53 protein-coding genes and 1 rRNA gene (1 of these 54 running past the window's edge) are annotated in these 57,671 nt (G+C 50.1%); 31 read left to right on the top strand and 23 right to left on the bottom strand.

All coding sequences use genetic code 11. The features are described 5' to 3' along the window. A protein-coding gene (gene kbl / locus ETV65_RS22610) for a glycine C-acetyltransferase (RefSeq protein ID WP_129955283.1) crosses the window boundary here: on the bottom strand, positions 1–262 show its 5' portion. The gene continues 935 nt to the left of window position 1, outside the view; only the first 262 of its 1,197 coding nucleotides appear in the window; it begins with the start codon at positions 260–262; its stop codon lies beyond the left edge, outside the window. A 242-nt stretch (positions 263–504) separates the two neighbouring features. Here kbl and rfaD point away from each other — a divergent pair, with 242 nt between their 5' ends. The 12 genes from rfaD to coaD all read left to right on the top strand — a co-directional run bounded on the left by rfaD (position 505) and on the right by coaD (position 12,987). Further along, positions 505–1,437: an ADP-glyceromanno-heptose 6-epimerase gene (gene rfaD, locus ETV65_RS22605; protein ID WP_129955282.1), complete on the top strand. Its 933-nt coding sequence runs from the start codon at positions 505–507 to the stop codon at positions 1,435–1,437. 30 nt (positions 1,438–1,467) lie between these two features. Next, a complete protein-coding gene (gene rfaF, locus ETV65_RS22600; RefSeq protein ID WP_129955281.1) occupies positions 1,468–2,517 on the top strand; it encodes an ADP-heptose--LPS heptosyltransferase RfaF in 1,050 nt (349 codons plus the stop codon). Continuing rightward, the gene (gene rfaC / locus ETV65_RS22595; protein ID WP_129955280.1) at positions 2,517–3,500 is read left to right on the top strand and encodes a lipopolysaccharide heptosyltransferase RfaC; all 984 of its coding nucleotides are present in this window, start codon (positions 2,517–2,519) and stop codon (positions 3,498–3,500) included. Before rfaF ends, rfaC begins: the two co-directional genes overlap by 1 nt. Before the next feature lie 2 nt (positions 3,501–3,502). Continuing rightward, a complete protein-coding gene (locus ETV65_RS22590) occupies positions 3,503–4,600 on the top strand; it encodes a glycosyltransferase family 9 protein (RefSeq protein WP_129955279.1) in 1,098 nt (365 codons plus the stop codon). Further along, positions 4,593–5,597 (top strand): glycosyltransferase, encoded by a 1,005-nt coding sequence (locus ETV65_RS22585; RefSeq protein WP_129955278.1) that lies wholly within the window; start codon positions 4,593–4,595, stop codon positions 5,595–5,597. The genes ETV65_RS22590 and ETV65_RS22585 overlap by 8 nt, the downstream gene beginning before the upstream one ends. Continuing rightward, positions 5,594–6,880 carry an O-antigen ligase family protein gene (locus ETV65_RS22580; RefSeq protein WP_129955277.1) on the top strand — a complete coding sequence of 429 codons (1,287 nt, stop codon included), beginning with the start codon at positions 5,594–5,596 and terminating at the stop codon, positions 6,878–6,880. The genes ETV65_RS22585 and ETV65_RS22580 overlap by 4 nt, the downstream gene beginning before the upstream one ends. A gap of 67 nt (positions 6,881–6,947) precedes the next feature. Continuing rightward, complete coding sequence (locus ETV65_RS22575; protein WP_129955276.1) at positions 6,948–7,955, top strand: glycosyltransferase; 1,008 nt, start codon at positions 6,948–6,950, stop codon at positions 7,953–7,955. Positions 7,956–8,115: 160 nt separating this feature from the next. Next, entirely contained in the window at positions 8,116–9,198 is a 1,083-nt protein-coding gene (gene rfaQ / locus ETV65_RS22570) for a putative lipopolysaccharide heptosyltransferase III (RefSeq protein WP_129955275.1), read from the top strand. Further along, entirely contained in the window at positions 9,191–10,336 is a 1,146-nt protein-coding gene (locus ETV65_RS22565) for a glycosyltransferase family 4 protein (protein ID WP_129955274.1), read from the top strand. The genes rfaQ and ETV65_RS22565 overlap by 8 nt, the downstream gene beginning before the upstream one ends. A 120-nt stretch (positions 10,337–10,456) precedes the next feature. Then, positions 10,457–11,731 carry a lipid IV(A) 3-deoxy-D-manno-octulosonic acid transferase gene (gene waaA, locus ETV65_RS22560; protein WP_129955273.1) on the top strand — a complete coding sequence of 425 codons (1,275 nt, stop codon included), beginning with the start codon at positions 10,457–10,459 and terminating at the stop codon, positions 11,729–11,731. Beyond that, on the top strand, positions 11,731–12,498 hold the full coding sequence (locus ETV65_RS22555) for a glycosyltransferase family 2 protein (RefSeq protein ID WP_129955272.1): 768 nt from the start codon (positions 11,731–11,733) through the stop codon (positions 12,496–12,498). The genes waaA and ETV65_RS22555 overlap by 1 nt, the downstream gene beginning before the upstream one ends. Positions 12,499–12,504: 6 nt before the next feature. After that, positions 12,505–12,987 (top strand): pantetheine-phosphate adenylyltransferase, encoded by a 483-nt coding sequence (gene coaD / locus ETV65_RS22550; protein ID WP_129955271.1) that lies wholly within the window; start codon positions 12,505–12,507, stop codon positions 12,985–12,987. 8 nt (positions 12,988–12,995) lie between these two features. Here coaD and mutM read toward each other — a convergent pair whose 3' ends face one another. The 4 genes from mutM to radC form a co-directional block, all read right to left on the bottom strand. After that, the gene (gene mutM / locus ETV65_RS22545) at positions 12,996–13,805 is read right to left on the bottom strand and encodes a bifunctional DNA-formamidopyrimidine glycosylase/DNA-(apurinic or apyrimidinic site) lyase (RefSeq protein ID WP_129955270.1); all 810 of its coding nucleotides are present in this window, start codon (positions 13,803–13,805) and stop codon (positions 12,996–12,998) included. Positions 13,806–13,946: 141 nt separating this feature from the next. Continuing rightward, positions 13,947–14,114 carry a 50S ribosomal protein L33 gene (rpmG, locus tag ETV65_RS22540; RefSeq protein WP_004392084.1) on the bottom strand — a complete coding sequence of 56 codons (168 nt, stop codon included), beginning with the start codon at positions 14,112–14,114 and terminating at the stop codon, positions 13,947–13,949. 11 nt (positions 14,115–14,125) lie between these two features. After that, positions 14,126–14,362 carry a 50S ribosomal protein L28 gene (gene rpmB, locus ETV65_RS22535; protein WP_004931195.1) on the bottom strand — a complete coding sequence of 79 codons (237 nt, stop codon included), beginning with the start codon at positions 14,360–14,362 and terminating at the stop codon, positions 14,126–14,128. A gap of 266 nt (positions 14,363–14,628) precedes the next feature. After that, positions 14,629–15,309, bottom strand: a complete 681-nt coding sequence (gene radC, locus ETV65_RS22530; RefSeq protein ID WP_129955269.1) for a DNA repair protein RadC — start codon at positions 15,307–15,309, stop codon at positions 14,629–14,631. Between the two features lie 183 nt (positions 15,310–15,492). Here radC and coaBC point away from each other — a divergent pair, with 183 nt between their 5' ends. The 3 genes from coaBC (at position 15,493) to slmA (ending at position 17,914) form a co-directional block, all read left to right on the top strand. Next, positions 15,493–16,710 (top strand): bifunctional phosphopantothenoylcysteine decarboxylase/phosphopantothenate--cysteine ligase CoaBC, encoded by a 1,218-nt coding sequence (gene coaBC, locus ETV65_RS22525; protein ID WP_205951624.1) that lies wholly within the window; start codon positions 15,493–15,495, stop codon positions 16,708–16,710. Beyond that, positions 16,688–17,146, top strand: a complete 459-nt coding sequence (gene dut / locus ETV65_RS22520; protein ID WP_165383769.1) for a dUTP diphosphatase — start codon at positions 16,688–16,690, stop codon at positions 17,144–17,146. The genes coaBC and dut overlap by 23 nt, the downstream gene beginning before the upstream one ends. A gap of 171 nt (positions 17,147–17,317) precedes the next feature. Then, entirely contained in the window at positions 17,318–17,914 is a 597-nt protein-coding gene (gene slmA / locus ETV65_RS22515) for a nucleoid occlusion factor SlmA (RefSeq protein WP_013577628.1), read from the top strand. An 80-nt stretch (positions 17,915–17,994) separates the two neighbouring features. On the opposite strand, the gene pyrE is transcribed toward slmA, so the two are convergent. After that, positions 17,995–18,636 (bottom strand): orotate phosphoribosyltransferase, encoded by a 642-nt coding sequence (gene pyrE, locus ETV65_RS22510; protein WP_129955268.1) that lies wholly within the window; start codon positions 18,634–18,636, stop codon positions 17,995–17,997. 83 nt (positions 18,637–18,719) lie between these two features. Beyond that, complete coding sequence (rph, locus tag ETV65_RS22505; RefSeq protein WP_129955267.1) at positions 18,720–19,436, bottom strand: ribonuclease PH; 717 nt, start codon at positions 19,434–19,436, stop codon at positions 18,720–18,722. A gap of 126 nt (positions 19,437–19,562) precedes the next feature. On the opposite strand from rph, the gene ETV65_RS22500 reads away from it, so the two are divergent. Continuing rightward, the gene (locus ETV65_RS22500; protein ID WP_015699232.1) at positions 19,563–20,426 is read left to right on the top strand and encodes a YicC/YloC family endoribonuclease; all 864 of its coding nucleotides are present in this window, start codon (positions 19,563–19,565) and stop codon (positions 20,424–20,426) included. A gap of 80 nt (positions 20,427–20,506) precedes the next feature. On the opposite strand, the gene fabF is transcribed toward ETV65_RS22500, so the two are convergent. Both fabF and ETV65_RS22490 read right to left on the bottom strand, forming a co-directional pair. Further along, the gene (gene fabF / locus ETV65_RS22495; protein ID WP_129955266.1) at positions 20,507–21,781 is read right to left on the bottom strand and encodes a beta-ketoacyl-ACP synthase II; all 1,275 of its coding nucleotides are present in this window, start codon (positions 21,779–21,781) and stop codon (positions 20,507–20,509) included. A gap of 143 nt (positions 21,782–21,924) precedes the next feature. Continuing rightward, complete coding sequence (locus ETV65_RS22490) at positions 21,925–22,545, bottom strand: TetR/AcrR family transcriptional regulator (protein ID WP_129955265.1); 621 nt, start codon at positions 22,543–22,545, stop codon at positions 21,925–21,927. Between the two features lie 345 nt (positions 22,546–22,890). On the opposite strand from ETV65_RS22490, the gene ETV65_RS22485 reads away from it, so the two are divergent. Then, a complete protein-coding gene (locus ETV65_RS22485; protein WP_129955264.1) occupies positions 22,891–23,508 on the top strand; it encodes a trimeric intracellular cation channel family protein in 618 nt (205 codons plus the stop codon). A gap of 19 nt (positions 23,509–23,527) precedes the next feature. On the opposite strand, the gene ligB is transcribed toward ETV65_RS22485, so the two are convergent. After that, positions 23,528–25,225, bottom strand: a complete 1,698-nt coding sequence (gene ligB, locus ETV65_RS22480; protein ID WP_129955263.1) for an NAD-dependent DNA ligase LigB — start codon at positions 25,223–25,225, stop codon at positions 23,528–23,530. 278 nt (positions 25,226–25,503) lie between these two features. Between ligB and gmk the strand changes: the two genes are divergently transcribed. The 6 genes from gmk (at position 25,504) to ETV65_RS22450 (ending at position 32,926) form a co-directional block, all read left to right on the top strand. Next, positions 25,504–26,127, top strand: a complete 624-nt coding sequence (gmk, locus tag ETV65_RS22475; protein WP_129955262.1) for a guanylate kinase — start codon at positions 25,504–25,506, stop codon at positions 26,125–26,127. A 54-nt stretch (positions 26,128–26,181) separates the two neighbouring features. Beyond that, entirely contained in the window at positions 26,182–26,457 is a 276-nt protein-coding gene (gene rpoZ / locus ETV65_RS22470; protein ID WP_015699238.1) for a DNA-directed RNA polymerase subunit omega, read from the top strand. 19 nt (positions 26,458–26,476) lie between these two features. Further along, complete coding sequence (gene spoT, locus ETV65_RS22465) at positions 26,477–28,585, top strand: bifunctional GTP diphosphokinase/guanosine-3',5'-bis pyrophosphate 3'-pyrophosphohydrolase (protein WP_129955261.1); 2,109 nt, start codon at positions 26,477–26,479, stop codon at positions 28,583–28,585. A gap of 5 nt (positions 28,586–28,590) precedes the next feature. Next, positions 28,591–29,289, top strand: coding sequence for a tRNA (guanosine(18)-2'-O)-methyltransferase TrmH (gene trmH / locus ETV65_RS22460; protein WP_129955260.1), 699 nt, complete (start codon positions 28,591–28,593; stop codon positions 29,287–29,289). After that, positions 29,286–31,367 (top strand): ATP-dependent DNA helicase RecG, encoded by a 2,082-nt coding sequence (recG, locus tag ETV65_RS22455; RefSeq protein WP_129955259.1) that lies wholly within the window; start codon positions 29,286–29,288, stop codon positions 31,365–31,367. The genes trmH and recG overlap by 4 nt, the downstream gene beginning before the upstream one ends. A 233-nt stretch (positions 31,368–31,600) precedes the next feature. Continuing rightward, positions 31,601–32,926, top strand: coding sequence for a PTS sugar transporter subunit IIC (locus tag ETV65_RS22450; RefSeq protein WP_129955258.1), 1,326 nt, complete (start codon positions 31,601–31,603; stop codon positions 32,924–32,926). Between the two features lie 55 nt (positions 32,927–32,981). On the opposite strand, the gene gltS is transcribed toward ETV65_RS22450, so the two are convergent. Next, positions 32,982–34,193 carry a sodium/glutamate symporter gene (gene gltS / locus ETV65_RS22445; protein ID WP_129955257.1) on the bottom strand — a complete coding sequence of 404 codons (1,212 nt, stop codon included), beginning with the start codon at positions 34,191–34,193 and terminating at the stop codon, positions 32,982–32,984. A gap of 238 nt (positions 34,194–34,431) precedes the next feature. Between gltS and ETV65_RS22440 the strand changes: the two genes are divergently transcribed. Both ETV65_RS22440 and ETV65_RS22435 read left to right on the top strand, forming a co-directional pair. Further along, a complete protein-coding gene (locus tag ETV65_RS22440) occupies positions 34,432–35,823 on the top strand; it encodes a uracil-xanthine permease family protein (RefSeq protein ID WP_129955256.1) in 1,392 nt (463 codons plus the stop codon). A 154-nt stretch (positions 35,824–35,977) separates the two neighbouring features. Beyond that, positions 35,978–37,672, top strand: coding sequence for an AsmA family protein (locus ETV65_RS22435; protein WP_129955255.1), 1,695 nt, complete (start codon positions 35,978–35,980; stop codon positions 37,670–37,672). 66 nt (positions 37,673–37,738) lie between these two features. Here ETV65_RS22435 and fabY read toward each other — a convergent pair whose 3' ends face one another. From fabY to typA, 5 genes are all read right to left on the bottom strand, one after another. Then, positions 37,739–38,671, bottom strand: coding sequence for a fatty acid biosynthesis protein FabY (gene fabY, locus ETV65_RS22430; RefSeq protein ID WP_129955254.1), 933 nt, complete (start codon positions 38,669–38,671; stop codon positions 37,739–37,741). A 33-nt stretch (positions 38,672–38,704) separates the two neighbouring features. After that, a complete protein-coding gene (gene dtd / locus ETV65_RS22425; protein ID WP_129955253.1) occupies positions 38,705–39,142 on the bottom strand; it encodes a D-aminoacyl-tRNA deacylase in 438 nt (145 codons plus the stop codon). A gap of 18 nt (positions 39,143–39,160) precedes the next feature. Then, positions 39,161–40,030, bottom strand: a complete 870-nt coding sequence (locus ETV65_RS22420) for a virulence factor BrkB family protein (RefSeq protein ID WP_129955252.1) — start codon at positions 40,028–40,030, stop codon at positions 39,161–39,163. An 11-nt stretch (positions 40,031–40,041) separates the two neighbouring features. After that, positions 40,042–40,629 (bottom strand): glucose-1-phosphatase, encoded by a 588-nt coding sequence (yihX, locus tag ETV65_RS22415; protein WP_129955251.1) that lies wholly within the window; start codon positions 40,627–40,629, stop codon positions 40,042–40,044. Positions 40,630–40,792: 163 nt separating this feature from the next. Next, positions 40,793–42,616: a ribosome-dependent GTPase TypA gene (typA, locus tag ETV65_RS22410; protein WP_129955250.1), complete on the bottom strand. Its 1,824-nt coding sequence runs from the start codon at positions 42,614–42,616 to the stop codon at positions 40,793–40,795. A gap of 471 nt (positions 42,617–43,087) precedes the next feature. On the opposite strand from typA, the gene glnA reads away from it, so the two are divergent. From glnA to glnG, 3 genes are all read left to right on the top strand, one after another. Next, positions 43,088–44,497, top strand: a complete 1,410-nt coding sequence (gene glnA, locus ETV65_RS22405; protein WP_129955249.1) for a glutamate--ammonia ligase — start codon at positions 43,088–43,090, stop codon at positions 44,495–44,497. Positions 44,498–44,750: 253 nt separating this feature from the next. Then, entirely contained in the window at positions 44,751–45,800 is a 1,050-nt protein-coding gene (gene glnL / locus ETV65_RS22400; protein ID WP_013577653.1) for a nitrogen regulation protein NR(II), read from the top strand. 7 nt (positions 45,801–45,807) lie between these two features. Further along, a complete protein-coding gene (gene glnG, locus ETV65_RS22395) occupies positions 45,808–47,220 on the top strand; it encodes a nitrogen regulation protein NR(I) (RefSeq protein WP_095924078.1) in 1,413 nt (470 codons plus the stop codon). 81 nt (positions 47,221–47,301) lie between these two features. Here glnG and hemN read toward each other — a convergent pair whose 3' ends face one another. After that, positions 47,302–48,675, bottom strand: coding sequence for an oxygen-independent coproporphyrinogen III oxidase (gene hemN, locus ETV65_RS22390; protein ID WP_129955248.1), 1,374 nt, complete (start codon positions 48,673–48,675; stop codon positions 47,302–47,304). A 187-nt stretch (positions 48,676–48,862) separates the two neighbouring features. Further along, positions 48,863–49,414, bottom strand: a complete 552-nt coding sequence (yihI, locus tag ETV65_RS22380; protein WP_129955247.1) for a Der GTPase-activating protein YihI — start codon at positions 49,412–49,414, stop codon at positions 48,863–48,865. A gap of 580 nt (positions 49,415–49,994) precedes the next feature. Here yihI and yihA point away from each other — a divergent pair. After that, a complete protein-coding gene (yihA, locus tag ETV65_RS22375) occupies positions 49,995–50,645 on the top strand; it encodes a ribosome biogenesis GTP-binding protein YihA/YsxC (protein WP_129955246.1) in 651 nt (216 codons plus the stop codon). A gap of 350 nt (positions 50,646–50,995) precedes the next feature. Here yihA and polA read toward each other — a convergent pair whose 3' ends face one another. From polA to ETV65_RS22355, 4 genes are all read right to left on the bottom strand, one after another. Next, positions 50,996–53,794, bottom strand: coding sequence for a DNA polymerase I (polA, locus tag ETV65_RS22370; protein ID WP_129955245.1), 2,799 nt, complete (start codon positions 53,792–53,794; stop codon positions 50,996–50,998). 388 nt (positions 53,795–54,182) lie between these two features. Further along, the gene (gene dsbA, locus ETV65_RS22365; protein ID WP_129955244.1) at positions 54,183–54,806 is read right to left on the bottom strand and encodes a thiol:disulfide interchange protein DsbA; all 624 of its coding nucleotides are present in this window, start codon (positions 54,804–54,806) and stop codon (positions 54,183–54,185) included. 46 nt (positions 54,807–54,852) lie between these two features. After that, positions 54,853–55,839, bottom strand: a complete 987-nt coding sequence (locus ETV65_RS22360) for a serine/threonine protein kinase (RefSeq protein WP_129955243.1) — start codon at positions 55,837–55,839, stop codon at positions 54,853–54,855. A 92-nt stretch (positions 55,840–55,931) separates the two neighbouring features. Further along, positions 55,932–56,201 carry a YihD family protein gene (locus ETV65_RS22355; protein WP_129955242.1) on the bottom strand — a complete coding sequence of 90 codons (270 nt, stop codon included), beginning with the start codon at positions 56,199–56,201 and terminating at the stop codon, positions 55,932–55,934. A gap of 154 nt (positions 56,202–56,355) precedes the next feature. Here ETV65_RS22355 and mobA point away from each other — a divergent pair, with 154 nt between their 5' ends. Continuing rightward, positions 56,356–56,943, top strand: a complete 588-nt coding sequence (mobA, locus tag ETV65_RS22350) for a molybdenum cofactor guanylyltransferase MobA (protein ID WP_129955241.1) — start codon at positions 56,356–56,358, stop codon at positions 56,941–56,943. Next, a complete protein-coding gene (mobB, locus tag ETV65_RS22345; RefSeq protein WP_129955240.1) occupies positions 56,940–57,473 on the top strand; it encodes a molybdopterin-guanine dinucleotide biosynthesis protein MobB in 534 nt (177 codons plus the stop codon). The genes mobA and mobB overlap by 4 nt, the downstream gene beginning before the upstream one ends. 80 nt (positions 57,474–57,553) lie before the next feature. Here mobB and rrf read toward each other — a convergent pair. Continuing rightward, positions 57,554–57,669: ribosomal RNA gene (rrf, locus tag ETV65_RS22340) — 5S ribosomal RNA — on the bottom strand. Positions 57,670–57,671 lie beyond the last annotated feature (2 nt).

Below are 57,671 nucleotides of genomic sequence, written 5' to 3'. Positions count from 1 at the left end.
TATCTTGTGTACCACAGATAAAGCGGACCGAAGCCATGCCGAAACCGTGGCTGTCGAGACCAGCTTTTGCCGCGTCGATTAATGCAGGATGATTGGCCAGGCCAAGGTAGTTGTTAGCGCAAAAATTGATGACCGGATGGCCGCCAGCAACGGCGACTTCTGCCTGCTGGGGCGTGGTGAGAATGCGTTCTTCTTTAAACAGCCCTTCAACCCGAGCCTGATCCAGCTGATCTTCCAGCTGCCGATAAAACGAAACAGACATACAGTATTCTCCTGAAATGACTCATTCACGGAATACCTTACTAATCTGCATATGAAATAACGATGAAAGTGCTCACAATATCTTTGTTTTGCAGCATAGTTCACGCCTTACGCCCTGAAACATAAGAATCCCTGTTATAGGACACCTTCCCAATGTGAGCTTCATAATGAAGTGTTATGATATTACCCATTATACAGGCTGTGCATGGTGCGCAGTTCTTCAAATGATTAAAGGTGAATCCCATGATAATCGTCACTGGCGGCGCTGGTTTTATCGGCAGCAATATTATTAAATCGCTCAATGATATGGGATACCGCGATATTCTGGTGGTGGATAATCTGAAAGACGGTACCAAGTTCGTCAATCTGGTTGATCTGGATATTGCGGATTATTGCGACAAAGAAGATTTCATCGCCAGCATCGTCGCCGGCGACGATCTGGGTGATATCGACGCCATTTTCCATGAAGGCGCGTGCTCTTCCACGACCGAGTGGGACGGCAAATACATGATGGATAACAACTATCAGTACTCCAAAGATGTTCTGCATTATTGTCTGGATCGCAGTATTCCCTTCCTGTATGCCTCTTCCGCAGCAACCTATGGTAGTCAGAGCACCAGCTTTGTAGAAGATCGCCAATATGAGCAGCCGCTGAACGTCTACGGTTACTCTAAGTTCCTGTTTGACCAGTATGTACGCGAAATTCTGCCGCACGCTGAATCTCAAATCTGTGGTTTCCGCTATTTCAACGTTTACGGACCGCGTGAAGGCCATAAAGGCAGCATGGCGAGCGTAGCATTCCATCTGAATAATCAGATCAAAGCCGGGGAAAACCCAAAACTGTTCTCTGGCAGCGAAGGCTTCAAGCGCGATTTCATCTATGTAGGTGATGTGGCAGCCGTGAACCTGTGGTTCTGGCAAAACGGGGTTTCAGGCATTTTCAACTGCGGTACCGGCCGTTCGGAATCCTTCCAGGCCGTAGCAGACGCCGTTGTGGCGTACCACAATTCTGGCGATATCGAATACATTCCTTTCCCGGAAAAACTCAAGGGCCGCTACCAGTCTTTCACGCAGGCCGATATGACTGCCCTGCGTAACGCCGGTTATGACAAGCCCTTCAAAACAGTGGCTGAAGGTGTGACGGAATACATGAGCTGGCTTAACCGCACAGTTTAAGCCCTGCACCTTGAGGAATGGATTAACGGTATGAAAATACTGGTAATTGGGCCGTCATGGGTCGGTGACATGATGATGTCACAAAGTCTTTATCGCACCCTGAAAGCTGCGCACCCCGACGCTCAGATTGACGTGATGGCACCTGCATGGTGCCGTCCTTTACTTGATCGCATGCCGGAAGTGCATCAGGCGCTGGCAATGCCGCTGGGCCATGGAGCGCTGGAATTGGGCGAGCGTCGTCGTCTGGGTATTTCACTGCGCAATGAGAAATATCAGCGCGCATACGTTCTGCCTAACTCGTTTAAATCGGCGCTGATACCTTTCTTTGCCCGTATTCCTCAGCGCACCGGCTGGCGTGGCGAAATGCGTTATGGCCTGCTCAATGATTTGCGGGTACTGGATAAACCCGCATTCCCACTGATGGTTCAGCGTTATGCCGCACTGGGCTATGATGCCCGGCAAATCAAAACTGCCGCTGATCTTCCGCAACCTGTTCTGTGGCCGAAATTAGCGGTCAGCAACGCGGAAGTCACTGCGGTTAAAACCGCCTTCTCTGTGGATAATACCCGCCCGCTGATAGGTTTCTGCCCTGGCGCGGAATTTGGCCCGGCAAAACGCTGGCCTCATTATCACTACGCGGTGCTGGCTGAAAAGCTGATCAGCGAAGGCTATCAGGTGGTGCTGTTTGGTTCCGCAAAAGATAACGCTGCAGGTGAACAAATCCGCCTGGCGCTGACAGAAAACGCACAGCCTTTCTGCCTCAATCTGGCGGGGAAAACCTCCCTGGATCAGGCGGTCGTGATGATTGCCGCCTGTCATGCGGTGGTCAGTAATGATTCAGGTCTTATGCATGTTGCCGCTGCTCTGGATAAACCGCTGGTGGCACTTTACGGGCCCAGCAGCCCGGACTTTACGCCACCACTCAGTCATCAGGCAAAAGTTATACGTCTTATCACCGGCTACCATAAAGTCCGTAAAGGCGATGCGGAAGAAGGCTATCACCAAAGTTTAATTGATATACAACCCGGGCAGGTTTACCAGGAACTCACCCAGTTGCTGAACGCAAGGAAGGAGCTTTAATGCGGGTTCTCATCGTCAAAACCTCGTCCATGGGCGACGTTCTGCATACTCTTCCGGCGTTAACGGATGCGATGCAGGCCATTCCTGGGATCCGCTTTGACTGGGTTGTGGAAGAAGGCTTTACCCAGATCCCCGGCTGGCATCCTGCCGTTGATCGCGTGATACCTGTCGCCATCCGCCGCTGGCGGAAAAACTGGTTCGGTTCTGAAACCCGGCATCAACGCTGCGATTTCAAACGCGAAGTTCAGTCTCAAACCTATGATGTCATCATCGATGCTCAGGGTCTGATGAAAAGTGCAGCACTGATCACCCGCGTCGCCAAAGGCGAAAAACACGGGCAAGATTGTAAAAGTGCCCGCGAGCCATTCGCCAGCTGGTTCTACAATCAACGCCATGAAATCGATAAAAAGCAGCATGCGGTAGAGCGTACCCGGGAGTTATTTGCGAAAAGCCTGGGTTATGAAAAGCCATCAGGCCAGGGGGATTACGCTATTGCGGCACGTTTCCTCTCCCATCTTCCTGCTGATACGCAGCCGTATCTGGTGTTTCTTCATGCCACCACCCGCGCAGATAAGCACTGGCCGGAAGAGCACTGGCGTGCGCTGATCAGCATGTTCGACGGGCAAAATATTTGCATCAAACTTCCATGGGGGGCAGACCATGAATATCAACGCGCATTGCGCCTGGCGGAAGGTTTTCCTTATGTCGAGGTGCTGCCTAAACTGAGCCTGGAAAAAGTTGCTGAGGTTTTAGCGGGGGCGAAAGCGGTCATTTCTGTTGATACCGGGCTGAGCCATCTGACCGCCGCGCTGGATCGTCCCAATATCACACTTTACGGACCGACCGATCCCGGCTTGATTGGCGGGTATGGAAAGAATCAGTTTATCCTCAAAGCCGATGACAACGCATTGAAAAACTTATCTGCAAAAAGCGTCTTTGAACGTCTGAGTGATCTGCTGGCGGCGAAAGAGGAAATGAACTGACCATGAGCTACGTGATTATTTTCATTTTGCTGTGGCCGTTCAAAATGCTGATGAAGCCTTTTCATCAGGGAAAGGGACGAAATCTGGTCATACAAACCGCCAAAATTGGTGACTTCGTCAATATTACGCCTTTACTAAAACACTTAAAAAAATCAGATGTTTTGCTCAGTAAAACGGTTATGCCTTTGGCTTCACATGATGCGACGATTGATTCTATTTATCTCATTGAAGATTATAAAAAATCTTTAGTCAGTAAAATTGGTCTCGCCTTTCACCTGCTTAACCGCTACGACAATGTTTATCTGCTGCAACCTAACAGCGTTAATGCTTTCTATGCCGCCTTCTGTAACGCCAGGCATAAAGCCTTTCTGATTGCTTATACCCGCAAGTGGTATCACGGGATTTTTTATCAGACGGCAGACGTTGTTCGTTTACACCAGAAAACTAATTTCACGCTGGAAAGTTACCTGAAGCTGGCAGATCCCAGCCTCAGCGCAGACAGTTATACTAAACATGCCACCCTTCCTTTGTGGGTGCCTGAAAAAATCTTGCCGGAGCTGGCTGAAAACAAGCAGATCAAAATAGGTATCAGCATTTCGGCAGGCAATAAAGCGAAAACAATTCCAACGGCAGTGTGGATCAAAATCCTTAACGCCCTGAAGGATATTCCTTGTCAGTTTTATATTTTTGGCCCGGAGAATGAGCAGAAATACCTTGACCAGTTGCTGGGAAAACTCAGTCACCGCGAAAATATCACTAGCCTGATCGGTAAGCTAAAATTGCATGAAGTCCCTCATGCCATTTCTCAGATGGATATGTATATCGCCTCAGACTCCGGCAATGTATATATCGCTGATGCCATGAAGATACCGGTGGTCTGTTTAGCGGGGCCTTGTGACTTAGCCGAACAACATCCGACCTATGCGCCGCTCATCCTGACACCAGAAGATAAGCAACTCGCGCCTGAATCGTTCATTTTCTCAGCACCTTATCAATTCAGGCACAGCGCTGAAGAACTCTTTTCCCTCAGTGATGCACAACTGGAGAAAATACGTTCATTTGTTATAAGCAAAACAAGTCAGGTACAAAACTATGTCTGACCATGAATACCTGAGCTACCTCGAGCATAAAGAAGAACTCGTAAACCATTTAGAGGATTCAGCCTTCCCTGTGGTTCATATCGCATTCGGAATAAATAATGCGTATGCCCGTGGTATGGGGATCACTGTCTTTTCTGTTCTGAAAAACAATCCTGACTTAGCGTTTCATATTCATATATTTGGCAGTGCGCTCGATGACAAATCAAAAGATCGGCTGCTCGAGCTGGCAGTAAATCAACCGCTGGCCATAACCTGTTACGTATTCAAAGAGTCTGCGTTCACGGATTTGCCGCTGATGGGCCGCTACCCGCAGGCTATTTATTACCGTTTGTTTACTCCTTATATCCTTTCTGATGTCACCTCAAAATTACTCTATCTTGACGCGGACACATTATGTTTAGGCAGTTATAAGGAGCTGAACGAGATGGATATCAGCGCCTGTACACTGGCGGCTGTCAATGATACGCGGCGGGCCAGAAATAAACTTTGTTCACAGTTAAGCCTGACAAAGGGTAACTACTTTAACTCAGGATTTTTATACATCAACATCCCTCAGTGGATCGAAAAAAATACCACTGAGCGGATCATCCAGGCGCTTTCCCGTCAGGGAAATGAATTTAAATTCCCTGATCAGGATGCACTTAATATTGTCCTTGAACATGAAGTTTTGCTACTTCCTAAAAAGTACAATTTCGTGTGTGATATTATTTTAAATAAAGTAGGGAACAAAGTTGATATTCCTAAAGATACCATCCTGATTCATTACACAGGTAAATGTAAACCCTGGCATCTTTGGGGAATGGGAGAACTGGCTGATGTTTATGATCACTATTATGCTCAATCTCCATGGCAAGCAGTTCCACATGACGTGCCTGTTTCCTACAAAGAAATGAAACGTTATGCGCAAGCGCTCTGGTATAAGGGTCGCTACCTGACCAGTTTGTGCTGGATGTCCAAGTATATGAACAAGAAGATTTTCAGGAAAAGTCCTTTATGATCAACGTGCTAATTGATAATATAAAGAAATCGTCTCTGGACGATAAACTGGCATCAGTATTTTTTTTATTTATTACTATCTCTATTTCTTTCTTTATGTATTCCGGTGAAATTACCCGTAATTTCTTTTATATCGTCACCTATATTTCAGTCATATACTTTATCTATATTACTTTACGGGTTGAAAAGAAAATTCACTTCTATCCTGTAGCCTGCATAATTCTGCTCCTGGGTATCAGCAAGTTACTTTGGGTTATGCTGACCGTCAACCATCAGTATCCGCTTATTGCATACCATTACCAAATCAGTGGCAAACGACTCATACTGGCATCATTCATCCTTTATGCCATTGAGCATAATATTCATAAATGGAAAATCCCCACACTGACAGTACGCACGGGCATTTCCATTATGACGCTTCTGTTTTTAATCATATCAGCAACGCGCATCGCTTATTATTTAAAAACAGGCGACCGTATTCAAATAAACTCTGATGCCCCGACATCCGGTGCCTATACATTCACGATTTTTTCCTTACTGGTCATGTACAGCCTGAAATATCATGCTTTAAAACATTACCGATTCATTTGCCTGATTGTAATGACCATGACATTTGCTGTACTTGCGGCCACCGAAACTCGTTCAGCAATGCTACTTTTTACGCTCATTAGTGCAGGCAGCGTCATTTACGACTTTGTCAAAAGTTCCCATACTTCTAAAATGATATACGGTTTTGGCATCACCGCTTTGATTATTGCCGCCGTTCTCTCAGGCCATCCTTATTACAATAAGGTACTCACCCGCCTCGACAACCTTCAGAACGAGGTCGCCTCATATCATGAAGGCAACCGCAATACTTCAGTCGGCGCGCGTTTCTCAATGTGGCGCGCCGGATTGAATGTTTTCGAACAACACCCGTTTGGTCAGTCTGCTGACAGCCGCAATGCACTGGCGACAACGTTCATCGATCAGCATGAAGGCGGCAATCCGGAAGCGTTACGTAATCTGCAGTTCCATCTGCATAATGACATTATCGATACCTTGTCATTACAGGGAATTTTCGGCGCATTGATTATGGTACTTTTCTTCGCTGTATTATTGCTCTATCCCTTCAGACTGATACCCAAAGGTTACGAATTTTTATTGCTGTCGGTTCCGGTAATTTACTTCAGTCAGGGCGATACCCAGTTTTATAATCGCGAATCACCGTATTTTATTGTGCTGGTCTTCGCCTATCTGTTGATGCTGAGAATGAGGACGCGGCCCTCTTTAGAAAAACAATGATTTTTCCGGGCTGTGAGCTCGCACCGGCCCGGTTGTTTGCCATCTTTATCAGTGGAAAATCTGTGATATGCCTTTAACAACGACATCGGACAACATTAAGCTCAGCGCGATTATTCCCCTGTATAACGCCGGGGAGATGTTCCGAAACTTTATGGATTCGCTCGTCGCCCAGACGCTGGAAAACCTCGAAGTCATCATCGTTAATGATGGCTCGACAGATGGTTCCGAGCGCGTTGCGCAAGAATACGCCAGCAAATACCCGCATATTCGCGTCATTCATCAGGCTAACGGCGGTGTTTCACGTGCGCGCAATGCTGGCCTGGATGTCGCCAAAGGTCAGTATGTCACTTTTCCGGATGCCGATGACATACTCTATCCGGACATGTATAAAACGCTGATTGAGCTGTGTGAACAAGATGATCTGGATGTCGCACAATGCAATGGTGAACGTTATTTTGTCAGCTCAGAAAAAGTTAAACCCATCATCCCCACCGATCGTTTAACGTCGACAGCCGTTCTGGATGGCCCGGACTGGCTTAAAATGGCGCTGGCAACAAACCGTTATTTGCACGTTGTATGGCTTGGAGTCTACCGTCTCCAGCTCATTAAAAAGCATAATCTGTATTTTGAACCGGGCCTGCATCATCAGGATATTCCCTGGACAACCGAATTAATGTTCAACGCACGCCGCGTGAAATATACCCAAAAGGTTCTTTATCGCTATTACATTCACGGCCAGTCAATCAGTAACCAAAAAAGAACTGGAATGAAAAACGTTGAATATCAAAGGCATTATCTAAAAATAGCCAAAATGCTTGATGCGTTAAATGAGCGATATAAAGACCAGGTAAAGATCTATGCGGAGTTTCCAAGACAGGTCACCCGTGAAGCCCTGACGGTCTGCCATTCTGTCCGCCGTGAGCCTGATCAGGCCGCCCGGAAAGCCATGATCGACGATATTTACACCTCCGGCACACGCAAAATAATGCTGCGTAACGCGCGCGGACCTAAACAATGGTGGCAACTGTTATTGTGGCTGTATCGCCTCCATAACCTGCGTAAAAAACTCGGTTAATCTGTTTCAGAAAGAGACGATTCCATTATGTCTTTAAGTGGAATCTAACTATTTCTTAAATGAAGTTATTTATCTTTCTATATCAGGAGGATAAATAACTTCACACCATACGATTCTTCACCTAAAATCAATTCACTATATTCTACTATCAGATAATAGAATGCCTAATTCAGAAGCCAAATACGCAGCATTCAGACCCCAAAGAATTCTTCTGGTGAAACTCCGTCATCATGGAGATATGGTGCTGACCACGCCGGTGATAAACAGGCTACGTGAGCATTATCCCGATGCTGAAATTGATGTGCTTCTGTATAAAGAAACCCGCCCTATTCTTAGTGAACACCCGGCCCTTTCCTATATCCATGTGATTGATAGAACATGGAAAAAACAAGGTGTCCGCTATCAGTTACAGCAAGAATATCAGCTACTCAAAGCGGTACGCGAACGACATTATGACCTGGTGATTAATCTGGCCGATCAGTGGCGTAGCGCGCTGATTTCCCGCTTCAGCGGTGCGAAAGTTCGTTTAGGATTCGACTATAAAAAACGACGTTCTGCTTTCTGGCGGGCAGGTCATACACAATTAGTGACCACCGAAAATCACAGCCTCCTGCATACTGTCGAACAGAATATGTCGATTTTGTCCCCTCTTGGCATCTCCACCGATAATGCGGTGACATCAATGCATTATTCAGAAAGTGACAAGTCTTTCTGTCAGCAATTACTTCTGAAAAACCAGGTAAGCGGCGAATATATTGTGATTCAGCCGACGTCACGCTGGACGTTCAAATGCTGGGATGATGACAAATTCGCCAATGTGATTGATGGACTCGCTGAAACCGGCCTGACGATTGTAATGACCTCCGGTCCGGATAAGAAAGAGCTGAATATGGTGCGCAAAATTCAGGATCTCACCCACAATCCGCAGGTTATCTCTGTTGCCGGGCAGCTATCACTGACACAGCTTGCGGCAATGATTGATGGTGCAAAACTCTTTATCGGGGTGGATTCTGCGCCGATGCATATGGCTGCCGCGCTTAATACACCTTGTGTGGCCTTATTTGGCCCGACGAAAATGCAGCACTGGCGTCCATGGGGCAATAACAATACCACTATCTGGGCCGGGGACTACGCGCCGCTGCCCGCACCCGATTCTATCGATACAAAAACTCAACAACGTTATCTGCATGCAATCCCTGTCAGCGATGTGATTGATGCCGCCAGGAGTTACCTGCATGACTAATGCTGCCAGTGAGAAAAACATTCGTTTAGCAATTGTCAGACAAAAATATCGCCCTGATGGCGGCGCAGAACGTTTTATCTCACGCGCTCTTGAAGCACTGGATGATCAAAATATTGATCTGAATATTATTACCCGCCAGTGGGAAGGCAAACCCAATCCGAAATGGAAAATTCACCTGTGCAATCCGGCAAAATATGGCCGAGTTTCACGTGAGAAAGGTTTTGCCGCTGCAGCACAACAATGTTGGGAACGGGAACAGTTCGACATTGTGCAAAGCCACGAGCGCATTCCAGGTTGCGATATTTTCCGCGCGGGCGATGGTGCACATCGTGTCTGGCTGGAACAAAGGGCGCGCGTTATTTCACCTCTCCAGCGTTTTCTCACACAAATCAGTTCATATCACCGGTATGTACTGCAGGCTGAGGAAGCCATGTTCCACTCTCCGGCGTTGAAAAAAATCATCTGTAATTCTGAGATGGTAAAACGCGATATCATCCGCTGTTACGGGGTGGAGGAAAGCCGTTTTGAGGTGATCTATAACGCCATTGATTCCCAAAAATTCGTACCGGCGACCCTTGCACAACGGCTTGCTTCACGTGAAATGCTTGCCATTCCTGCGCAGGCCGTGGCACTGATTTACGTAGGTTCTGGTTTTGAACGCAAAGGGTTGAAGCCCGCCATTGAAGCAATTGCTTCCGGCGATCGTTACCTGATTATTGTCGGACAAGATAAAGACCAGAAAAAATACGCATCGCTGGCTCAGCAAACAGGCTGCGCCGACCGGATCCGCTTTGTCGGGGTACAAAACAATGTTCTGCCTTATTACCACGCAGCCGATGGCATGATCCTGCCGACATTATATGACCCGTTCCCGAACGTTATTCTTGAAGCCATGGCCTGCGGATTGCCCGTCATCACCAGTGAAACTTGTGGGGGGGCAGAATTTATCAGGCAGGGGCGCGAGGGCTTTGTTTGCGATGCACTGGATGTGGCAAGCCTAAGCGAATATGTGAATAAAATTCCTTCCCGTCAGGAAAATGACGAGATGGGAAATGCGGCAAGAGAACGGATTTTACCTTACACTCCGAAAAACCTTTCACAGCAGTTAGTTACGCTTTATCACTCGTTACTGGTCTGAGGACGCAGGCGCTGACATGATGAGTCGATCACACTTATCTGATACCATGTGCCCATCTATCCGCCGGGACTATTTTCGCTTTATGAAATTAACTTTCCCTTATGCAACGCCTGATAAAAGATGAATATTTTTTATAATATAATCATATATTTAATTCAGCCATTGATTTGGATCCGTTTACTTTTGCGCAGCCGCAAGTCCCCGGCCTATCGTAAACGCTGGGCTGAACGTTATGGCTTCTGCAAGGGAAAGGTTGTCTCCGGTGGCATCATGCTGCATTCCGTTTCCGTCGGAGAGACGCTGGCCGCGATCCCTTTAGTCCGCGCATTGCGTCATCGTTATCCTTCCTTGCCGATTACCGTCACCACCATGACACCGACCGGCTCAGAGCGCGTTCAGTCCGCTTTTGGTAAGGGTGTGCACCACGTTTATCTGCCTTATGATCTGGCGGGTTCGGTAAATCGTTTCCTGGATGAGGTGAACCCAAAGCTTGTCATCATCATGGAAACCGAGCTTTGGCCGAACCTTATCAGCGCACTGCATCGTCGCCAGATTCCGCTGGTGATAGCCAATGCCCGCCTCTCTGACCGCTCGGCAAAGGGATATCAGAAGCTAGGCAAATTCATTCGTACCATTTTGCAACGCATCACCCTGATCGCGGCGCAGAATCAGGAAGATGGTGAACGCTTTCTGTCCTTAGGGTTAAAACGCAACCAGCTTGCGGTGACGGGTAGCCTGAAATTCGACATCTCGGTTACGCCGGAACTGGCAGCAAAAGCCATTGCACTGCGCAGCCAATGGGCGTCACGCCGTCAGGTGTGGATCGCCACCAGCACGCATGAAGGGGAAGAAACCTTGCTGCTGGAAGCGCACAAAGAATTACTGAAAGCACATCCGACCTTGCTGCTTATTTTGGTTCCACGCCATCCTGAACGTTTTCCAGTTGCTTGTGAGCTGACGCGCAAAGCCGGTCTTTCTTTTATCCAGCGTAGCTCAGGTGAAGTCCCTTCATCAGCCACCCAGGTGGTGATCGGCGATACGATGGGTGAATTAATGTTGCTGTATGGCATTGCTGATCTGGCTTTTGTCGGCGGCAGCCTGGTCGATCGCGGAGGCCATAATCCGCTGGAGGCGGCAGCCCATGCCATTCCGGTACTCATGGGGCCGCATACCTTCAATTTCAAAGATATCTGCGCCAAGCTGGCCCAGGACGACGGTCTGATCACAGTCACTGATACCGCATCACTGGTGAAAGAAATTTCTACACTGCTGACCGATGAAGATTATCGCTTGTATTACGGTCGCCACGCCGTTGAAGTTCTGCATCAAAATCAGGGAGCCTTACAGCGCCTGCTGCATTTACTGGAGCCTTATCTGCCTGTCCGGAGTCATTAATGACTGATAAAAAACGTTTATCCGTCGTACTGATTGCCCGTAATGAAGGGGATTTATTGCCGGCATGCCTTGAGTCAGTGACCTGGGCAGATGAAATAATTCTGCTCGATTCCGGCAGCAACGATGCGACACAGGATATTGCCCGCAGCTTCGGCGCCAAAGTATTCCTTAACACTGACTGGCCGGGGTTTGGCAAACAGCGACAGCTGGCGCAAAGCCATGCTACAGGCGACTATATTTTGATGATAGATGCCGACGAGCGTGTATCCTCTCCGTTGCGTCAGTCGATTGAAAATGTGCTGAATTGCCCGCAGGAAAATACCGTTTACAGCCTCGGACGAAGTAACCTGTTCCTCGGGAAATTCATGCGTCACAGTGGCTGGTATCCTGATCGTGTCAACCGTTTGTATCCTTCAACGTTCAGCTATAACGACGATCGGGTACATGAATCACTGAACACAGGGAATGCCACTGTCGTTCCGTTGCAAGGCGACCTGTTGCACCTCACCTGTCGCGACCTTTTCAGTTTCCAGCGAAAACAGCTCAGCTATGCGCAGGCATGGGCAGAGCAACGCCATCAGCAAGGCCGCCGTTGCAGCTTCTTCTCGATTATTTCCCATACGCTGGGCGCATTCGTCAAAACCTGGATCCTGCGGGCCGGTTTTCTGGACGGAAAGCAGGGGTTGATCCTGGCGGGCGTCAATGCACAATATACATTCAATAAATATGCCGCCCTGTGGGCGCTCAGCCACCAACTGCAAAAGTGAGCCGTTATGAGCACTAAGGCAATTTATCCCGGTACTTTCGACCCGATGACCAACGGGCATCTCGATATCGTCACCCGTGCGGCGCAGATGTTCGACCATGTCATTCTTGCAATTGCAGCCAGCCCAAGCAAAAAACCGATGTTCACGCTGGATGAACGCGTGGCGCTGGCAACTCAGGTCACATCCCATCTGGATAACGTTGATGTCATTGGTTTCAGCGATTTGATGGCAAATTTTGCCAGGGCTCAGGGCGCAAACGTGCTGGTACGCGGATTACGTGCGGTGTCTGATTTTGAATATGAGATGCAACTGGCGAACATGAACCGGCATTTGCTGCCCACGCTGGAAAGCGTGTTCATGATGCCGTCAAAAGAATGGTCATTTATTTCTTCATCTCTGGTCAAAGAAGTCGCCCGCCACGGTGGTGATATTGCGCCTTTCCTGCCGCAAATCATCACACAGGCACTGATGGAAAAAATCAGCGCCTGAATCAGGTATTAACGCTGGCAGCGCGGGCAGAAAAATGTGGTGCGCTGCGCCTGTTTCTTACTTTCAATGGGCATACCGCATGCCCGGCATGGCTCGCCCGCTCTTCCATATACCTGCAATTCCTGTGCGAAATATCCCGGTTTCCCATCCGACTGGAGAAAGTCCTTCAGCGTCGTCCCGCCTTGTTCAATAGAGCGCAACAATACCGCTTTGATGGTTCTGACCAGCAACTCTGCCTCATCACGTTTGAGTGAATGTGCAGGCCGGTCAGGGGAAATTCCCGCTACAAACAAAGATTCACTGGCATAGATATTTCCTACGCCAACCACGAGTTTATTATCCATCAGCCAGGGCTTAATGGGGGATTTCTTCGTGCGGGATTTCTCACACAAGTAATCCGCCGTGAAATCTTCGCTTAGCGGCTCCGGCCCCAGATGGGCTAAAACATTGCTGGCAGTCAGATCCGAAGACCATAACCAGGCACCAAAACGGCGCGGATCGGTATAACGCAGCACATGGCCGGTATCCATCACCAGATCAACGTGGTCATGTTTGCCTGCTTCGGTTTCTTCCGGCAATACCCGCAAACTCCCTGACATACCCAGATGAATAATGATCCACCCGGTTTGCAGCTCAACCAGCAGATATTTTGCCCGACGCTGCACACTCAGAACCGGCTGATCGGTTAATGCTAAGATTTCCGCCGAGACAGGCCAGCGCAGGCGCGGATTACGCACGATGGCATGCAGTATTGTGTGGCCTTTAAGATAGGGTTCAATCCCTCTGCGGCTGGTTTCAACCTCAGGTAATTCCGGCATAATTTTCCCTTGAGCAAAAATCGTGTTCAGAGTTTGTCGCAGACACTGACATCAGGCAAATAAAAGTCGCAATGAAAAGAAATCATGAAATTCAGGCAATAAAAAACCCGGCCGGAGCCGGGTTTTAGCAATCCACTAAAATTATTTAATTTTAGCTTCTTTGTAGATCACGTGTTGACGGACAACTGGATCGAATTTCTTCAGTTCCAATTTTTCCGGCTTAGTACGCTTGTTCTTCGTAGTGGTATAGAAGTGACCAGTACCAGCAGAAGAAACCAGCTTGATCTTCTCGCGAACACCTTTAGCCATGATGCAGTTCCTTAATACTTCTCACCGCGGGCACGCAGATCGGCCAAGACCGTCTCAATACCCTTCTTATCAATAACACGCATACCTTTAGCAGATACACGCAGAGTTACAAAGCGCTTCTCAGCCTCAACCCAAAAACGGTGGGAGTGCAGGTTCGGCAGAAAACGGCGTTTGGTCGCGTTCATTGCGTGGGAACGGTTGTTACCGCTCACCGGGCGCTTGCCAGTAACTTGGCAGACTCGGGACATGTCTATTCTCCAAAAATCAAATCAGCTCGAGCTTCGTATAGGGTATGGCCGCCTCGTCAGGCTTTTAGAGCCCATCTCAGCAAACTCCACTGAGAACCGACTCACTGTCGTCGGGTAAAAAACCAATTCATCAGGTCAGAAACCTGCTGAGATAGGCTCTTAACGCCAAACCCAAGATTCTCAAAGGTGGCGTAGTATACGCTCTGTAGCGTAAGTGCTCAAGTCCCGAACAGCTAAAGATCCCTAAGGATCTTCAAAAAACGACGCTAAATCCAGCCGCGTTCGGCAAAAGATACCGTTTCTCCGTGGCCTACAACCAAATGGTCAAGGACGCGAATTTCCAGCAGCTGGCACGCACGAATAATCTGTTCAGTCACTTTTCTATCCATCAGGCTGGGCTCAGCCCGACCAGATGGGTGATTATGCGCCAGAATTAGGGCTGCCGCATTAACCTTCATCGCACCACGAACAATTTCGCGGGGATACACTTCTACGTGCCCAATAGTACCAGCAAACATCTCCTCATGGCGAATAACGCGATGCTGGTTGTCGAGAAAAAGTACCAGAAACACCTCTCTTTCCCGAAAAACGAGTAAATTCTGCAAATATTCGCGGATGACTGCGGGGCTGAGCATCGCATTTTCAGCACTCAGATGGCGTAAGTAGGCGCGGCGGGATAATTCGGATACGGCTACCAGCTGTGAAAACTTGGCCACTCCCATTCCTTTTGTGCGTGCCATGGTGTCAAAATCGGCCTTCAGTAATTTAGGTAATGAACCAAATTCATCCAGCAGATTTTTTGCCAGCTCCATGACATGCAATCCCTTGCTTCCCGTGCGCAAATAGATCGCCAGCAACTCCTGATCCGTCAGCTCTTTCGCTCCCTGTTGCAATAATTTTTCGCGCGGTGGCATCTCTCCCGGCCACGGGTCTTGCTGTTTCGTCATCCTGACTCCTTTTCGCGGCGATTGTGGCACAACATTCTCCCCGTCGTGAGGTCCGGTGCGTCAGCTTGCGAGATGTTACGCAGAATTTTTATTCCTCAACTTTCGTAGTATCGCCAATAGCTGTCATCATTCCCCGTTATGCTAAAATGTCGCTTCTTTCAGCTTTCAACTAATCGGACAATGATGATGACGGGACTTTCCGGCAAACATATTGTGCTCGGTATCAGCGGTGGTATCGCTGCCTATAAAGCACCAGAACTGGTACGTCGCTTACGTGAAAGAGGCGCTGAAGTCCGCGTCGTCATGACAGAAGCGGCGAAATCTTTCGTGACACCGCTGAGCCTGCAGGCGGTTTCCGGCTATCCGGTTTCTGACGACCTGCTTGATCCGGCGGCCGAAGCGGCAATGGGACATATCGAGTTAGGGAAATGGGCAGATTTAGTCATTATTGCCCCCGCCACTGCGGATTTGCTGGCTCGCATGAATGCCGGCCTGGCAAATGATCTGCTGACAACGGTATGTCTGGCGACAGCGGCACCGGTCGCAGTACTGCCTGCGATGAACCAGCAAATGTATCGTGCGGCCGTCACACAAGAAAACCTGCAAAGCCTGGCAGCACGGGGCACATTGATGTGGGGTCCGGACAGCGGCAGTCAGGCCTGCGGTGATGTGGGGCCTGGACGTATGCTGGATCCGCTGGTGATTGTTGATATGGCGAATACGCATTTTTCTTCGCGCAACGATCTGGCGCACCTGAACATTATGGTGACCGCAGGCCCGACCCGCGAGCCTCTGGACCCTGTCCGCTTCATCAGCAATCACAGCTCCGGCAAAATGGGTTTTGCGATTGCCAGAGCCGCCGCTGAACGGGGTGCCAAAGTGACACTGATCGCCGGGCCGGTAACACAACCGACGCCCGCGAATGTCCGCCGTGTTGATGTGGAAAGTGCGCTGGAAATGCAACAAGCCGTGCAGCTTTCGGCGGCATCTCAGCATATTTTCATTTCCTGCGCGGCCGTGGCAGATTATCGCGCAGAGCATATTGCTGATGAGAAGATCAAAAAGCAAGGCGATGAAATCACGGTAAAAATGATTAAAAACCCTGATATCGTTGCCGGTGTTGCAGCGATGAAAGAGAACCGACCTTACGTCGTGGGGTTTGCCGCTGAAACCCAGAATGTGGAAGAATACGCGCGGCAAAAAAGGATCCGTAAGAATCTGGACCTGATTTGCGCCAACGATGTTTCACGTGCCGGGCAAGGTTTCAACAGCGATTCCAATGCTTTGCATCTTTTTTGGCAGGACGGGGATAAAATCTTACCGCTCAGCGATAAGTCCCTGCTTGGTCAACGATTATTAGAAGAGATTGTCAGCCGTTATGATGAAAAAAATCGACATTAAAATTCTCGACCCGCGCATCGGTTCGACTTTCCCTTTACCGGCTTACACGACACCCGGGTCTGCGGGTCTGGATTTGCGCGCCTGTCTGGATGCTTCAGTAGAGCTGAAACCGGGTGAAACCACACTGCTGCCAACCGGTCTGGCTATTCACATTGGTGATGCTAATCTGGCGGCGGTTATTTTACCTCGCTCCGGCCTGGGGCATAAACACGGTGTCGTTTTGGGTAACCTTGTCGGTCTTATAGACTCTGATTATCAGGGCCAGCTGATGGTGTCGGTGTGGAACCGCGGTCAGACAACATTTGTTATCGAACCAGGCGAGCGTATTGCTCAGATGGTGTTTGTGCCTGTCGTTCAGGCTGAATTCAATCTGGTGGAAGATTTTGACGCCAGTGAACGCGGCGAAGGTGGTTTTGGCCATTCAGGTCGCCAATAAGAACCTGTTCAGCACCGCTGATTTTGACGCGATATTGAACAGATCCTTATCACTATCAGACCGTAACAACACATAGGGAACGAAATAAGCCGCAGGATCGCAGTGATTCATGCGGCAGTTGTGCGGTTTCTCCATGATTTTAGCCGTTTTTTAGCAAGGGTCTATTCAGACATGGCAGAGAAAGAAACGACAAAAAGGAACAGGCGCGAAGAGATTTTGCAGGCCCTGGCGCAAATGCTTCAGTCCAGCGATGGCAGCCAGAGGATCACGACTGCAAAACTCGCCGCCAGTGTAGGTGTTTCAGAAGCAGCGCTTTACCGTCATTTTCCCAGTAAAACACGCATGTTTGACAGCTTAATCGAGTTTATCGAAGACAGTCTGATCACCCGTATCAACCTCATTCTGCAGGATGAGAAAGATACATTAAACAGAATACGTCTGATTTTGCTGCTGATTTTGGGCTTCGCCGAACGTAATCCGGGACTGACCCGAATTATGACCGGTCATGCCCTGATGTTTGAACAAGATCGCCTGCAAGGCCGCATCAATCAGCTTTTTGAGCGAATTGAAGCGCAACTGCGTCAGGTGCTTCGGGAAAAGAAAATGCGTGAAGGCAGCGGATTCATCAGCGATGAAACTCTGCTCGCCAGCCAGTTACTGGCATTTTGCGAAGGGATGCTGTCGCGTTTTGTACGCTCTGAGTTTAAGTACAAACCGACGCAGGATTTCGATACCCGCTGGCCACTGATCTCTGCTCAGTTGCAATAAAACCTGCCCGGCAGAGGCAAACATCAATATCAAAAAGGGCCGAAAGGCCCTTTTGTTTTACTCATAGGATAGTGACTACATTAAACGCCATATTCCTGCTGGTAAGCCCGGACAGCCGCCAGATGATCAGCCATTTCCGCTTTCTCTTCCAGGTACTCAATCAGGTCAGCCAGCGTAATAATTGAAATTACTTTGCAATGGTAATCACGCTCAACTTCCTGAATAGCAGAGATATCCGCACGTCCGCGTTCCTGACGATCAAGAGAAATCAATACGCCTGCCAGAGTGGCTTTGTTCGCACTGATGATTTCCATTGATTCACGGATAGCGGTACCGGCAGTAATCACATCGTCGACCAGCATGACACGGCCCTGTAACGGGCTGCCGACCAGCAAGCCACCTTCACCATGATCTTTGGCTTCTTTGCGGTTAAAGCAATATGGCACATCGCGCTCATGATGCTCAGCCAGAGCAACGGCAGTGGTCGTCGCGATGGGAATACCTTTATAAGCCGGACCAAACACTAAATCGAAATCAATATTGGAATCCATCAATGCTTCGGCATAAAAACGTCCCAGTAACGCCAGATCACGGCCAGTATTAAATAAACCGGCATTGAAGAAGTAAGGACTGATGCGCCCGGACTTCAGGGTAAATTCGCCGAATTTCAAAACCTGTTTGTTCAGTGCGAACTCAATAAACTGGCGCTGATAGGCTTTCATTGATGGTCTCCTCGATAACGTCTTGTTTCTCATTGTCAGCCCGCAGGCCATAAAAAAGGCGACTTCTCAGTCGCCTTAAAAAATTATTCCGCCAGCGCCGCTTTCTGCGCCTGGAAGATAGTGTCGATGCCCTCTCGTGCAAGAGCAAGTAAGCCGAGTAACTCTTCGTGGCTGAACGGCTCACCTTCTGCGGTGCCCTGCACCTCAATCATGCGGCCATCTTCCATCATCACGACATTCATATCGGTTTCTGCCGCTGAGTCTTCAACATATTCGAGATCACACAGTGCTTCGCCTTTCACGATACCGACAGAAACTGCAGCAACCATACCCTTCATCGGGTTCGCTTTCAGTTTACCGGCAGCTACCAGCGCATTCAGCGCATCGGCCAGCGCAACAAAAGCACCGGAAATGGACGCAGTGCGCGTGCCACCATCCGCCTGTAACACATCACAATCGAGCGTAATGGTGAATTCACCCAGCTTTTTCAGATCGACAGCTGCGCGCAGGGAACGGGCAATCAAACGCTGGATTTCCAGAGTACGGCCGCCCTGCTTGCCTTTTGCGGCTTCACGGGCATTACGGGTGTGGGTAGAACGTGGCAACATGCCATACTCTGCGGTGATCCAACCTTGTCCCTGACCTTTCAGAAAACGCGGAACACCTTCCTCCACCGTCGCGGTACACAGCACTTTGGTATCACCAAACTCCACCAGCACGGAACCTTCAGCGTGTTTAGTGTAATGGCGGGTCAGTGTTACGGGGCGCACTTGTTGTGCATTTCGGCCTGCTGGACGCATGGATACTTCTCCGGGTCGCGAATCATGTTTGGCTGCGCATTATACGGACTTCGCGAGGTAATGCCTATCATGACCCGCTCGCGGGGGCTATAATCGCTTCATCTTTACATTAACAGGTACGCATACATGATCCGTAGTATGACCGCTTATGCCCGACGCGAAATTAAGGGTGACTGGGGCAGCGCAGCGTGGGAACTCCGCTCCGTAAACCAACGTTATCTCGAAACCTACATCCGTCTGCCCGAGCAATTCCGCAGCCTGGAGCCGGTTGTCCGTGAGCGTATTCGCGCCCGGCTGACCCGTGGTAAAGTCGAATGTAATTTGCGTTTTGATCTCGACCCTGGCGCACAAAGCACGTTACAGCTTAATGAAAAGCTGGCGAAACAGCTGGTTGAAGCGGCGCAATGGGTGAAAATGCAAAGTGATGAAGGCGAAATTAATCCGCTGGAAGTCCTGCGCTGGCCGGGCGTTATGCTGGCCGAAGAACAGGATCTGGACGCCATCAGCACCGAACTGCTGCTGGCGCTGGAAACCGCACTGGACGATTTCATCAGCGCGCGCGAAAGCGAAGGTGCAGCACTGAAAACGATGATCGAACAGCGTCTCGACGGCGTGAGCGCAGAAGTGGTGAAAGTCCGCGCCCAGATGCCAAATATTCTGCAATGGCAGCGCGAGCGTCTGGTCAGTAAACTGGAAGATGCACAGGTCCAGCTGGAAAATACCCGTCTGGAACAGGAACTGGTTCTGATGGCACAGCGTATCGATGTGGCTGAAGAGCTGGACCGGCTGGAAGCGCACGTCAAAGAAACACACAAAATCATGAAGAAAGAAGAAGCCGTGGGCCGCCGTCTTGATTTCATGATGCAGGAATTTAACCGCGAATCAAACACGCTGGCGTCTAAATCCATCAATGCCGATGTCACAACGTCAGCTATCGAGCTGAAAGTGTTGATCGAACAAATGCGCGAGCAGATTCAGAATATCGAGTAAATCCTCTGCCCTGCTTAATAAAAAACGCCTCAGGTCATTAAAGTCCGAGGCGTTTTTTTATGCGTCAGCGAAAAAGGAAATTAGTCTTCCCAGCGTTTCAGCAATACGCAGGCGTTCACGCCACCGAAACCGAAGCCGTTTGACAGCGCGTACGTAATATCATGTTTCTGCGCGATATTACCTACAATATTCAACCCCGCAGCCGCTTCGTCTTTGTTTTCCAGATTCAGCGTCGGAGGAACAATTTGGTCGCGTACGGCCAGAATGGTGAAAATGGTTTCCAGCCCGCCAGCCGCTCCCAACAGATGTCCGGTTGCAGATTTGGTAGACGTGACAGCCAGTTTACCGTCAGTGCCGAACAGGGTTTTAATCGCATTGATTTCACCCAGATCGCCCACCGGCGTAGAAGTTGCGTGAGCATTCAGATGCTGCACGTCTGAAGGCTGAATACCTGCCTGGCGCAGCGCGATTTTCATCGCGCGGCCCGCACCGTTGCCATCTTCCGCACCGGACGTCATGTGGTAGGCGTCACCGCTGGTACCGTAACCGACAATCTCAGCCAGAATTCTGGCGCCACGTGCTTTCGCATGCTCCAGTTCTTCAATCACCAGCATGCCCGCGCCTTCGCCCATAACAAAACCATCACGTGCGCTGTCGAACGGACGGGAAGCTTTTTCCGGATGATCTTCATGCCCGGTAGACATGGCTTTCGCCGCCGCAAAACCCCCCAGGCTCACAGTATCGATAGCCGCTTCCGCGCCGCCACACAGTGCAACATCGGCTTCGTCATTGCGAATCAAACGCACCGCATCACCAATCGCCTGAACACCTGCCGCGCAAGCCGTTACCGGCGCGCCAATCGGGCCTTTAAACTGATGTTTAATGGAAACCTGACCAGACGCCAGATTCACCAGGAACGACGGTATCGTGAAAGGCGACAAACGCTTAGCGCCACGGCTGTCGTTGGTACGCACGGCATGGGCAATCGCCGGGAAGCCACCGATACCCGAACCGATAACGGTTGCTGTACGTTCCTGTTGTTCCGGTGTTTCGGCTTTCCAGCCCGCGTCAGCAACGGCCATATCGGCAGCAGCCATCGCAAACAGGATGAAACGGTCCATTTTTTTCTGGTCTTTTGGTACCACGAACTGATCCGGATCGAAACCAGACTCAGGATCCTGTTCTTTAGTTTGTACCTGACCACCAATTTTCACGGTCAGTGTTTCTACAATTTCTTCCGGCAAAACACGGATACCAGACTGACCGGCCAGCAGACGCTTCCAGATAGTTTCGATATCACAGCCCAGAGGACTCACAGCCCCCATGCCGGTAATAACCACTCGACGATGAGTCATAAACATTCCTCTCTGTCTGTATAAGACGTAAGTTTCCGCAGGCGATATATGAACCGGCCAGAAACGGGTTTCTTGATAATAACGGCTGACAGTATGTGACGAATTACGTTTTTGTAAACCCGTAACCCAAAATTTTGTTGCGTCTACTTTGCCAGACTTCGCAGGACCAGGCTGGTGATCGCCTGAACACGCTCTTCCAATTGTTCAGGTGTTTTTTGTTCCAGCAATAACGGATGCGAAAATGGCGTTGTCACCGTGGTGATCGCCATACAAACCTCATCCAGTGGCGTTTTACGCTCAAACTCACCGGACTCCCGGCCATCGGTAACCACTTTTTCAACAATGCTGTAAATCATAGCACGATGATTTAATGTCGATTTCCATTGCTGAGCCGACGCTGTTGCAGCCAGATCATGCAATTTCCTGTCCTGGAAGAAGAGATCCAGACTACGCGTCAGCAGCGTTTTAAAAATAGATCTCAGGCGCAGGGTCGCACTTTGGTTACTTTGCGCAATGACCATGAGTGCCTCATCTATCTGACCCACCCGCTGCGAGCAAATAGCTTCGCCAATAGCCTGTTTCGATTCAAAAAATTTATAAATGTAAGCGCTTGAAACACCGATGGATTTGGCAAGATCAGCCACTGATGTTTTGGCATAACCATAAAGACGAAAGAGCTCAAAGGCCGCATTTATAATTTGTTCACGACGTTCATGCTCGGCAGGTCCACGCTGTGTTAACGCAACCGGAATATCGGGCTTCATAAACTCCTCCGGAGCAGATTTAACAATTAAGCAATGCGTCAATGAGTGACGATTTTAATTAATCGTAACCTATAAAAGGAGAAAATTCACTGCTGAGAAGAAATCGGGGGCATGGATAAATGTTAAAGCAGGGTCAAAACAGGCAAGCAACCCCTGTTTTTCTAATCTAAAATAACCCGGCATTCTTCTTTATCCTTTTACTCTGGCGGATTGAAAGGCCATTCACATTAGATTTAATAATCCTAAAACCAATGCAAAAGAAAAATTCAGTCGAGCATCAATGAGGAACTCATTACTCTACGCGGCTACTGTTTTCCCATTTACTGATTTGTCTGGCGAACATCCATGTTACTCACCGTTCTTTATATTATTGGGATCACCGCAGAAGCCATGACCGGTGCCCTGGCTGCCGGACGTCGGAAAATGGACTCCTTTGGTGTCATTATTATTGCGGCAGCGACGGCCATTGGTGGCGGCTCTGTCCGCGACATGCTGTTAGGCCATTATCCATTGGGATGGGTGAAGCATCCGGAGTACATCGTGATTGTGGCTGTTGCAGCGCTCATGACCACCTGGCTGGCTCCTCTCATGCAACATCTGAGAAAGCTTTTTTTAGTGCTTGATGCCCTGGGGCTGGTGGTATTTTCCATTATCGGGACACAGGTGGCCCTCGATATGGGACATGGCGCTATCATTGCTTCCGTTTGTGCAGTCATTACCGGTGTTTTTGGCGGTGTGCTGCGGGACATGATGTGCAATCAGATCCCGCTGGTGTTTCAGAAAGAAATTTATGCCGGCGTGTCGTTTGCTTCCGCCTGGGTTTATATCGGGCTGCAATATTTCTCATTGCCCCACAATCTGGTCGTTATCATTACACTGCTGATCGGCTTTACCGCACGTCTTATCGCCCTGCGTTTTCGCCTTGGATTGCCTGTCTTTAATTACCCGCATTCGGACCATTAATGCGCCGCCGTGTAGCCCGCTAGCGGAATGCAGGCAATTGCGCCTGCTTCAAAGCATTGGACAAAACCTCAACGTCCGGATGATGTATAAAGTCAAAAACCTGAGCGGCCCGTTTGGCCCCGATCCCCTCAGTCATCTCCCAGTCGTGAGAGGTCAGCTGTGTCAACCTGTTCCAGCTTTGCTGCTGTTCTGCAAATCCCAGTGCAAAAGAAGGGAATCCTATTGCTGACAGCCAGCGCCGGAAGCCTTTTCCGCGCGCAAGATGAATCTGCGCCATCAGTTTTTGCGCCTGTTTAATACTGATACCCGGAACAGCATCCAGTTCTTTTTCATTAAGACTTAACCAACTGATGAGAGAACCCCCCGGGGAAGCATCCAATAACTTTTGCCATGTGGCCCCGCCAAACCCTGCCATATCCAACGCTTCCGGCCCGCTGAGCCAGATCAGGCGTGAGAGAAATTGTTGTATGCAGTCCGGTTCAGGTGTAAAGCAGGAAAGTGCGTTATAGCGCGTTGGATCAGGCAAAGGCATCTCCGTACGCTCATTTACCCGCCATGTCACTTCATCAAGTCGTGGGATCCCCTGTCCGGCCAGCGCGATTGCGACCTGATCACCGGGAAGAACATCCCATTGCCGGAACCGGCTGACCGATCCCAAACTCACCTTACTGACTAACTTATCGTCCAGCCGCAGGGGTTTCAGGTTGAGGATAACGGTGACTTTCCCGTTTCGTCCTGTCGTGGTGCTGATGCCCGTGACATCGGTGAGCTGTCTGGCGGGCGGATATTTCCAGGCGACCGCCCAGATTGCAGGCTTACTTTGCCAATATTTCCCCGCAGGTTCTTCTTGCTGACGAACGACCACGCCATCCGTCGCAAAAGGCAGGGGTTGGTGAAACCAGTCTTCACGCCATTTTTCGACGTCTTCGACAGAGCTCACCGCCAGCGTGAACTGAGCCACAACCGGAAAACCGAACTGTCTGAGTTTCTCCAGGTGATCAGCCATAAGCACCGGACCGTCCGGCCATGACCAGATAAAAATACCCGTTTGCTTCAGCAGGTCAGAAGCAGAGGTACGCATCATTGCACCTGCGACTTTTGATCTTGCATTCATCCCGCCATCAACATTTTGATGATGACCGTTCATCTTCAGATAAAGCTCGCCCTGCAATACCAACTCAGGGCTCATGTCCGGAATGTTGAGCGGGATCGCCGGAATTGACGCAGCTTTTGCCGTCCAGTTTTGCCCTTTCTCGCCATCGCCGCGACTTACCAGTGCGGCCAGTTTCCCGTAACGGTAAATCAGCGATACTGCAACGCCATCGATTTTGGGCTGTACCCACAGATTCTTTCGTCCCTGCATCCAGTTTGCGACCGCGTGTTTATCTTTCATTTTATGCAGGCCGGTATGGGCCACCGGATGCACATATTCTGCATCATCACTGGCTGGCATTGTCAGCTCAGGTACCGGTTGGCTGGCGCACTGCAACCAGAATTGTTGTTTTTGACGCAAATGATCATAGACCGAATCTTCAATCGGGCTGCTGCCAGACTGATGATAGGCGGCATCCCATTGGGTCAACTGAGCGGTGAGGTGACGGGTTTCCTGTGTCAGACGTTCTGATGGCCAGCCGGGACATTCCGGCGACAGCGTATCCTGACCTGAAGCAGAGAAAACAAAAGTGAGCAGGCAAATAAGATAAATAAACTGGCGCATTAGCACCTCCTTGTGGAGACCAGTAAACGCCGGTGTGATTTTTCCTGCCAGTGGCATAACCCCTTATTGCGAGATGCCTTCCTGATTATTTCATCTGTTGCTGCAACGAAAAGAAAATGTGGAATGCAGCACGTAAATCTCTCAGGAAAGGCTATTTTCTGCGGCAAAGTTGCGATGAAATACGTCTGGACGCTGCACCGAATGCGGCGAGCGTGTATACTGTGCGGGAGATCACTCTTCGCATACTTCCTATCAACCCATTCAGTTGAAACGTCATTATGGTTCAAGGCACGCTGTATATTGTCTCCGCCCCGAGTGGAGCAGGTAAATCAAGTCTGATTCAGGCTTTACTTAAAACACAACCGCTCTACGACACACAGGTTTCTATTTCTCATACCACCCGTGCTATACGTCCGGGCGAGAAACATGGCGAGCATTACTTCTTTGTCGACAAAGAAGCGTTTCGCGAGATGATTGAACGTGATGCCTTTTTAGAACATGCAGAAGTTTTCGGTAATTATTACGGGACGTCGCGTGAAACCATCGAGCAGGTTTTAGCGTCGGGTGTGGATGTTTTTCTGGATATCGACTGGCAGGGCGCGCAGCAAATCCGGAAAAAAATGCCGCAGGCACGCAGTATTTTTGTCTTGCCGCCATCGAAAGATGAGCTAGACCGACGCTTGCGTGGCCGCGGGCAAGACAGCGAGGAAGTTATCGCAAAACGTATGGCACAAGCCGTGGCTGAAATGACCCACTTTGCCGAATACGACTATTTAATTGTGAATGATGATTTTGATCTGGCTTTATCGGATTTAAAAACCATTATTCGCGCTGAACGTCTGCGTCTGAGCCGTCAGCGGCTCCGTCATGACGGATTAATCACCAAACTATTGGCAGACTGAAGACACTTTCAGTATTATGCCCAGTCTTTCGTCACCCTGTGGAGTAGCACATATATGGCACGCGTAACTGTTCAAGACGCTGTTGAAAAAATTGGTAACCGTTTTGACCTGGTGTTGGTGGCTGCACGTCGCGCACGCCAGCTGCAATCTGGTGGTAAAGATCCACTGGTTGCTGAAGAAAACGATAAATTCACTGTCATTGCCCTGCGCGAAATCGAAGAAGGCCTGATCACCAATCAGATCCTCGACGTTCGTGACCGTCAGGAGCAACAAGAGCAGGAAGCCGCAGAGATTCAGGCAGTGACTGCCATCGCTGAAGGCCGTCGTTAATTAACGAAACGGATCCCACTTGTATATCTTTGAAAGCCTGAATCAACTGATTCAAAAATACCTGCCGGAGGAGCAAATTAAGCGCCTCGTGCAGGCTTACCTCGTGGCGCGGGACGCGCACGAGGGGCAAACACGTTCCAGCGGTGAGCCGTATATTACTCACCCGGTAGCCGTGGCATGTATTTTGGCTGAAATGAGGCTCGATCATGAGACTTTGATGGCGGCGTTATTACACGACGTTATCGAAGACACGCCTGCAACTTACCAGGATATGGAACAACTGTTTGGCAAAAGCGTTGCTGAACTGGTTGAAGGCGTTTCAAAGTTAGACAAGCTGAAATTCCGCGATAAGAAAGAAGCGCAGGCGGAAAACTTCCGCAAAATGGTCATGGCGATGGTGCAAGACATTCGCGTCATCTTGATCAAACTCGCTGACCGTACCCATAACATGCGCACGCTGGGCTCTTTGCGTCCGGACAAACGTCGCCGTATTGCCCGCGAAACGCTGGAAATTTACAGCCCGCTGGCACACCGGTTGGGTATCCACCACCTGAAAACCGAGCTCGAAGAGCTGGGCTTCGAAGCCCTCTATCCAAACCGTTATCGCGTCATCAAAGAAGTGGTGAAAGCCGCGCGGGGTAACCGTAAAGAGATGATCCAAAAAATCCTCTCGGAGATTGAAGGCCGTTTAACCGAAGCCGGTATTCAGTGTCGTGTCAGTGGTCGCGAAAAACACCTGTATTCTATCTATTGTAAAATGCACCTGAAGGAACAGCGTTTCCATTCCATTATGGATATCTACGCCTTCCGGGTGATCGTTAAAGAACTCGATACCTGTTATCGCGTGTTAGGGCAGGCGCATAGTCTGTACAAACCGCGTCCGGGTCGGGTTAAAGATTACATCGCCATCCCCAAAGCCAACGGCTATCAATCTTTGCATACTTCGCTAATCGGCCCGCATGGTGTGCCGGTTGAAGTGCAGATCCGTACTGAAGATATGGATCAGATGGCGGAGATGGGGGTTGCGGCGCACTGGGCTTATAAAGAGAACAGTGAAACCAGTACCACGGCGCAGATCCGCGCTCAACGTTGGTTACAGAGTCTGCTTGAACTGCAACAAAGTGCGGGCAACTCCTTTGAATTTATCGAGAGCGTAAAATCAGATCTGTTCCCGGACGAGATTTACGTCTTTACGCCGGAAGGTCGTATTGTCGAATTGCCTGCGGGTGCGACACCGGTCGACTTTGCTTACGCCGTGCATACCGATATCGGCCATGCCTGCGTTGGCGCGCGCGTTGATCGCCAGCCTTATCCGCTCTCGCAGCCGCTGACCAGCGGACAAACTATCGAAATTATTACCGCACCGGGTGCCCGCCCGAATGCCGCCTGGCTGAACTTTGTCGTGAGCTCACGCGCGCGCGCCAAAATCCGCCAGATGCTTAAAAACCTGAAACGTGATGACTCCGTTTCACTGGGGCGTCGCCTGCTCAATCATGCGCTGGGTGCGGGTAAAAAACTGTCAGATATTCCGCCGGAAAACATTAAAAACGAGCTGGATCGTATGAAGCTCCCGGCGATGGATGACCTGCTGGCAGAAATCGGCCTCGGCAATGCCATGAGCGTTGTGGTGGCCAAAAACCTGATGGGTGACCAGTCTTCAATGGCATCGTCAGGGACCCGTAATCTGCCGATTAAAGGCGCAGATGGCGTGCTGATCACGTTCGCGAAATGCTGCCGTCCGATCCCAGGCGACCCGATTATTGCGCACGTCAGTCCAGGTAAAGGGCTGGTGATCCACCATGAATCCTGCCGTAATATTCGCGGTTATCAGAAAGAACCTGAGAAATTCATGGCCGTTGACTGGGATGACCACCAGGAAACTGATCAGGAATTTATCGCTGAAATAAAAGTCGATATGTTCAATCATCAGGGCGCACTGGCGAACCTGACCGCCGCGATAAATGCCGCGCAGTCGAACATTCAGAGTCTCAGCACCGAAGAAAAAGACGGTCGCGTCTACAGCGCCTTTATCCGCCTGACGACCCGCGATCGCGTTCATCTGGCGAATATCATGCGTAAAATTCGTATTATGCCGGACGTCATTAAAGTTACCCGCAACCGAAACTGATTGTTATGACCCCAGAACGTTATGCGCGCATCCGCGAAATGCTTACAGCCCGACAGCCAGACCTGACGGTTTGCATGGAGCAGGTGCATAAACCGCATAACGTTTCTGCCGTCATCCGCACGGCAGACGCCGTCGGCGTTCACGAAATTCATGCTGTCTGGCCCACCACCCGAATGAAGACACTGGTCTCTTCGGCGGCGGGTAGCAACAGCTGGGTTCAGGTCAAAACGCACAAAAATATTCAGGATGCCGTCGCCAAAATGAAAGCGAAGGGCATGCAAATCCTGGCAACAAACTTGTCAGAGAAAGCCGTCGACTTCCGCGCGATTGATTACACCCGCCCGACCTGTATTTTGCTCGGTCAGGAAAAAACCGGTATCACACCTGAAGCATTAGCGCTGGCAGACAGCGATATCATCATTCCGATGATCGGTATGGTGCAATCTTTGAACGTTTCTGTCGCCTCAGCGTTAATCCTGTATGAAGCGCAGCGCCAGCGCGAAAATGCCGGTATGTATCGTCGCGATAACAGCCTGTTGAACGAGAAAGAACAGCAGCGGCTGCTGTTTGAAGGCGGCTATCCGGTCCTGTCGAATGTGGCAAAGCGGAAGAAACTGCCCCGCCCTTTCATTGACGATCGCGGGCAAATCATTGCCGATGATGAATGGTGGTCTGCGATGCAAATGACGGTTAAGAAAAGATGAAAGGCCGCCTGCTCGACGCTATCCCACTGACGTCGCTTTCCGGCGTCGGAGCCAGCCAGGCAGACAAACTCGCCAAACTCGGCCTTGAAACTATTCAGGATTTACTGTTTCATCTTCCTTTACGCTATGAAGATCGTACCCGCCTTTACACCATCAATGATTTACAACCCGGCATTTTCGCGACGATAGAAGGCGAAGTCCTGCGCAGCGATATCAGTTTTGGTCGCCGCAGGATGCTGACCTGTCAGATAAGTGACGGCACAGGCATGGCGACGTTACGCTTCTTCAACTTTAACGCCGCAATGAAAAACAGTCTGGCTGCAGGGCGTCGTGTTACCGCTTATGGTGAAATCAAACGCGGCACGATCGGCGCTGAAATCATTCACCCGGAATACCGTATTCAGGGTGAAAACAGCGAAGTCGTGCTGCAGGAATCACTGACGCCGGTTTATCCGACAACAGAAGGTATCCGTCAGGCGACATTGCGTAAACTGACGGATCAGGCACTTGAACTGCTCGACACAGTACCTATTGCCGAACTGTTACCAGAGGAACTGAGCCGTTCGCTGATCCCCCTTCCTCAGGCGCTGCATTTACTGCATCGCCCGCCGCCTGATATCCAGCTCGCCGATCTTGAGAAAGGTCATCATCCTGCTCAACGCCGACTGATTATGGAAGAATTGCTGGCACATAATCTCAGTATGCTGGCCGTCCGTGCCGGTACTCAGAGTTATAAAGCTCTGCCGCTGCGTCATGACGATCGCCTGAAAAATCAGTTCCTTGCCTCTCTTCCTTTCAGCCCCACCGGTGCGCAGCAACGGGTTGTGGCGGAAATTGAACAGGACCTGGCCAAAAGTTATCCCATGATGCGTCTGGTGCAAGGCGACGTGGGCTCAGGTAAAACGCTGGTGGCCGCCCTTGCCGCACTTTGCGCTATTGCTCAGGGGCAACAGGTCGGATTAATGGCACCGACAGAATTGCTGGCCGAACAGCATGCGAATAATTTCCGTCAGTGGTTTGAACCGCTGGGTATTCAGGTCGGCTGGCTGGCGGGTAAACAAAAGGGTAAAGCACGGCAGGCGCAACAGGATGCGATCGCCAGCGGACAGGTTTCGATGGTGGTGGGGACGCACGCTATCTTTCAGGAACAGGTTTTGTTCTCGTCACTGTCGCTGGTCATTATCGATGAACAACACCGTTTCGGTGTGCATCAGCGTCTGGCGTTGTGGGAAAAAGGTTTGCAACAGGGCTTCCACCCGCATCAGCTGATCATGACCGCCACGCCGATCCCACGCACACTGGCAATGACCGCTTACGCTGATCTGGATACGTCAGTCATCGACGAACTGCCGCCAGGGCGCACGCCGGTGACTACTGTCGCCATTCCGGACACACGACGCAGCGACATTATCAGCCGCGTCAAAAGTGCCTGCGAGCAGGAAAATCGTCAGGCTTATTGGGTGTGTACACTGATTGAAGAGTCGGAGATGCTGGAAGCGCAGGCCGCAGAAGCCACATGGGAAGGCCTGAAGGAGGCACTCCCGGCTCTGAATATCGGACTGGTTCACGGTCGCATGAAAGCCCTGGAAAAGCAGGCCGTCATGCAGGCCTTCAAACAAGGTGAAGTACAACTTCTGGTGGCAACGACTGTCATTGAAGTCGGCGTTGACGTACCGAACGCCAGCCTGATGATTATCGAAAACCCGGAGCGTTTAGGGCTGGCCCAGTTACACCAGTTACGCGGGCGCGTGGGTCGTGGTGCCGTGGCTTCTCACTGTGTTCTGCTCTATAAAACGCCGCTCAGCAAAACAGCACAGAAACGTTTGCAGGTTTTACGCGACAGCAACGACGGCTTCGTTATTGCTCAGCAGGATTTAGAAATCCGCGGGCCAGGTGAACTATTGGGCACGCGTCAGACGGGCAGTGCCGAGTTTAAAGTCGCTGACTTATTACGTGATCAGGCGATGATCCCGGATGTACAGCGCATTGCACGTTATCTGCAGCAACAATTCCCTGACCATGCCCAGGCCCTGATTGAGCGCTGGCTGCCAGAAAGAGTCCGTTACACTAACGCCTGATCTCTCTTCTCGCTCATTCGCACTTCATCAAATCATTATTAATAATGATGTTTTGTTTTCAACATATTCTCTTCCCTTTTCCCCATTGCGTCTTCAAAACAGCTTTCCGCTCAGGTTATTTGATAACCTTCACAGAGTGGGGCAAAGCAGGTAACCGGTTCCACACCCCGCCACTACACTGATGATTATTAAGGCAACCCTGTCTGATGTCCTCAACATAAGGTCAAATCATCATGAGTATCAGTCAATCCCTCTTTACCTTTATAGAACAAAAAATCAGCCCCTTTGCCGCACGACTGTCTTCACAGCGACATGTCATGGCGGTGCGGGATGGCTTTATTTCAGCAATGCCCTTTATGATTGTGGGTTCGTTTTTACTGGTTTTTGTTCACCCGCCGTTCTCGCCTGAATCGTCCTGGGGCTTTGCCAGAAACTGGCTGGCGCTCTCGGCAAAATATGAAGTGCAGATCCTGACACCGTTCAATATGACGATGGGCATCATGTCTATCTACATCTCGGCATCGATTGCCTACAATCTGGCGAGAAGTTATAAACTCGATCCGTTCATGACCGCAATGCTGGCGCTGATGTCTTTCCTGCTGGTCGCAGCACCGCAGATTGATGAAAAGATGTCGACGGCAGCGCTGGGCGGCGTGGGGATCTTTACCGCCATTCTGGTGGCAATTTATGTCACCGAACTGACGCGGTTACTGAAAAAATACAATATTGGTATCCGTTTACCCGAACAGGTGCCTTCAAACATTAAGCATTCGTTTGATTTGTTGATCCCGATTGTTGCCGTGGTGATTACGCTTTTCCCGCTGAGCTTACTGGTACAGTCAGGGTTTGATATGTTGTTGCCACAGGCGATTATGGCGCTGTTTGAACCGCTGATTTCTGCCGCAGACTCACTGCCTGCAGTACTTCTCGCCGTGCTGATTTGCCACCTGCTGTGGTTTGCGGGCATCCATGGCTCGGCCATTGTTTCCGGTATGTTGCAAGCGTTTTGGTTAACCAATCTCGGTCTGAATCAGACCGATCTCGCTGCCGGTTTACCCATGACACACATCATGACCGAGGCCTTCTGGAATTTCCTGATCGTTATTGGCGGTTCAGGAGCGACGATGGGGCTGGTGCTGTTATTCTGCCGAAGTAAATCAGCACATCTGCGTACGATGGGGAAACTCAGCCTGGTGCCAAGTTGTTTCAATATCAATGAGCCGGTGATTTTTGGCACGCCTATCGTCATGAACCCGGTATTTTTCATCCCTTTCCTGCTGGCACCGATGGTCAATGCTGTTATCGCCTATTTTGCCGTTTCGACGGATATTCTTCCGCACATGATTTCACTGGTTCCGTGGACATCGCCAGCGCCGATTGGTGCGGCATGGGCAATGGGCTGGGATTTCAAAGTATCAATACTGGTCATACTACTGATGGCGCTGTCGATGGTGATTTATTACCCGTTCTTCAAAGTTTATGAGAAGCAGTTACTGACGCAGGAGAAAACCGCTGAAGCCGAACCGATGTTCACTAAAAAAGCGGACGCAGCACAATAAACCTGACGGGAAGGAATGAGTCAGGCACAGAAGCGACGTTTCTGTGCCTGTTTTTTTAACTGATCGCCGGGAATACGGGCAACATCAGATAGAGTTTAATCACAATCGCATTAGCAATATCAATGAAGAACGCCCCCACCATCGGCACCACCAGAAACGCAAGATGCGAAGGACCAAACTGATTGGTGATCGCCTGCATATTGGCAATAGCCGTCGGGGTAGCACCCAGCCCGAAACCACAGTGTCCTGCCGCCAGCACCGCTGCATCGTAGTTTTTTCCCATCACGCGATAAGTCACGAAAATTGCGTAACACGCCATCGAGAGCGTTTGCACGATAAGAATCGCCATCATCGGCAACGCGAGAGATGCCATCTCCCATAATTTAAGACTCATCAAAGCCATGGCGAGGAACAGCGACAAACTGACGTTACCCAGCACGGATACCGCACGGTCAAAGACACGGTAAAAACCGAGCCATGCCAGTACGTTACTCATGATAACGCCCACGAAGAGCACGCAGACAAAGGTTGGGATTTCAAAGGCCGAACCTTGCAACATGCTGGAGGTATATGTACCTGCCATCAGGCAAATCGCGATCAGGGCGATAGTTTCCACCATCACCAGTGGCGTAATCATTCTGCCAATTGACGGTTTCTCAAATGCGCTCGGATCGACCGTATCTTCAGGATTTCCGTTGGGGGAGGAAGAATGGCTAACCAGATAGCGCGCCACCGGACCGCCAATAATACCGCCAAGAACCAGTCCAAAAGTCGCGCAGGCCATAGCGACTTCTGTGGCATTTTCAAAGCCATAACGCTCAATAAACAGTTTGCTCCATGCCGCCCCGGTGCCATGCCCGCCGGAAAGGGTAATCGACCCCGCCAGCAATCCCATCAGCGGATCCAGCCCCAGCATTTTCGCCATACCGATGCCGATGGCATTTTGCAAAAGCAGTAAACCCAGAACAACAAAGACCAGCAGAAACAGGGATTTCCCACCTTTCCGCAGGCTTGCCAGATTAGCGTTAAGACCGATCGTGGCAAAAAACGCCAGCATCAGTGGCTCTTTTAAAGACATGTCGAAACCGACTTCCCAGCCGAACATCTGATTAGCGAGCAGCAGCAATAAAGCGACCAGTAAACCACCGGCAACAGGTTCAGGAATGGTGTATTTCTTGAGGAATTTGACCGACTGGACGCATTTTCGTCCTAAAAGGAGTACCAACGTGGCAGCAACCAGGGTGCCGTAGGTATCGAGTTGAATCATTGACGAACTCCATTCTGAAATAAATCCAATAAAATTATTGGCTTATAAAATTTACACTGACATATTTTTTCCCAGAAACTGAATTAGAAGTCATACACACTACATCAGGCAAGAAAAACAGGTCATAAATCCCACCCAATCCCAAACCTGCTGCGGAAAATCCCGCTTAGCAAACGATTGCTTTTGTCGCTGATTTCTATAAAAATGCCCGCTTTGCCGCTTATTGGAATGCCACAGCATGAGTTCGCAAACCGCAGAACAAGAAACACAGCAACCCGATCTCTCCCGCCAGCAAAAAAGTGAACTGATTTACCGGCTCGAGGACCGTCCGCCATTACCACAGACATTATTCGCCGCCTGTCAGCACTTGCTGGCGATGTTTGTTGCGGTAATAACACCCGCATTGCTGATTTGTCAGGCGCTGGGTTTACCTGCACAGGATACGCAGCACATCATCAGCATGTCGCTGTTCGCCTCCGGTCTGGCCTCTATTTTACAGATTAAGACCTGGGGACCGGTCGGCTCGGGTTTACTCTCTATTCAGGGCACCAGCTTTAACTTTGTGGCACCGCTTATCATGGGCGGGATGGCGCTGAAAAATGGCGGTGCGGATGTGCCGACCATGATGGCGGCGCTGTTCGGTACGCTGATGCTGGCTTCCTGTACCGAAATCATTCTTTCCCGTTTCCTGCATCTCGCGCGCCGCATTATTACGCCGCTGGTTTCCGGCATTGTGGTGATGATTATCGGGCTGTCACTCATTCAGGTCGGTCTGACGTCTATCGGTGGCGGTTATGCGGCCATGAGCGATCACACTTTTGGGGCACCGAAAAATCTGCTGCTGGCTGCCGTTGTGCTGGTGGTGATTATCCTGCTAAACCGTCAGCGCAACCCTTATCTGCGTGTCGCGTCTCTGGTTATCGCGATGGCCGTGGGTTATCTGGTAGCCTGGATGACGGGCATGTTGCCAACCGTCGCGCCAGCCACACAAAGCAACTGGATAACATTACCGACACCGTTGTATTACGGTCTGGGTTTTGACTGGAATCTGCTGATCCCGCTGATGCTGATTTTCATGGTGACATCACTGGAAACCATCGGGGATATTACGGCCACTTCAGACGTTTCTGAACAACCGGTCAGCGGCCCGCTGTATATGAAGCGCATAAAAGGTGGCGTGCTGGCCAATGGTCTGAACTCAATGCTTTCTGCAGTATTTAACACCTTCCCGAACTCCTGCTTCGGACAAAACAACGGCGTCATTCAACTGACCGGCGTTGCCAGCCGTTATGTTGGTTTTGTGGTCGCGCTGATGTTGATTATCCTCGGGCTGTTCCCTGCCGTTGCAGGATTTGTGCAGCATATTCCTGAACCGGTGCTGGGCGGTGCCACCATCGTGATGTTCGGTACTATTGCCGCTTCAGGTGTGCGTATTGTTTCCCGTGAGCGTCTGAATCGCCGCGCGATTATGATCATGGCGCTTTCTCTCGCCGTCGGCATGGGGGTTTCACAGCAGCCGCTGATCCTGCAATTCGCGCCAGACTGGCTGAAAACCCTTCTGTCTTCTGGCATTGCGGCGGGCGGTATTACTGCGATTGTTCTGAATCTGGTTTTCCCTCACGAAAAGTGATCACGGGATGTAATCTGTGTGCAACAGCGGCAGTGGGTCTGGAACCCCTGCCGTTTTTTATTGCCTCCGTTCTGCTAACCTGTTGAGAAAAGTCGCTGTTTGCGGCATAAACAAAGAATCTTTTTTCCACTTTCCCGTTACAGGGCTCCAGACGATGAGATTTATCGGTAAAATTTTGCTGACGTTCGCCTTACTTCTGGTGCTGGCGATCGTGCTGGTGTACGTCCTATTACAAACCCGCTGGGCGGCTGGCTGGGTCAGCCGCTGGGTCAGCAATAACAGCGAGTATCGTCTTTCCGTGGAGAAACTCGACCATAACTGGTCGTCGCCGGGTCGCGTGACGTTAACCCATGTGATTTTCGGGCAGAAGAATCAACCGGAAGTGCTGAATGCCGGTGAAGTTGATCTGGATTTAAGCTGGCGGCAAATCACCGAACCGCGCTTTTTCGATCGCGTCGTTTTGGTCAACGGACGCCTCAACGTCAGTCCCTCCTCAATCAGATTGCCGTTGCAGGCCAATACTTTGCAACTGAGCAAGATGGCGCTTACCGGCAATGCCGCGGGCTTAGACATTCAGGGCCAGCAAATTAACGCCGGTATTTCGCCGTGGCAGCCAAAATCCAGTCAACTATTAGGGGATAAGGCTGACTTTCAGCTGAGCGCTGCCGGCCTGACGGTCAACGGGCTGGCAACCGAAAATGTGCTGATTCAGGGCAATATCGATCATAAAAATCTGACGCTGAGTAATTTTGGCGGCGATCTGGCCCGCGGTCAGTTAACGGGCAAAGCCACACAGGCCGCCGACGGTAGCTGGAACATTGAAAACCTGCGTCTGAGCAATGTGCGCCTGCAAACTTCAAAACCGCTTTCCGCTTTCTTCGATGACTTCCAGACCCTGCCAAAAGTGACTATTCAACGCCTTGATCTGATTGATGCCCGTTTGCAGGGAACGGACTGGGCATTCAGTGACGTTGATTTATCCGTGCAGGATCTGACGCTCGAAAAAGGCGACTGGCAAAGCGACGAGGGTGAAATCACCCTGAATGCGACCGATATGATTGATGGGAATCTGCATATTCAGGATCCGATCATTAGCCTCGACCTTTCGCCGCAGGGTATCGCTATCAAACAAGCCACGGCGCGCTGGGAGCGCAGTTTATTGCGCACGACCGGTAACTGGCTGCGCGCCAACAAACGTCTGCAGCTTGATGAGGTTTCCGTTGCGGGCCTGGAATACACACTGCCGGAGAACTGGAAACAACTCTGGAACCAGGCGCTGCCAGATTCGCTATCTGAAGTCTTTATCAGCCGGTTTATTGCTAACCGGAACCTGATTATTGATATCAATCCGCAGTTCCCCTTCCAGCTGACCGCGCTTGATGGCCTTGGCAATAACCTGCTGCTGGCGCGTAATCATCAATGGGGGATCTGGAGCGGTAAACTGAATCTGAATGCCAGCGAAGCAACGTTTAACCGCAATGACGTGCGTCGCCCTTCCATCACGCTGGAGGCGAACGACCGACAGGTGAATATTTCAGAGCTGAGTGCCTTTACCAAAGAGGGATTGCTGGAAGCCAGCGCGACGGTTGATCAGCAGCCACAGCGTCATTTCTCTATGAAAATGACCGGTCGCTCCGTACCGGCAAATCAGCTGGAAAACTGGGGATGGCCACATGTTGCACTGGAAGGTAATGCCAATATGCAGCTGAATCTGCAAGGACAAATGCCGGCAAACGTTGATTACAAACCGACGCTCAGCGGTACATTGCAGATAAACGGCAGCCAGACAATTGAACAGAGGATGGTGAACGGATTGGTTTCCGGTGCACCCGCGTCCGCAGCCCCTTAGTTCTGATCAGAACCGTAAATATAAAAAGGCACCGCAATGCGGTGCCTTTTGTTTGCGCGGAACCGGTCAGTTAATCTCAGGCTCCAGCGGTGCGCCGGGCGCGGCGGGCAGCACGAGATAGGTGCCTTCAAACACTGCGCCGTCGATCTCATCGCCATATAAATTCACTTCGAGCTGCACGCGCGCTTTACGCCCGCGAGCCAGACGGTCGAGATCACCGCGAACAGAACCCAGGTCAGCCACGGCACGCGGCCTGCCGGTCACCGGCATGCTGTAACGAATGTGTGCATCAGCCAGCACAATGGTGCCGCCCAGATGACGTTCGCGCAGCAGCAACCAAATCAGCCCCCAGCCGGTCAGCGTTGCCAGCGAAAATAGACTGCCCGCAAACAACGTATGGTGCGGATTCTGGTTGCCCGTTTCCGGCATCGTGGTGACAAATCGCTGGCCGGTGTACTGACTGATACGCACGCCCATTTTTTCACTGAGCGGGATATGATCATACCAGGCCTGTTGCAGCTGGCCGCACCAGTCGGGGCGATGCAAAATATCATCCAGCGTTTCGATGGGTTTAATCATCAGAAAATGGCGAACCGGCGTTGTTTGCGGCGTGGTGATTTCGCCCTGATTCATAAAGCCCAGTTTGGCAAAGAAATCCACAGCATCTTCACGGGCGCTACAGACCACACGTTTTACCCCTTCCTGACGCGCCACAGACTCCAGGGTCATCGCGACCAGCGTTCCCAACCCTTTGTCCTGAACATTTGGATCAACCGCCAGAAAGCGGATAGAGGCTTCGTTATCAGCATTGATGTATAAACGGCCAACCGCCACCGGATCGCCGTCTTCATCAACCACCATCTGGTGATGTGCAATGGAATCGTAGGCGTCCCGTTCTGAACCCTCCGGCTGGTGCAACGGTTTACGCAGCATTTCCCAGCGGAACCGATAATAGGCGGCCAGTTCTTTTTCAGTCGTCGGTACTCTCAGATGATACATAGATGCTTTCTCTCCGGCGTTATGCCTTATCGATCAGACTTGTAGCCAGAAGGTCACCGGTCCGTCGTTCACCAGTGCCACTTTCATGTCCGCAGCAAAGCGTCCGGTTTCGGTAACAACGCCCTTTTCCCGGCATTGCCCGCAAAAATATTGATATAACCGGTCGGCTTCTTGTGGTTCAGCCCCGCGAGAGAATCCCGGACGCATGCCTTTTTGTGTGTCTGCCGCCAGCGTGAACTGCGACACCACCAGCAGGCTGCCGCCAGCCTGCTGCACATTCAGATTCATCTTGTCATTTTCGTCACCGAAGATCCGGTACCCGATCACCCGTTCACAAAGGCGTTTGGCTTTTTGTTCATCATCACCCTGTTCGACGCCCAGTAAAACCAGTAAACCCGGCCCTATCTGGCCGCAGATTTCTCCATCAACCGTAACGCTGGCATTCAATACCCGCTGAATTAACGCAATCATAAAAATCCTTCGGACTGATTATTCTTCTGCCACATATTGAGCAGATTGCAATTTTCGCAGAGAACGAAACTCACCCAGCGTGACGGTAATTTCCGCCCCGAGAAGTACGATACACCAGCTGACATAGACCCAGAGAAATAAAATCGGGATCACAGCCAGTACACCGTAAATCAACTGATACGACGGGAAAAGCTGAATGTATAAGGTGAAGATTTTTTTACTCAACTCGAATAATGCACCGGAGACCAGCGCGCCTATCAGCGCATCTTTTGCCGGCACTCTGACTGTTGGTACCACCTGATACAGCAGCCAGAATGTTACCCAGGAGATCAGTAAAGGCAGAATGCGCAGCGCGTGGTCGATCACCGAATGTACACCGCTGATGTTCAGCCAGTTCAGGGAAAGCAGATACGAGCTGACAGCCACGCTGGCTACCAGCAAAATGGGTCCGAGCGTTAATACCATCCAGTACACCGCAAAGGAGAACACAATCGGACGTGTAGTTTTGCTGTCCCAGATTTTGTTCAGCACGCTGTCTACGGAGGCTATCAGAAGTAATGCGGTAACGATTAATCCGCAGGTGCCCACGGCCGTCATTTTGCTGGAGTTGGCCACAAACTGTTCGAGATAACGCTGGATGGTATTACCGGTCGCTGGCATAAAGTTAGAAAAGATGAAGGTTTTCAGCTGAGCACTGATATCTGAAAATACCGGGAATAACGCAAACAGCGAAAATACTACGGCGATCAGCGGAACCAGTGAAAGCAAAGAGACATAGGCCAGATGGCCCGCAAGAAGCGTCAGGCCATCTTTATCCGAACGCTTTAAGAGCAGGCGTGTAAATTTCCACAACGATTTTGGGTAGTGGCTCAGTGCCCTTTTCTGCATCCTTACATCCTTTAGGAAAAATATTTCGGTACCGTCTGGTTATCTTCCACCCATACAGCCTCAATGCCAACCGTCCGGGCGGCTTCGATATTTTCAGCAACATCATCAAAGAACACAGCCTGATCGGCGGAGAACCCTTCTTTCTCCAGAACGTGCCGGAAAATTTCAGGCTCAGGTTTGCGCATACCCAGATTTTGCGAGAGGTACATCGCATCAGTATTCGCTTCGATTTCAGGATAATGATGTGGCCAGAAATCCAGATGCAAGCGGTTGGTATTAGAAAGCACGACAACGCGATGACCTTCTTTGCGCAGCTTCTGGAATAACGTGATAACGTCAGGACGGAGGTCAACGAAAACGGCATGCCAGCCCGCACTGAACTGCTCGAAGCTGAGCGCAATGCCCATTTCATTGCACAGATCGGCAGCAAACTGCTCGTCGCTGATTTCACCCCGCTCGTGCTTCTGGAACACCTCTCCCATTTTGAACCGCTCGGTCAGCGTGGCCAGCGGCGTTCCGCTGAGATGGCTCCACACGCCAAGGACACGTTTGAAATCAATATCAATAATGACGTTTCCCATATCAAAAATGTACAGCATTGCACGCTCCTGATTTCAAAGATGACTTTTAACTTTAGCGGTAAAACATACAGCTGAACAGTGACAGAGTTGCGGTGTTTATCTCTGCGTTAGAAAAATGCCAAAAAAAAACAGGGTTCCCGAGGGCACCCTGTTTCTGTGTAACGACAAGCGTTAAAGAAGATTAACCTTCTTTAGGACCACGCATTGCACGTTTACGATCATTCTCGGTCAGGTGACGTTTACGGATACGCACAGACAGAGGAGTCACTTCGACCAGTTCGTCATCATCAATGAATTCCAGAGCTTGCTCCAGAGACATTTTGATAGCAGGAACCAATGTCGTTGCTTCGTCAGTACCGGACGCACGCATGTTGGTCAGTTTCTTACCGGTCAGGCAGTTGACAGTCAGGTCGTTAGAACGTGAGTGAATACCGATGATCTGGCCTTCATACACTTCTGCACCATGACCCAGGAACAACTTGCCGCGATCTTGCAGACCGAACAGAGCAAACGCAACCGCTTTACCCTGACCGTTAGAGATCAGCACGCCATTCTGACGCTGGCCGATTTCGCCCGGACGAACGTCATCGTAATGACTGAACGTGGAGTACAGCAGACCGGTACCTGAAGTCATGGTCATGAATTCAGTACGGAAGCCGATCAGGCCGCGTGCAGGGATCAGGTAATCAAGACGGATACGCCCTTTACCGTCAGGGATCATGTCCTTGACATCGCCTTTACGCTCCCCCATGGCCTGCATCACAGAACCCTGGTGCTGCTCTTCGATATCCAGTGTCACGTTTTCGAATGGCTCTTGCATGCGGCCATCGATTTTACGGTTGATAACTTTAGGACGGGAAACCGCCAGCTCGAAACCTTCACGACGCATGTTTTCGATCAGAACCGACAGGTGAAGTTCACCACGGCCTGAAACGCGGAATGCATCAGCATCTTCAGTTTCTTCAACACGCAATGCAACGTTGTGCACCAGTTCTTTGTTCAGACGGTCAAGGATCTGACGTGAAGTCACATACTTACCTTCTTTACCACAGAACGGAGAGGTGTTTACGTTGAAGTACATGGTTACGGTTGGTTCATCAACGCTCAGCGCTGGCAGAGCTTCAACATTCGCCGGGTCACAGATAGTGTCGGAGATGTTCAGTTCGCCCAGGCCGGTGATTGCGATGATATCGCCCGCTTCAGCAACGGTTGCTTCGATACGCTCAAGACCCATATGGGTCAGAACTTTACCCACTTTACCGTTACGGGTTTTGCCTTCGCTGTCGATGACAGTGATTTGTTGGTTAGGCTTAACAGTACCGCGTTTGATACGGCCGATGCCGATGACGCCAACATAGTTGTTGTAGTCCAGCTGAGAGATTTGCATCTGGAATGGTGCATCCATCTCAACTTGTGGTGGAGATACGTGGTCAACGATCGCCTGGTACAGCGGGGTCATGTCTTCGGCCATATCGTTATGGTCGTTACCCGCGATACCCATCAGTGCAGATGCATAGATGATTGGGAAATCGAGTTGTTCGTCGGTTGCGTCCAGGTTGACGAACAGGTCGAAGACCTGATCAACAACCCAGTCAGGACGCGCGCCAGGGCGGTCAACTTTGTTGATTACCACGATCGGTTTCAGACCATTAGCGAAGGCTTTTTTGGTCACGAAACGGGTTTGCGGCATTGGGCCATCCATTGCATCCACAACCAGCAGCACCGAGTCAACCATTGACATCACACGCTCAACCTCACCGCCGAAGTCGGCGTGTCCTGGGGTATCCACGATGTTGATGCGGTAGTCTTTCCAATTAATGGCGGTGTTTTTTGCGAGGATGGTAATCCCACGCTCTTTCTCCAAATCGTTGGAGTCCATTACGCGTTCGGTAGCTTCTGCACGTTCTCCGAAAGTACCGGATTGTTGCAGCAGCTTGTCGACCAGGGTGGTTTTACCATGGTCAACGTGGGCAATAATGGCGATGTTACGCAAATTTTCGATCACAGCTTTGCCTCAGGCATTAGAAATAGCGCGCTATTGTACACGTATTAAGCGAGGTTCTAAACAAGATCACAAGGATCTTGTTGAAACAACTTATGGATGGTTACTTTGTGATCCCTTTCACGGTGCAAAAAGACCACTGAACCATTATGACGCACCCTTTTGGTGCCTTGCCTCTCGCAATCAGCACCATTTTAGTGCATGAATTCCGTTATGGTGCATACTTATCGAGTGCAAAAGCCCTGTAAAATGGCGTTGTTTGCATTTTCTCAAAGTTGGCACAGTTTTCGCTAATAGTTTTTAGAGTAAAAGTTTTTTAGGGTAAAAAATTTTTTACAGGGTGAAGGACCTGACCAGACAAATAATAGCGCTGTTCAGCCTACACGCCAGTTCCAGTAAGGCTGTTATTTCCAACTAAAGACCAAAAATGGTTATTCGTTCCACGACGATAATGAGAAATTCGGGAGAACTAGTATGTCCGCTGAACACGTTTTGACGATGCTGAATGAGCATGAAGTGAAATTCGTAGATTTACGTTTCACTGATACCAAAGGCAAAGAGCAGCACGTCACCATTCCTGCGCACCAGGTTAGCGCTGACTTCTTCGAAGAAGGCAAAATGTTTGATGGCTCTTCAATCGGTGGCTGGAAAGGCATTAACGAATCTGACATGGTTCTGATGCCAGATGCGAGCACTGCTGTTCTTGACCCATTCTACGAAGAAACTACCCTGATCATTCGTTGCGATATCCTTGAGCCAACCACGCTGCAAGGTTATGACCGCGACCCACGCTCTACCGCAAAACGTGCAGAAGATTTCCTGCGCTCTTCCGGTATCGCGGACACCGTACTGTTCGGGCCAGAACCAGAATTCTTCCTGTTTGATGATGTGCGCTTTGGCAGCAGCATCTCCGGTTCTCACGTCGCTATCGATGATATCGAAGGCGCATGGAACTCAAGCACCAAATACGAAGGCGGCAACAAAGGCCACCGCCCTGCAGTAAAAGGCGGTTACTTCCCGGTTCCTCCGGTCGACTCTTCTCAGGATCTGCGTTCTACCATGTGTCTGACCATGGAAGAAATGGGTCTGGTTGTTGAAGCTCACCACCATGAAGTCGCCACCGCGGGTCAGAACGAAGTGGCAACCCGCTTCAATACCCTGACCAAAAAAGCCGACGAAATCCAAATCTACAAATACGTGGTGCACAATGTGGCTCACGCGTTTGGCAAAACGGCGACCTTCATGCCAAAACCAATGTTTGGCGATAACGGTTCCGGTATGCACTGCCACATGTCCCTGTCGAAGAACGGTAACAACCTGTTCTCTGGCGACAAATACGGCGGCCTGTCTGAAATGGCACTGTTCTACATCGGCGGTATCATCAAGCACGCTAAAGCGATCAACGCCTACGCTAACCCGACCACTAACTCTTACAAACGTTTGGTCCCGGGCTATGAAGCGCCAGTAATGCTGGCTTACTCTGCGCGTAACCGTTCTGCATCCATCCGTATTCCACACGTATCAACGCCTAAAGCAATGCGTATCGAAGCACGCTTCCCTGATCCAGCGGCTAACCCATACCTGGCGTTTGCTGCACTGATGATGGCTGGCCTGGACGGTATCATCAACAAGATCCACCCTGGTGATGCGATGGACAAAAACCTGTATGACCTGCCACCGGAAGAAGAAGCAGAAATTCCAAAAGTTGCAGGTTCACTGGAAGAAGCCCTCAATGCATTGAACGATGACCGCGAGTTCCTGACCCGTGGCGGCGTGTTCACAGATGATGCTATCGATGCTTACATCGGTCTGCGTAAAGAAGAAATGGACCGCGTGCGTATGACTCCGCATCCGGTTGAGTTCGAACTGTACTACAGCGTCTAATTTCCGAATGAGACCCTGAACTCAGTGCCCGTCTTATAGCAGGCACTGAGTGTAATACCCGACTGAAGGCTGTGTTAATAACCCCTTCAGCGTCAAAATTAAGTCAGACGATTTATATTTGTTGCCGTGGAAACTTTCAGCCCATCTCCGGATGGGCTTTTTTCTCCACACTCTTTCCTGCTTAACCCCTCTGGCCCGTGATTTCGCCGGGTAACGAGATAAAATGCACCAATCAGGTGCGGGAGACTGCGGTATGGCAACTGGCAAGCTGCCCGATGCTGGGCAGATCCTGAATTCACTTATCAACAGCGTTCTGCTGTTAGACGACGAATTGGCTGTGCATTATGCCAATCCGGCCGCTCAGCAGTTACTGGCGCAAAGTTCACGAAAGCTTTTTGGCACTCCTTTGCCAGAACTGGTGGGATATTTTTCGCTGAACATCGAATTAATGCGTGAAAGTCTGACAGCCGGACAGGGCTTTACAGACAGTGAAGTGACACTGGTCGTGGATGGCAGGGCACATGTGTTGTCACTGACTGCTCAGATGCTGCCGGAAGGTTTTATTCTGGTAGAACTGGCACCGATGGATAATCAACGCCGTCTGAGCCAGGAACAATTACAGCACGCTCAACAAGTTGCCGCGCGTGATTTGATCCGCGGTCTGGCACATGAAATTAAAAATCCGCTTGGCGGTCTGCGTGGTGCAGCGCAACTTTTATCCAGGGCACTGCCTGATCCGGCCTTGCTGGAATACACCAAAGTCATTATTGAGCAGGCTGACCGTCTGCGTAATCTGGTCGACAGATTGCTGGGTCCGCAACGTCCGAGTCAGCATGTGACACAAAGTATTCATCAGGTTGCGGAACGTGTTTGCCAACTGGTGTCGATGGAAAAGCCAGATAACGTTCAACTGGTGCGGGACTATGACCCGAGCCTGCCGGAACTGGCGCATGACCCTGATCAGATAGAACAAATTTTATTGAATATTACCCGTAACGCCTTGCAGGCGCTGGGGGAGGAAGGCGGCACAATTACATTGCGCACACGTACTGCTTTCCAGATTACGTTACACGGCGTGCGTTATCGCCTGGTGGCCCGTATCGATATCGAAGATGACGGCCCCGGCGTACCGGCGCATTTGCAGGACACCCTTTTTTACCCCATGGTCAGTGGCCGCGAAGGAGGCACCGGTTTGGGCCTGTCCATCGCGCGCAGTTTGATTGATCAGCATTCGGGTAAAGTTGAATTTAACAGTTGGCCAGGACATACCGAATTCTCGGTATTCCTGCCTATTCGCCAGTGAGGTTCTTATGCAACGAGGGATAGTCTGGATCGTCGATGACGATAGCTCCATCCGCTGGGTACTTGAACGTGCGCTCACTGGAGCCGGTTTAACCTGCACGACGTTTGACAGCGGCAATGAAGTGCTTGATGCCATTGCGACTCAAACCCCTGACGTTTTGTTATCCGATATCCGGATGCCGGGAATGGACGGTTTAGCGCTGTTAAAGCAGATTAAACAACGTCATCCGATGCTTCCGGTCATCATAATGACAGCGCACTCCGATCTGGATGCTGCGGTCAGCGCCTATCAGCAAGGTGCATTTGATTATCTGCCAAAACCGTTCGACATTGACGAAGCCGTGGCACTGGTTGAGCGTGCCATCAGTCATTATCAGGAACAGCAGCAACCGGCACGCAGCCAGCCGGCAAGTGGCCCGACCGCAGATATTATCGGCGAAGCGCCGGCGATGCAGGACGTATTCCGCATTATCGGCCGTTTGTCCCGTTCTTCAATCAGCGTGCTGATCAACGGAGAATCCGGCACCGGTAAAGAACTGGTCGCGCATGCCTTACATCGCCACAGCCCGCGCGCTAAGGCGCCCTTTATCGCACTGAATATGGCAGCCATCCCGAAAGACCTGATCGAGTCCGAATTATTCGGGCACGAGAAAGGGGCATTTACCGGCGCCAACACTATCCGTCAGGGACGTTTTGAACAAGCCGATAACGGCACGCTCTTTCTTGATGAAATCGGTGATATGCCACTCGATGTGCAAACCCGTCTTCTGCGCGTGCTGGCAGATGGTCAGTTTTATCGTGTGGGCGGTTATGCGCCAGTAAAAGTGGACGTGCGCATCATCGCCGCAACTCACCAGAATCTGGAATTACGGGTTCAGGAAGGAAAATTCCGCGAGGATTTATTCCACCGCCTGAACGTTATCCGTGTCCATTTGCCGCCACTGCGTGAACGCCGTGAAGATATTCCGCGTCTGGCGCGTTACTTCCTGCAGGTAGCGGCCAAAGAGCTGGGTGTGGAAGCGAAAAATCTGCATCCGGAAACGGAAACGGCACTGACGCGATTGCCATGGCAGGGCAACGTGCGCCAGTTGGAAAATACCTGCCGCTGGCTCACCGTCATGGCAGCCGGTCAGGAAGTCCTGATCCAGGATTTACCCAGCGAACTGTTTGAGACCTCGGCGCCGGAAACCGGTGGTCAGAGTCTGCCGGACAGCTGGGCGACGTTGCTGGCACAGTGGGCCGACCGCGCACTGCGTTCCGGTCATCAAAACCTGCTGTCAGAAGCGCAACCTGAAATGGAACGTACGTTACTGACCACGGCGCTGCGCCATACGCAGGGGCATAAACAGGAAGCGGCACGGTTGCTGGGCTGGGGGCGAAATACCCTGACCCGCAAACTGAAAGAACTGGGCATGGAATAAAAGTCCCTGCACCAGACAGCAAAACAGCCGCTCATGCGGCTGTTTTGCTTTACTGCGAATAGATTTTTGCAGCGCAGGCAGTCAGATAACGCGGGAGAATTGTTGCTGGCGCACCTGACGGCGCAGATAAATATCAAAGCACATGCAGATATTACGGATCAGCAAACGCCCGCGTGGCGTCACCAGAATATGCGTATCACTCACCTCAACCAGCCCGTCTTCTGCCAGCGGCTTCAGCAGTGCCAGGTCATCAGCAAAATAGTCGGTGAAGCGGATATCATAACGCTGTGCAATATCGCCGAAATTCAGCTCAAAATGGCAGATTAGCGATTTAATAACGTCACGACGCAGGCAGTCATCGCTGGTCATTTCCAGACCGCGCCATAACGCATGCCCCTGCTCTTCCACCCGGGCGTAATAGGTTTTGAGATCTTTTTCATTCTGCGCATAGGTGTCGCCGAGCATGCTGATAGCAGAAACGCCCATTCCGAGCAAATCGCTGTCGCCCTGTGTAGTGTAGCCCTGGAAATTACGGTGCAATTTACCTTCGCGCTGGGCAATAGCCAGCTCATCATCAGGGCGGGCAAAGTGATCCATACCGATAAAGCGGTAACCGGAACCGGTCAGCGAAGCGATGGTTTCCTGCAGAATTTTCAGTTTCTCTTCTGCGCCTGGTAAATCGGCATCTTTGATTTTGCGCTGAGCGGCGAACAGTTTTGGCATATGCGCATAGTTAAACACACTCAGGCGATCGGGGTTCAGCTCTGCCACGCGTTGCAACGTGTAGGCAAAACTTTCTGCCGTCTGCTTCGGCAGGCCGTAAATCAGATCGATATTGGTCGAACTGAAACCCAGCATACGGGCGCGTTCAATCAGGGCAAAGATGAAATCTTCGTCCTGCTCACGGTTAACCAGACGTTGCACTTCTTTGTTGAAATCCTGCACGCCCATGCTCAGGCGATTAAAGCCTTCGCGACGCAAATGGTCGAGCACATCCAGCTCGATTTCGCGCGGATCCACTTCCAGCGACATTTCTGCGTCGGACAGGATATTAAATTGTGCCCGCAGAAGGCCCATCAAACGGCTTATCTGGGCTTTACTGAGGTAAGTCGGTGTACCACCGCCCCAGTGCAGCTGACTCACCTGACGGCCCTTAAAGAACGGCGCACGGTGACTTATCTCTTTTTCCAGCACGTTGAGATATTCTTCGGCTTTATGCTGCTGACGGGTCACCAGTTTATTGCAGCCGCAAAAGTAGCAGAGCTTATGGCAGAAAGGAATGTGCACGTACAATGAGAGAGGACGTGCCGGATAACGGGCGGCCGCCTTTTCGAAAGCGGTATTATCGTAGCTTTCACTGAACTCAAGCGCTGTTGGATAGGATGTGTATCGCGGACCCGAATAATTGTATTTCTGGATCAGCGCTAAATCCCAGACGGTAGTCTGTTCTGACATGGGTGACTTACTCCTTCCGGCGTCGGATGCTGCCGGTTCGCCTTACAGGCAGGCTTTTGGCCTGCCGTGCAAAGGTCGCTCTGCGCAAACGTGCTCTGGTTTTCGATAACCGGCGTAGTTTACCGAATAACCAAAGCAGATAACATGCAAAGAGTAAGGCTATTGCCGGGATAACCCAGCGCATAGCTTAGAAACCGTCTTTTGGGTTTCCGCGCTTAAGCAGCTGCATCATGTCTTCGTTCTTCACGGCTTCTTCGTCATCTTCATCTTCGCCGAGTTCAATGCCGAGGATTTCCATCAGAACATCAATGCGATCCAGAGTCTGGTCAACATAAGCCTGATCTTCTGCGTTTAATGCTTTGCCATCGTCGATGAGATCCAGCAAAGAATCCAGACGCTCATCGTTTTCAAGTAACGTCAGTTCTTCTTCCGGTGTCATTTTAGGTTTTGCATCTTGCTTCGGCTGTGCAGCTTTTTTGGCTTTCGCCGCATTGTTCGTGACGGTTTCAACGATCAATGGCACGGCTTTTTTGCTGCCGATACGCGGATCGGCTTTTTTCGCCCCCGCGCCGCTTTGGTTCTGAGCGGCATCAGGGTTAGCGCGTGAGCCTGCTTTATGGCCGCGGCGCTTGTTGTCACGCTTGCGTTCGCGCGCTTCGATATCAAGCTCGACACGACTTTTCTTCTTCGTTTTAGCTGTCGCGGTATTGGCGCGCGGTGCTTTCGCTGGCTGTTTCATGGCATCTGCTCTTAGGTGTGTACATTTAGTATAGATTTGCGGCGGAATCTAGCAGAAAGCGGACAAAGAAAAAAGGCAGCAAGGTAACCTTGCTGCCTTTTTCTTTCCTTCTTCAGAAGGATATTCATCAAACACTTTCCCTGTATAGCCTCAACGTCCCGGTTTTTCCTTTGCCTTTCAGAGCCTCCGGCTCCGTTCATCCTTAAATCGCGATGCATTTCCAGTGATCCGTGAATGCAATTTTCGTCCATGTTTCCATTCTTGCCTTCATCGCGTAAGAATCACTTTACCCGACTGACACAAAGGCTCAAGATACCCACCAGCCGCGTTGAGCGTTCAAAGAACACATTAATTTTATCTTATTGAAATATATAAAAATTAAAAAACAAGGCGAGAAAACAAGCGAAATAACCCGCATCATGAATAGCAAATGTCTTACATCATGAAGGCAATTTTCCCCCGCCTTCATCTCTGTGGTCCCTTCGCCTCATCATTCGGATTTTAAAAACACGAACACATCCCGGCGCAGTTGCAGTTATAATCGCCAGCCAGATACTCATGCCTCACGGAGACGCACGTTTTGACCAGCCAAATTTACAACTATCATATGACCCATTTCGTCATGAGTGCCCCGGATATCCGGCATTTGCCATCTGACGCAGGCATTGAAGTCGCATTTGCTGGTCGTTCAAACGCCGGCAAATCCAGTGCGCTGAATACCCTGACTCAGCAGAAAAGCCTCGCACGTACCAGTAAAACACCGGGACGTACCCAGCTTATCAATCTCTTTGAAGTGAAACCGGGCATTCGTCTGGTCGACTTACCGGGCTATGGCTACGCAGAAGTCCCGGAAGAAATGAAGCGTAAATGGCAGCGTGCTCTGGGCGAATATCTGCAAATGCGTAACTCCCTGAAAGGTCTGGTTGTGCTGATGGATATCCGCCACCCGCTTAAAGATCTCGATCACCAAATGATTCAGTGGGCTGTTGACGTAGGTACGCCGGTCATGTTGCTGCTCACTAAAGCAGACAAACTGGCTTCAGGCGCACGTCAGGCGCAGATCAAAATGGTTCGTGAAGCGGTGAAAGAATTCATGGGCGATATTCAGGTGGAAGCATTCTCGTCACCAAAGAAAATGGGCGTGGATAAACTGAGTGACAAACTGAACACCTGGTTCAGCGAAATCCCACCGGAAGTGCTGGATGAAGAGGTTTCTGACGAAGGCGAATAACAACGCTCCCGTAACGGGGAAATGTCAGTAATGTACAGAAAGGGGTGACCGCAAGGTTACCTTTTTTTATGGGAGTAACACGGTGAAAATCCCATAAAAAACGCCCCAGACATAAAATGCCTGGGGCGGCTAAAATATTCAGCCAAATCCGATTACGTGAAGTAAAAGGTCTGAAAGATAGAACATCTTACCTCTGTACCCTACAAGAGAAACTTTACCCTATTTTCTGACGGGGAAAAAGAACTTTTTGTAGTTTACTTACACAAAAATCGCGGATTATGCGATCACTCTCATGGTATGAGCACATAATTGTGTAGCTTAATTACAAAAAAAGCTTAATAACTATTCACTTAGTGTGCCTGATCCCAGTTGTCGCCCGTGCCCACATCCACTTTCAACGGAACGGCCAGCGTCATGCTTGCTTCCATCAGATTGCGGATTTTTTCGCTTGCCGCTTCGACATCATCTTTATGCACTTCAAACACCAGTTCATCGTGTACCTGCATGATAATGCGGGCACGCGGCGCGTCAGGTCGTTGCAGCCAGTCAGCGACGCTGATCATGGCGCGCTTGATAATGTCAGCAGCTGTACCTTGCATCGGGGCGTTGATGGCTGCACGCTCGGCACCTTTGCGGCGCATGGCATTACTGGATTTGATGTCCGGCAGATACAGACGGCGTCCATCCAGCGTTTCAACATAGCCCTGTTCAGAAGCCTGAGCACGGGTACGTTCCATGTATTCCAGCACGCCAGGATAGCGCTCAAAATACAAATCCATATAACGCTGGGATTCTTTACGCGCGATATTCAGCTGGCGTGATAAACCAAAGGCGCTCATGCCATAAATCAGACCAAAGTTAATCGCCTTCGCACTGCGGCGCTGTTCGCCAGTCACGCTGTCCAGCGGCGTGCCAAAGACCTCCGCTGCCGTTGCGCGGTGGATATCTTTACCCTCGGCAAATGCTTTCAGCAGACCTTCATCTTTCGATAAATGCGCCATGATGCGCAGTTCAATCTGTGAGTAGTCGGCTGCCAGAATGATGTAGTCTTTTGGCGCGATAAAAGCCTGACGGATACGCCGCCCTTCATCATTACGCACCGGAATGTTTTGCAGGTTTGGATCACTGGAAGACAGACGCCCCGTTGCCGTGACTGCCTGATGATAAGACGTATGCACACGCCCGGACTGCGGATTGATCATCAAGGGCAGTTTATCGGTATACGTCGATTTCAGTTTCGCCAGCCCACGGTATTCAAGAATCACTTTTGGCAGCGGATAATCCAAAGCCAGCTCAGCCAGAACTTCTTCATTGGTTGACGGGGCGCCACCCGGTGTTTTCTTGAGGATCGGCAATTTCTGTTTTTCATACAGAATGGCCTGTAACTGTTTGGTCGAAGACAGGTTAAAAGGCTCTTCAGCCAGTTCATGCGCTTTGTTTTCGAGTTCATTCAGACGAATAGCCAGTTCTTTCGAATGGGCTGCGAGAATATTCTGATCAATCAGAACACCGGTGCGTTCGATATGAGACAACACAGGCACCAAAGGCATTTCGATGTCCGTGAATACTGCCTTCAGGGATTCACTTTGTGCAATCCGTGGCCAAAGTGACTGATGCAACTGCAACGTAACATCAGCATCTTCCGCCGCATACGGTGCCGCTTGTTCAAGCGCAATTTGGTTGAAGGTCAGCTGATTTTTACCTTTACCCGCGATCTCTTCAAAGCTGACGGTTTTATGGCCAAGATAACGATCGGCCAGGCTGTCCATATCATGACGGCCAGATACGCTGTCGAGTACATAGGACTCAAGCATGGTATCGAAGGCAATGCCTTTCAATTCGATGTCATAACGCAGTAACACACCGCGGTCGAACTTCAGGTTCTGACCGACTTTCAGCTGCTTTTCATCTTCAAGCAAAGGCTTCAGTTGTTTCAGCACCTCATCGCGATCCAGCTGCGCCGGCGCATCCAGATAATCATGTGCAACAGGCAAATACGCCGCTTTACCCGCTTCGGTGGCGAATGATAAGCCGATGAGGTTGGCAGTCAGCGTATCCAGGCCATCAGTTTCTGTATCGAATGCAAACACATCCGATGCTTTCAGATAACCGATCCATTCATCAAGTGTCTTTTGATCCAAAATGGTGACGTAACCGTCCTGAGAAAGCTGGTTAGGTTCAACAGGCGCAGTGGTGGCAACTTCCTGAGTGGCAGCGCCTTTCTTCGCTGCTGCCTTACCCGTAGATTTTTTACCGCTTAGCCAGGTCCCGGATTCAACATCGGCCAGCCAGCGTTTGAATTCATAGCGACCAAATAACTGATGAAGTTCAGCCGCGTTCGGTTCTGAGACTGTCAGCTCTGCACAGGTCAAGTCCAGCTTAACATCTGTCTTAATGGTCGCCAGTTGGTAAGATAAATAAGCGACGTCTTTATTCTCAGCAAGTTTAGCCGCCATGGTTTTAGAGCCACGAAAACTGAGTGTCGACACCTTATCCAGATCAGCATACAAAGCATCAAGGCCACCAATGCCCTGTAAGAGAGCCTGCGCCGTTTTCTCACCTACACCCGGCACGCCTGGTATGTTATCCGAGGAATCGCCCATCAAAGCCAGAAAATCAATGATCAGTGAAGGTGGAACGCCATATTTATCGACAACTTCATCTGGCCCAAGAATCGTATTGTTCATGGTATTAATTAAAGTCACGCCCGGGGTCACGAGCTGCGCCATGTCTTTATCACCGGTACTGATCAGCACCGCATGCCCCGCCTGTTCTGCTTCAAGAGCCAGCGTGCCGATCACGTCGTCAGCTTCTACACCAGAAACCACCAGCAAAGGCAGCCCCATAGCTTTGACCATTTGATGAAGAGGCTCAATTTGAGAGCGCAGGTCGTCTGGCATCGGGGGACGGTGAGATTTATATTGTTCAAAAAGTTCATCACGGAAGGTTTTGCCTTTCGCGTCAAAAACCACAGCAACATGGCTTGGTGTGTATTGCAGCAGTAAACTGCGCAACATGTTGAGCACACCGTACATCGCACCGGTCGGTTCCCCAGCAGAGTTGGTCAGCGGAGGGAACGCATGATAAGCGCGATAAAGGTAAGACGAACCGTCTACCAGGATTAAGGGGTTTTCTGCTATCTGGGCCATAACTCTTCTTTATTCGTGATCAGACATACACTAAGGATGCCATAGCCAGCGGGAAAGACGAACCTTGAGAGGGAAATTCATTGCGAAGTTGCGAGGGATCTCGAAGGATCATCCTGTGGATAACTTTGTGAATAGTTTTTATAGCAAATTACTATCTGATCATATTCTGAAAATACTCCAGAATTTTAATTACTGGTTTCATGAGCTTATCGGTATTTTTTATGAAATAACGTTGTAATAGAAGCTTAATAGCTATTGTGGATAGTAATATTTAGAAGAAACATTCCAGGGATAAATTATTTAGATTTCCAGAAGTAAGCACTTTGGCTGTTATTTTTCCCTGACAATATAACGCCAGCCCGAAGGCTGGCGCTAAGCTCAGGAATAGTTATTTTTTAGTCGCTAAGAAATTGATCACATCAGAATATTGTTTCACGTACATATCCTGTGAGCTGGTATCAAGCCCGTCATTTTTAACCATATATTTGCCGTTCACAAATACAGAAGGAACGCCTTGCAGACCCAAATCAGCGGCTGCTTTTTCCTGCTGAACAACCAGTGATTTCACGACGAAGCTGTTAAGTGCAGCATCATAATCCTCGCCCTTCACGCCAGCCTGAATAAAGACTTTACGGATATCATCAGCATTTTGTACAGACTGTTGTTTTTGTACGGCATCAAACATCAACGGGCTAACTTTATCTTCAACACCCAGAGCAATAGCCACAGCCCACGCCTGTGTTAGTTGTTTACCTAACGGGCCAAGGAACTCAACGTGGTATTTAGTGTATTTTACATCTTTCGGCAGGTTCTTACGGATGCTGTCAGACACATGCCAGACTTGTTCAAACTGATAGCAGTGCGGGCAATAAAATGAGAAGAACTCAAGTACCTGTGGCTCATTAGCTACGGTTTTATCGAGAGTAACATATTGCGCGCCATCAGAAAATTGCGCAGCAGATACACTGAAGGCCATAACCATACCAACCAGTGCCAGGAATATCTTTTTCATAGAAAGCCTATCTCCATTTAATTAAATTTTGAACGTTAATCGTGACTCAATACATTGGCATCAGCCGTAAAGGAGGTGCCTGCAATTTCTTAATTTGCTCAATAAAAGCCGCTATCTGACCTCGCCAAAAATCTTCGTCCTGCATCCAGGGGAAGCTCTTAGGAAATGCAGGATCATCCCAACGACGGGCAACCCAGGCCAGATAATAAACCATGCGCATAGCACGTAGCGGTTCAATCAAAGACAGTTCACTGGTATCAAGATCAGCGAACTCGCCATAAGCTTCCAGCAAAGTATCTAACTGGAGCCTTTGCTCACTTTCATCACCATGTAACAACATCCAGAGATCCTGAATTGCCGGGCCATTACGGGCATCATCCATATCCACAAACAGCGGGCCATCTCGCCAGAGAATATTCCCGGGGTGGCAGTCCCCATGCAAGCGCAAAGGCTGCCAGTCGGTATGCCAGAATTCCCGGGTCGTGGTGATCAATTTATCTGTCACAGATAAAAAAGGCTCTCGCAGGCTTTTGGGGATCAGAGGACATTGCGCGAGGACATCACGTGGTCGGGAAAGATATTCATCGAGGCCAACTGTCGGACGAGCAATGAAGAGACTTTCACTGCCAACCTGATGAATACGGCCAAGAAAACGCCCTACCCATTCGAGTTGGTCAAGATTATCAATTTCATACTGTCGACCACCGACGCTCGGAAATACGGTGAACATATAACCCTGGTAGTGATGAAGCGTATTTTCATTAATAGAAAGAGGGGCTATAGCAGGGATTTCAGCATCGGCCATATCACGGCAAAACTGATGCTCTTCCTGGATTTGTTCTTCACTCCAGCGCTCCGGCCGGTAGAACTTCACCACATAACGTTTTCTGTCTTCTCCCAGAAACTGATAGACACGGTTTTCATAGCTGTTTAAGGCAGTGAGGCCGGACTCAGCAATCAGCCCGACACTTTCTAACGCATCAAGGATAAGATCCGGCGACAATGCCTGAAAATTAAAAGCTGAATTGTTCATAACTTCATTCGGGTTAGCCGCGCAGAATAGTGACAATAGGAAATAGTATCATCTATTTTTCACGGTTCGCATGAAGTTCACATAAGTTTACATCAATCCTTAATCACACCACGGGCACGTAAAATGGCAGTTTTGAAGTCATCCTCATAGTCTTTCTTCAGGCCAGGGATTTCCGTTGTGCTGTCAGTTCCGCGCATTTTCAGATGATAAATTAGTGTGTCATCACTGAGTTCGCCTAATGGGCCCTGATAACCACATTCTGTCGCCAGCTTCTGGATAAACTCCACCAGATTAAGATCGGAATCTTCCTTCCAGGCAGGATGAAGCAGCTCAATCAACTCATTTACGCGATGTTCTTTCATGATGTTCCTTTTCAGCTCAGTTACAAACCCTAAAAATAACAGGGTTATTTCTTGAGGGAAAGCACAAGCTGACGGGGGATCCAGTTAAAACCTGCCTGGCCTCATGGTAAGACGTTACAATAAACGGAATATAGATGTTTTGTGAGTGGACATTATGGATAAGCATGAAATTACCGGCGTTATTTTAGCCGGCGGACGTTCGAGCAGAATGGGACAAGATAAAGGGCTTATTGAAATCCAGGGTAAGCCTTTATTTGAACATATCGCTGAAAGGTTACGCCCGCAGGTCGGTGAGATCCTCATCAGCTGTAACAGGAATATGAAACAGTATGGCCGAAATTTGCGGACAGTCCCTGACAAGATACAGGATTTTTCCGGCCCCCTTGCCGGGATGCTTGCAGCACTATCAGTGAGCAAAACAGAATGGGCACTGTTCGTTCCCTGCGATGTTCCAGACTTCCCGGCAAATCTCACTGAAGCTTTTTTAGCAAACACAGCAGGGCAACAGGCTGTATATGCCTGCGATCCAGAGCGTGAACATCCGACACTTTGCCTGTTAAACCGGAGTCTGATCCCGGCACTGACGGCATATCTTGATAATGGCGACAGGAAGCTCATGATTTTTCTTGATAATATTGGGGCAAAATCAGTATTGTTCGGTGACGCCAACGCCTTTTCCAATCTCAATACGCCTGAAGACGTAGCTCTCTGGAAAACCCGTCACCAGGATCTCTCAAGATGAGAAACACACAAATTCCATTGCTTGGAATCGTCGCTTACAGCGGGACAGGGAAAACTACATTGCTGAAGCAACTCATTCCTTACCTGCGTCAGCAGGGCATAAGAACCGGCCTGATAAAACATACCCATCATGAAGTAGATGTTGATACCCCAGGAAAAGACAGCTTTGAGTTACGGAAAGCTGGTGCAGACCAGACGATGGTTGCCAGTAATAGCCGGTGGGCGTTGATGACTGAAACGCCGGGGCAGGATCAGCTCAATCTTGAATATCTGGCAACGCGTTTTGACTACCATAAACTGGATATGATTCTCGTTGAGGGCTTTAAGCATGAAGAGATCGATAAAATCGTCCTGCACAGGGAAGGAACAGGGAAAGCACTGGAGCAGTTAATTGATAAGCATGTTGTTGCGGTAGCCAGCGATTGTTTTTCAGAGAATATTTCAAAGGCAATTAGCGTCTTGAATATAAATGAGATAGAAGAGATTGGAAAGTTTGTCATCAGATGGCTGGAAAATCAGCAAAAACAGTAGGCACTACTCCTCTTTTATTACTCAAATTCCCCATAGCGAAAAGCCCCGCACTTTCGTACGGGGCTTTTCGCTTATTTGATGCCTGGCAGTTCCCTACTCTCGCATGGGGAGACCCCACACTACCATCGGCGCTACGGCGTTTCACTTCTGAGTTCGGCATGGGGTCAGGTGGGACCACCGCGCTAGTGCCGCCAGGCA

The sequence above is a fragment of the Rahnella sp. RFA10(1/100) genome, assembly GCF_004195115.1.
GTDB classification, from domain to species: Bacteria; Pseudomonadota; Gammaproteobacteria; order Enterobacterales; family Enterobacteriaceae; genus Rahnella; species Rahnella perminowiae.
This window is presented reverse-complemented; position numbering and strand designations above follow the sequence as displayed.

Excerpts from the sequence above, each read along its gene's own strand:
- rfaD (WP_129955282.1), top strand. The coding sequence starts at position 505 with ATGATAATCGTCACTGGCGGCGCTGGTTTTATCGGCAGCAATATTATT.
- rfaF (WP_129955281.1), top strand. The coding sequence starts at position 1,468 with ATGAAAATACTGGTAATTGGGCCGTCATGGGTCGGTGACATGATGATG.
- rfaC (WP_129955280.1), top strand. The coding sequence starts at position 2,517 with ATGCGGGTTCTCATCGTCAAAACCTCGTCCATGGGCGACGTTCTGCAT.
- ETV65_RS22590 (WP_129955279.1), top strand. The coding sequence starts at position 3,503 with ATGAGCTACGTGATTATTTTCATTTTGCTGTGGCCGTTCAAAATGCTG.
- ETV65_RS22585 (WP_129955278.1), top strand. The coding sequence starts at position 4,593 with ATGTCTGACCATGAATACCTGAGCTACCTCGAGCATAAAGAAGAACTC.
- ETV65_RS22580 (WP_129955277.1), top strand. The coding sequence starts at position 5,594 with ATGATCAACGTGCTAATTGATAATATAAAGAAATCGTCTCTGGACGAT.
- ETV65_RS22575 (WP_129955276.1), top strand. The coding sequence starts at position 6,948 with ATGCCTTTAACAACGACATCGGACAACATTAAGCTCAGCGCGATTATT.
- rfaQ (WP_129955275.1), top strand. The coding sequence starts at position 8,116 with ATGCCTAATTCAGAAGCCAAATACGCAGCATTCAGACCCCAAAGAATT.
- ETV65_RS22565 (WP_129955274.1), top strand. The coding sequence starts at position 9,191 with ATGACTAATGCTGCCAGTGAGAAAAACATTCGTTTAGCAATTGTCAGA.
- waaA (WP_129955273.1), top strand. The coding sequence starts at position 10,457 with ATGAATATTTTTTATAATATAATCATATATTTAATTCAGCCATTGATT.
- ETV65_RS22555 (WP_129955272.1), top strand. The coding sequence starts at position 11,731 with ATGACTGATAAAAAACGTTTATCCGTCGTACTGATTGCCCGTAATGAA.
- coaD (WP_129955271.1), top strand. The coding sequence starts at position 12,505 with ATGAGCACTAAGGCAATTTATCCCGGTACTTTCGACCCGATGACCAAC.
- mutM (WP_129955270.1), bottom strand. The coding sequence starts at position 13,805 with ATGCCGGAATTACCTGAGGTTGAAACCAGCCGCAGAGGGATTGAACCC.
- rpmG (WP_004392084.1), bottom strand. The coding sequence starts at position 14,114 with ATGGCTAAAGGTGTTCGCGAGAAGATCAAGCTGGTTTCTTCTGCTGGT.
- rpmB (WP_004931195.1), bottom strand. The coding sequence starts at position 14,362 with ATGTCCCGAGTCTGCCAAGTTACTGGCAAGCGCCCGGTGAGCGGTAAC.
- radC (WP_129955269.1), bottom strand. The coding sequence starts at position 15,309 with ATGACGAAACAGCAAGACCCGTGGCCGGGAGAGATGCCACCGCGCGAA.
- coaBC (WP_205951624.1), top strand. The coding sequence starts at position 15,493 with ATGATGACGGGACTTTCCGGCAAACATATTGTGCTCGGTATCAGCGGT.
- dut (WP_165383769.1), top strand. The coding sequence starts at position 16,688 with ATGATGAAAAAAATCGACATTAAAATTCTCGACCCGCGCATCGGTTCG.
- slmA (WP_013577628.1), top strand. The coding sequence starts at position 17,318 with ATGGCAGAGAAAGAAACGACAAAAAGGAACAGGCGCGAAGAGATTTTG.
- pyrE (WP_129955268.1), bottom strand. The coding sequence starts at position 18,636 with ATGAAAGCCTATCAGCGCCAGTTTATTGAGTTCGCACTGAACAAACAG.
- rph (WP_129955267.1), bottom strand. The coding sequence starts at position 19,436 with ATGCGTCCAGCAGGCCGAAATGCACAACAAGTGCGCCCCGTAACACTG.
- ETV65_RS22500 (WP_015699232.1), top strand. The coding sequence starts at position 19,563 with ATGATCCGTAGTATGACCGCTTATGCCCGACGCGAAATTAAGGGTGAC.
- fabF (WP_129955266.1), bottom strand. The coding sequence starts at position 21,781 with ATGACTCATCGTCGAGTGGTTATTACCGGCATGGGGGCTGTGAGTCCT.
- ETV65_RS22490 (WP_129955265.1), bottom strand. The coding sequence starts at position 22,545 with ATGAAGCCCGATATTCCGGTTGCGTTAACACAGCGTGGACCTGCCGAG.
- ETV65_RS22485 (WP_129955264.1), top strand. The coding sequence starts at position 22,891 with ATGTTACTCACCGTTCTTTATATTATTGGGATCACCGCAGAAGCCATG.
- ligB (WP_129955263.1), bottom strand. The coding sequence starts at position 25,225 with ATGCGCCAGTTTATTTATCTTATTTGCCTGCTCACTTTTGTTTTCTCT.
- gmk (WP_129955262.1), top strand. The coding sequence starts at position 25,504 with ATGGTTCAAGGCACGCTGTATATTGTCTCCGCCCCGAGTGGAGCAGGT.
- rpoZ (WP_015699238.1), top strand. The coding sequence starts at position 26,182 with ATGGCACGCGTAACTGTTCAAGACGCTGTTGAAAAAATTGGTAACCGT.
- trmH (WP_129955260.1), top strand. The coding sequence starts at position 28,591 with ATGACCCCAGAACGTTATGCGCGCATCCGCGAAATGCTTACAGCCCGA.
- recG (WP_129955259.1), top strand. The coding sequence starts at position 29,286 with ATGAAAGGCCGCCTGCTCGACGCTATCCCACTGACGTCGCTTTCCGGC.
- ETV65_RS22450 (WP_129955258.1), top strand. The coding sequence starts at position 31,601 with ATGAGTATCAGTCAATCCCTCTTTACCTTTATAGAACAAAAAATCAGC.
- gltS (WP_129955257.1), bottom strand. The coding sequence starts at position 34,193 with ATGATTCAACTCGATACCTACGGCACCCTGGTTGCTGCCACGTTGGTA.
- ETV65_RS22440 (WP_129955256.1), top strand. The coding sequence starts at position 34,432 with ATGAGTTCGCAAACCGCAGAACAAGAAACACAGCAACCCGATCTCTCC.
- ETV65_RS22435 (WP_129955255.1), top strand. The coding sequence starts at position 35,978 with ATGAGATTTATCGGTAAAATTTTGCTGACGTTCGCCTTACTTCTGGTG.
- fabY (WP_129955254.1), bottom strand. The coding sequence starts at position 38,671 with ATGTATCATCTGAGAGTACCGACGACTGAAAAAGAACTGGCCGCCTAT.
- dtd (WP_129955253.1), bottom strand. The coding sequence starts at position 39,142 with ATGATTGCGTTAATTCAGCGGGTATTGAATGCCAGCGTTACGGTTGAT.
- ETV65_RS22420 (WP_129955252.1), bottom strand. The coding sequence starts at position 40,030 with ATGCAGAAAAGGGCACTGAGCCACTACCCAAAATCGTTGTGGAAATTT.
- yihX (WP_129955251.1), bottom strand. The coding sequence starts at position 40,629 with ATGCTGTACATTTTTGATATGGGAAACGTCATTATTGATATTGATTTC.
- glnA (WP_129955249.1), top strand. The coding sequence starts at position 43,088 with ATGTCCGCTGAACACGTTTTGACGATGCTGAATGAGCATGAAGTGAAA.
- glnL (WP_013577653.1), top strand. The coding sequence starts at position 44,751 with ATGGCAACTGGCAAGCTGCCCGATGCTGGGCAGATCCTGAATTCACTT.
- glnG (WP_095924078.1), top strand. The coding sequence starts at position 45,808 with ATGCAACGAGGGATAGTCTGGATCGTCGATGACGATAGCTCCATCCGC.
- hemN (WP_129955248.1), bottom strand. The coding sequence starts at position 48,675 with ATGTCAGAACAGACTACCGTCTGGGATTTAGCGCTGATCCAGAAATAC.
- yihI (WP_129955247.1), bottom strand. The coding sequence starts at position 49,414 with ATGAAACAGCCAGCGAAAGCACCGCGCGCCAATACCGCGACAGCTAAA.
- polA (WP_129955245.1), bottom strand. The coding sequence starts at position 53,794 with ATGGCCCAGATAGCAGAAAACCCCTTAATCCTGGTAGACGGTTCGTCT.
- dsbA (WP_129955244.1), bottom strand. The coding sequence starts at position 54,806 with ATGAAAAAGATATTCCTGGCACTGGTTGGTATGGTTATGGCCTTCAGT.
- ETV65_RS22360 (WP_129955243.1), bottom strand. The coding sequence starts at position 55,839 with ATGAACAATTCAGCTTTTAATTTTCAGGCATTGTCGCCGGATCTTATC.
- ETV65_RS22355 (WP_129955242.1), bottom strand. The coding sequence starts at position 56,201 with ATGAAAGAACATCGCGTAAATGAGTTGATTGAGCTGCTTCATCCTGCC.
- mobA (WP_129955241.1), top strand. The coding sequence starts at position 56,356 with ATGGATAAGCATGAAATTACCGGCGTTATTTTAGCCGGCGGACGTTCG.
- mobB (WP_129955240.1), top strand. The coding sequence starts at position 56,940 with ATGAGAAACACACAAATTCCATTGCTTGGAATCGTCGCTTACAGCGGG.